The sequence below is a fragment of the Amycolatopsis sp. NPDC054798 genome, assembly GCF_053611505.1.
The window spans coordinates 115,344-169,791 of sequence record NZ_JBSHAM010000007.1; the positions used below are offsets into that span (position 1 = coordinate 115,344).

Genomic DNA, 54,448 nt, shown 5'->3' on the forward strand with positions numbered 1-54,448 from the left:
CGGGTTCGGGGTTGTCGAAGTCGTTGGCTGGGCCATGCCGATCGGGGCCGGGCCTGCTGGACTCCGGGTCGCGGAAGTCGCTGGCCGGAGCGTGCCGATCGGGACCAGGGCCGCCGGGCCTGCCGGGCTCCGCTCCGCCGAATTCGCTGGCCAGGCCGCGCCGGTCGGCACCAGGGGCTCCTGGCCCGCCGGGCCTGCCGGATTCGGGGCCGCCGAAGTCATTGGCCGGGTCGAGCCGGTCGGGGCTGCCTGGTCCGCCGGGCGCACCGGGCGCACCGGGTCCGTGCGGGCCGCCTCGGGAGCCGAACTCGTCGAAACCGGGGCCGTCGTTCGCGCCGAGCGCGGCTGCGCCCGCACCAGCGGCGCCCAGCCCAGCTGCGGCAGCCGCGCCAAGTCCCGCTGCGCCAGGGCCACCGGGAGCGTCAGCACCAGGCCCGTTGGAATCGAAACCGCCAGCGCCACCGGGCCCGCCAACGCCGTTCTGCGCACCAGGTCCGCCAGCACCGTTCGGCCCGCCAGCCCCAGGCCCGCCAGGAGCGCCACCGGGCCCACCGGGACCACCAGGTCCTCCCGCTCCAGGAGCGGGCCGCTGCTGCGGAGTCTGGCTCCCGCGAGTCAGATACGCCGCCGCGCCCTGCAGGGTCAGCTCGTCCACCTGAGGAAGCTGGAACGCGTTGGCCCGGATGTGCTCGATCAGGTCCGCTTCCGGCGAGACGCCGTACGTGCGGAGGTAGAAGTTCACCGCGGCGGGCCAGATCCAGTGGCCGTCGCTGTGGAAGGCGACCGGGACCGTCGCTTCGGGAGTCTGAGCGAGCCGGTCGATGTCGTAGCCGCGGTCCTGGACCACGACAGGCGCGTGGTCCAGGTAGTCCAGCAGCCGGTCCTGCTCGTCGACGTCGAGGTCAGGGCGGTTGATGACCGGGCGGCCTGCCGGGCCGATGGTGTCGAAGATCCGCGCGATGCGGAAGTGCGGTCCGGGCTGTTCCGGGCCGAGGCCGGACATCCGGCGGATCAGCCACTCAGGGACGTTCTCCTCGGTGCGCGGGAACATCCGCAGCTCGTCGGAGTACGCCTGGGGCGGCGGGGCGAGATGCCATCCCGGCTCGTCGCGGTTGTACTCGAGGTTGTAGCTGGAGGGGTGGTCCAGCTGGTAGCGCGCGTTGAACCAGGTGCCGCGGCCGTCGCGGTACATGCCTGCGCGGAGTCTCCCGAAAAGGGTCGCGATGTCGTGCGTCGCGATCCATTCCTGAGCGGAGCCGTCCTCGAGCACGATCTCGCCGGTCAGCTCGTGGTACCTGCCGACCGCTCGGTACTCCGCGGAGACTTTGCGCCAGTCGCGCGGGGCGGCGCGCAGCAGGGCCAGCCCGATCTGCTTGACCAGAGTGTCCTGCTCCGTCGCGTTCAGCTGCGTCGTCGGTTGTGCCACAGAGAACATTTTGACTGTTCGCGCGCACGAACGCACCCCGCATAGGGCTTTTGCCACCCTCGGGCCGGTGGACGAGCCCGCTGACCTCGGCGGACGCGATATGGCACGGGTCACACGCCAGGGTGGGTGATGCGGTGGAGCCTCTCCAGCTTAAGACCCGGGACGGCTGATTCGACGTAAGACGCGCGGGCCGATCGGGTGGTGTCGTGGCAACACAGAGTGCAGAACCCACTCCTGACCGGCGGTCCGCGGCGGCTCTGCGACAATGGCCGCCGTGACGGCGAAGATTCTCGACGGCAAGGCCACGAAGAACGCCATTTTCGCAGAGCTGCGCCCGAGGGTGGCCGCGCTCGCGGAGAAGGGGATCACCCCTGGGCTGGGCACGGTGCTGGTCGGCGACGACCCCGGTTCCCACTCCTACGTGAAGATGAAGCACGCGGACAGCGCGAAGATCGGCGTCAACTCGATCCGCCGCGACCTGCCCGCGGACATCTCGCAGGAGAAGCTCGAGGCCGTCATCGACGAGCTGAACGCGGACCCGGCCTGTCACGGCTATCTCGTCCAGCTGCCGCTGCCGAAGCACCTCGACGCGAACCGCGTCCTGGAGCGCATCGACCCGGAGAAGGACGCTGACGGCCTCGCGCCGATCAGCCTCGGCCGGCTCGTGCTCGGCGAACCGGGCGCGCTGCCGTGCACTCCGTACGGGATCATCGAGCTGCTCAAGCGGCACGGTGTCGAACTGAACGGCGCGCAGGTCACCGTCGTCGGCCGCGGCATCACTGTCGGCCGCACGCTCGGCCTGCTGCTCACCCGGCGCAGCGAGAACTCCACTGTCACGCTCTGCCACACCGGCACGCGCGACCTTGCCGCCGAGGTGCGCCGCGCGGACATCGTGATCGCCGCGGCGGGCGTGCCCGGGATCATCAAGCCGGACATGGTGAAGCCTGGCGCGGCGGTGCTGGACGTCGGCGTTTCGCATGTGGACGGCAAGCTCACCGGCGACGTCGACCCGGCGGTCGCCGAGGTGGCCGGCTGGCTGTCGCCGAACCCCGGCGGCGTGGGTCCGATGACGCGGGCGATGCTGGTCACCAACGTGGTCGAGGCTGCGGAACGCGCGGCCGCCCGCTGATGGCGATGACCGGGCAACGGCACCGCAGCGATCGTCCCTGGCTCGTCCACGTGCCGTTCGCGGTGATCATGCTGCTGCTGGCGGCGGCCGTGGTGCGGGCTCTGCAGTACCACTGGCGCGAGGGCGCGGCGCTGGTCGGCATAGCCCTGTTCGTGGCCGGTGTGCTGCGCGCGGTGCTGCCGGAGGAGCGCGTCGGGTTGCTCGCGATTCGCGGCAAGGCCGTCGACATCCTCACCTACGGCGCGTTGTGCGCCGCGGTGCTCTACATCTCGCTGTCGATCGTCGGCGGCCCGTTCGACGCGTCCTCCTAGGCAAAGACCGTCAGGACGCGAGCGCGAGTTCCTTCTGGACTCGCGCCTCGCGCCGGTCCAGCAGTCCGGACACTGCGGCGATCGACACACCGAGCACGGCCAGCAGCGCGCCGACCCAGTTCGGGGCCAGCAGGCCGAGCCCGCCCGCGATGACCAGACCGCCGAGGTACGCGCCGATCGAGTTGGCGATGTTGAACGCCGACTGCACCGCGGCCGAGACCAGCGACGGCGTGCCGCCCGCCTTCTCCATGATCCGCGCCTGCATCATCGGGCCGATCATGAAGCCCGCGACCCCCACGAAGAAGATCGTGATCGCCGCGCCGACCTTGCCCTGCGCGGTCACGGTGAAGATCGCGAGCACGGTCGCCAGCGAGAGCAGCGCGACGTACAGGCTCGGCATCAGCTTCTTGTCCGCGAGCCGTCCGCCGAGGTAGTTGCCGATCGTCATGCCGACACCGGCCAGCGAGAGCAGCACCGTCACGTTGGCGGGCGAGTATCCGGCGACGTCGGTCAACATCGGCGCGATGTAGGACATGCAGGCGAACACGCCGCCGAGGCCGAACATCACGATCGCCAGCGCCAGCCACACCTGCGGGCGGCGGAACGCGCCCAGTTCGCCGCGGATCGACGGGTCGGCCGGGCGGCCCTGGTGCGGCACCAGTTTCGCGATGGCGGCGATCGCGAGCAGGCCGATCACCGCGACGACGCCGAACGTCGCGCGCCAGCCGACCTGCTGGCCGAGCAGCGTGCCGAGCGGAACGCCGATGACGTTCGCCAGCGTCAGGCCCATGAACATCATCGACACGGCCTTCGCGCGCTGGCCCGGCTGCGCGAGGCTGGACGCGACGACCGCGCCGGCCCCGAAGAACGCGCCGTGCGGCAGCCCGGCGAGGAACCGGAACGCGATGCCGAAGTCCTGGTTCGGCGACAGCGCGAACAGTGCGTTGCCGACCGTGAACAGGCCCATCATCGCCAGCAGCATGGTCTTGCGCGGCAGCCGGACGGCCAGTGCGGTGAGCAGCGGCGCGCCGATCACCACGCCGAGCGCGTAGGCGGAAATGAAGTAGCCCGCGGACGGGATGTCGATGTGGAAGTCCGCGGCGGTCAGAGGCAGCACACCCATCATCACGAACTCGGTGGTACCGATGCCGAAGGCACCGACGGCGAGCGCGAGCAACGCGACGGGCACGGCTCTCCCTTCCTGAAGAAATCGATTTCTCAGCGCCTGGGTCACAGGCTTCTGAAGCGCTTTAGAACGAGGGCAAAAAACTAGACAGCCCCGACGTCGTCGTGCTGTCTCGCTCTAGTTGAACCGATGGAGGGCGGCCTTGTCATCCCGGTATTCGGGTGAGGCCCGCCACGTAGCGCGACCGCTCAGCGCGGCGCGGCCAGCACGCCGTCGAGCAGGCCGGGGAACAGCGCGTCGAGATCGTTGCGGCGCAAGGAGTTGTACCGCGTGGTGCCTACCTGGCGGCCGACGATCACGCCGGCTTGGCGCAGCGTCGCGAGGTGATGGGTGAGTGTGGACTTGGTCACCGGCACCTCGAATCCGCTGCACGAGATCTCCGTTTCGGAGTTCGCCAGCTGCCGGACCATCGCCAGCCGCACCGGGTCGGCCAGCGCGCGCAGCACCGCTTCGACGGTGATCTCGTCGCGGTCCGGATAGACGAGCGGCGGGAGGGACGCGTGAGCGGGCATGCGTCCATAGTACGACGGCTCTCGAAATTGTCGGAGGGTCCGTGTACGGTCATTGTCGAACTACGACGTTCGTCGAACTATCCGTTCAGGTCTCATTGGGGGGACATTCATGTCCAGCGTCTCGTCCTCGGCGGCGGCCCGGAACTCGGTGCTCGCGTTCGGGGCCTTCGGCGTCGGCACCAGCGGCTACATCGTGGCCGGGCTGTTGCCGGCGCTGACCTCCGAGCTGCACATCTCCGCGACGGCCGCGGCGCAGCTCGTCACCTCGTTCGCCATCGCGTACGCGGTGGGCTCGCCGTTGTTCGCCGCCGCCACTGGCCGGTGGGAACGGCGCACGCTGCTGGTCGCCGCGCTCGCGGTGGCCGCGGTCGGGAACATCTTCGCGGCCGTCGCGCCCGGGTACACCACGCTGCTGATCGCACGGGTCGTCACGGCGATCGGAGCCGCCGTCTACACCCCAGCCGCCACTGCCGTCGCCGCGGAGCTGACCACGCCGGAACGTCGCGGGCGAGCCGTTTCGCTGGTGTTCGGCGGGCTCACCATCGCGTTGATCTTCGGCGTTCCGCTGGGCAGCGTGATTTCCCAGCAGTTCGGTTACGAGGGCGCTTTCCTCTTCGTCGGCATCCTCTCGGCGCTCGGCGCGCTCGGGGTGCGGGTCGCGCTGCCGAAGGTCGCGCCGCCGCCGGTGGTCGGGCTCGCTGAGCGGTTCGCGGTCGCGCGGGACAAGCGGGTCGTCGCGCTGCTGGTCACCACCACGCTCGCCTGCCTGGCCGCGTTCATGGTCTACACGCTGGTGTCGCCGGTGCTGTCCGCGACGGCAGGGGTTTCCGGCGGGACGATCACGGTGCTGCTGTTCTGCTACGGCATCGGCGGCGCGATCGGCAACTTCGCCGGGGGCCGCGCGGCCGACCGGTGGGGTGCGCGCAAGCCGCTGCTGATCGTGCTCATCGGGTTCACCGCCGTGATGGTGCTGCTGCCGTTCACCGCGACGACCGTCGTCGGGGCCGGGATCACGTTGTTCGTGTGGGGTTTGGCGAACTGGTCGTTCAGCCCGCCGCTGCAGCACCGGCTCATCGAACTGTCGCCGGGGCACGCCGGTCTCGCGCTGTCGCTCAACGCGTCGGCGATCTACCTGGGCGTCGGGCTGTCCGGCGTCGTCGGCGGCGCGGTGCTGACCTCGGCCGGGCCGACCGTCCTGCCGGAGATCGCGGCGATCCTCGCCGCCGCGGCGATGCTCGTGGTCGTGTTCTTCTGGGGCTCGCGGAAGCGGGCTGAGGTCCGCGAGGAGGTCGCGGTCTGAGAAGCTGCCGGGCGTGGCGGAGGTACTGGAAACCGTGTCCGGGCGCGGCGGCGAGCTGGTGCTGCGGCGCGACGGCGCCGAGTTCGAGGTGATCGAAAACGGGATGTTCCTCATGGACACCCGCAACGGCGAGTCGGAACGGCTGCTCGTGACCGGAGCGGCCGACCGGCTCGCCTCCGGCGCGCGAATGCTGATCGGCGGCCTCGGCGTCGGGTTCTCGCTGCGCGCCGCGCTGGACCATCCCGCGGTCTCCGAGGTCGTGGTGGTGGAACGCGAGCCCGCGGTGATCGCCTGGAACCGCACCGGTCCGCTGCGCGAGGTCCACGGCGCGGCACTGGACGATCCGCGGGTGAGCGTGGTCGAGGCCGATCTGCTGGAGTGGCTGCGCACGACGGGCGACACGTTCGACGCGCTGTGCCTGGACATCGACAACGGTCCAGAGTGGACAGTCACCGAGGGGAACGCCTCGCTGTACGCGGCTTCCGGTTTGGCGCGGCTGTCTCAGCTGCTGCGTCCGGGAGGGGTGCTGGCGGTGTGGAGCGCGGGCGCGGCACCGGGGTTCACGGCTCGGTTGCGGGAGCGGTTCGCCGAGGTGGACGTGGTGGAGATTCCGGTGCCGCGCGGGGAACCGGACGTGGTTTGGTTCGCGCGGGGCTGAGTCAGTTCGCCTGACCGGCTAAGGCCAAGTTTTACGAAGTCCCTGCGCTCCGACTGCGTACGCCCGGGGGCCGCCGTGCGCGACGGCTTGGTAGATCGCGTGTCGGTGCTGCTCGAAGCGCGCCACCATGTCGTCAACTCGAAGGCGTTGGTTGTCGAGGTAGAAGAGAACCCCACGGTACGTTTCCAGAGGTGCGCGTTCCCAATCTCGACCCTTGATTCGGCCGTCTTTGCACAATGGCGACCAGCCCCGGGCCAAGCCATAATCCAGCCAGTCCTCGTCCGCGACATACTGGGCGTCGTCCGGGAAGTGCTCTGCTGCTCGGTGCACAACCCAGCCGAGGTCAGTCAGCTCTTCGGCCAACCGTCGCCCCAGCCCTCGATCAAGGAAAAACTCAGGCCGCACGGCCTACTCTGCAGATCGCTTCGACTTGTTCCGAAGTGAGACCGTATTCGTAAGCGACGTCGGTGAAGGACTCACCTGCCAACCAGAGGTCGACAACGGCGTCGACCGGGACCTTGGTCGATTCGACGACAGGCGTTCCCCAGCCGAATCGAGGATCGATCACTACGGGTGCCAGATCCGGGTACTGCCGGAGACGAAGGCTTCCGGCGAAACCGTCTGCGGTGTCCCATTCGATGAAGTGCAGGTAGTCGTTGATGATCTCGCGGAACGGCCGCTGGCCGTCACCAACGCGCGCAAGATCGCCGTCCGCATAGTGGAGGAAGATGTCCACACCGTCTGTTGCGATCTGCTTCGTCGCGAGCGCGTAGGGCGTGTGAAAAGACCGCCGGACTTCGGCCGCAGCGTCACGGATCTTTCGCTTGGTCAGACCGAGATCACGCAGCGCCCGGAGCACGTACGTCTCGATCACCGCGACGAACGGCACTGAAGGTCTGCCATGTCGCTCTGGCTCGACATGATGGACCAACGGTGCGCCGTCAGCCTTCTCTCCAAGCCAGCCGTACATAGTGGACCGAGGAATCTGCAGATGCCGAGCCACCTCTTTAGGAGTCAGCAGAGGATCGGCGAACTTGTCGACCACGGCCCCTCCTTCATGATGTGGATTCGTCCTCGACAGGATCCACTGTATCGGTTTGCCTGGTTGCCGGGTGGATCGAGATCTGCGTGTTCGCGCGGGGCTGAGTCAGTTCGCCTTGGCGGCGGCCTTCGCGGCCTTCTTGAACGCGCGCACCTCGCCGAGCGTCTTGGCGTCCGTCACGTCCGCAATGGACCGACGCGAGCCGCGGTCGCCGTACGCGCCGGCGGCTTCTCGCCAGCCCTTCGGGGCCACCCCGCGCTGTTTGCCCAGCAGCGCCAGGAAGATCTTCGCCTTCTGCTCGCCGAACCCGGGCAACGCCTTGAGCCGCTTCAGCACTTCTTCGCCGTCCGGCTTGGGGCGGCCGTCGAGCCAGATGCCTTCGGTTTTCCCGTCGTAGTTCTCGATGATGTGCAGTGCGAGCGCGTGCACCCGGCGGGCCATCGAACCGCCGTAGCGGTGGATCGCCGGCGGGACCACGCACATCTCGACGAACTTGTCGACGTCCGTCGCGGCGATCTTGCGCAGGTCGAAGCCGTCCATCCGGTCGGCGATCTTCCGCGGGCCCGCGAAGGCGTGCTCCATCGGGTACTGCTGGTCCAGGAGCATCCCGGTGAGCAGGGCGAACGGGTCGTCGTTGAGCAGCTTGTCGGCCGCCGGGTCGCCGGTCAGGTGCAGTTCGCGCAGCATGGCGTCATCTTCGCACAAACCGCCCGGTCAGCCGCGTGCGAAGCGGGCGGGGGTGGTGCCGAGGTAGCGGCGGAAGTGCCGGGTCAGGTGCGCTTGGTCGGTGAACCCTGCGGTGGCGGCGACGGCGGCGGGCGGGGTGCCGTCGAGCAGGAGACGGCGGGCGTGGTCGACCCGGCGGCCGGTGACGTACCGGTGCGGCGGCAGCCCGAAGCGGCGGCCGAAGGCGCGGACCAGGTGGACGGGATGCGCGCCCAACAGTTCCGAAGCGTCGGCCAGCGTCAGCGAATCGGGCAGGCGCGCGTCGAGGAGGTCGCGCAGGTCGTCGGCGAGGCTGCGGTCGGGTGGCGCGACGTCCGGGCGGCCGAGGTGGGTGCGCAGCCGCTGAGCGACCAGGGCGAGGCGGCTTTCGGCTTCCAGCGGTTCGGCGAGCGACTGGTGCAACTGGTGGATTCTGGTGCGCAGCAACGGATCCGGCAGGCTCGGCTGGTCGACGGCGGCTCCGATCAGATCGTCGCCGAGCACGTCGGCGTCGAGGTAGAGCACGCGTTTGCGGAAGCCGTGGCTGGTCGCGGCGCGACCGTCGTGCGCGACGTTCGGCGGCAGCAGCGTGACAGCTGTGCTGAGTGCGCCGTGGTGGTGCCGGTCGAGGTCGTAGCTGATCACGCCGTCGTCGACGATCAGCAGCGTCCAGGTGTCATGCGTGTGCGCGGGGTAGGCGTGATCGGTGAACCGGGCGTGGAACGCCTCGGCGATTCCGGGCACCGAAGGACGCCAGGCCGACACCGTCATGTTCAGAACGTACAAGACCTGCAAGCCGTGCCGAGCCGATGCTGCTTCGCATGAACCGATTCGACACGAAGATCGCCGTGCTGCTGCGGGACGACTTGGCCTCGTGGCAACGGCTGAACGTCACGGCGTTCCTGGTGAGCGGCGTGGCCCACACGACGCCCGAGCTGATCGGCGAGCCCTACCTCGACGCCGACGACACCGAGTACCTGCCGATGTTCCGCCAGCCGGTGCTCGTGTTCGCGGATACCGCCGAGACGCTCTCGCTGGCGCACAGCCGGACGCTCACGCGAGGTCTGCGGTTCTCGATCTTCACCGACGAGCTGTTCCAGACCGGCAATGACGTCGACAACCGCGCGGCGGTGCGTGCGGTGCCGAGGGAGAAGCTGGCGTTGGCGGGGATGGCTGTGCACGGCCCGAAAAACGCGGTGGACAAGATCCTCAAGGGTGCGCGGCTGCACGGCTGAATGGGGTTTCGCCCGGGCGGCGAGGCATCGCGCGCAGGTCGTAAACGGTTGCGCTGCTACGACTTCGCCGCCCGCGGCGAGATGGCTAAGCCTCCGCGAACACGGCGAAAACCTGCCGTACCCGGTCGCCCTGATCGAGCGTCACGTGCTGCGCCGTCGCCGAGCTGAACCCGGCGTCGGTGGCCAGCGCGGCGGCTTCGTCGAGGGTGCCCGGGACGCGCAGGTCTCGCGGGATCACGTCGGCGAACTTGCCGGTCGGCTTGAAGCGCTCCGACGACACCATGCTGAACGCCAGTTTGCCGCCCGGGCGCAGCACTCGCCGCCAGTCGGCCAGTGCGGACGGGCCGAGGAAGTGCAGCGCGGACGCGCAGACGACCGCGTCGGCCTCGCCGTCGCCGATCGGCAGCGGTACCGCGGATCCGACGTGCCACGAGATCCGGCCGTCCGGGTCGCGGTCGGCGGACTTGGCCCGGGCGATCTCGATCATCGCGGGGGAGAGGTCGATCGCGAACACGGCGGCGGGGTCCAGCCGCAAGGCCGCGAAGGCTGCCGCGCCGGTGCCGGCGGCGACGTCGACCAGGAGATTCGGCTTCGGGGCCAGGCCACCGATCAGCTGCTCGGCCACGTACGGATGGAAGGTGTCTTCGTCGTATCCCGCCGCGTCGGCGTCGAAAAGTGTGCTCACCAGGTCACCGTAGTGCGCCTGACCAGTGATTATCCGGGCAACCGGCGACGGCCGGCGAACCCGAGGTCGGCCCGGTGGTACCAGGACAGTTCGCGGTCTCCCTCGAGCCAGCACAACAGCACGTCGTCGCCGTCGAGCGAGGCCGGGAAGTCCACGAGCAGCGGGGCGAACCCCTTCAGCTCGGCCCCGGTCGCCTGGATCGCGGTCATCAGGTCGTCCAGCCTCGCCTGCGCGGCCTTCCATTCCGGCAGGCCGCCGAGGCTGGTGTCCCGTCCGCCCGGGCGCAGGGACGCGGCGAGCTCCGCGGCATCGGCGCGGACCCGGATCAGCTCGGCGAGCACGGGAAGCAACCGGGCGAGTTCGGCGCGGGCCTCGGCTACGGTGAACAATCCCATCTGCAAATAGTCTCACCGGGCCCGAGCCGTTCTGCCGCTACCTGCGCCGACGCGCCATCGTCGCCGCCACGCCCGCGCCGACCAGCAGAAATCCGGTGCCGAGCAGTGCGCCGGACATCAGCCAGCCGGCGAATCCGGCGGCCAGTTCGTCGCTCGGCAGCAGGCGCATCAGGTCGATTCCTGTCCTCGGCGACACCAGCGTGATCGCGCCGGGCAGCACGCCCCAGACCACCCCGCCGACGACCGGGCCGGCCGACGACCACGCGCCGAGCACGGCGACTCCGGCCAGCAACAGCGCGCCGATCACCATCAGCGTGGTGCCGAGGCTGTCGCCGTGTTCGGCGAAGGTCGTGGACACCTGGGTCTGCTGGCGGTAGCCGCCGTAAGCCAGCACGCCGAGCGCGATCGGGGTGAGCAAGAGACCGGACAGCCCGCTCAGCAGGCGCGCCACGGCGCGGCTGCCCGGCGGGGCTGTCATCGCCGGTTGGGCGGGGTAGGGCGCGGGGTACGACATGGTGGTGACCTCCCAGGCTGTGGTTACGCGATGGGATGATCGCCGGGCCCGTCCGGTTCCCCTCGCCGGTGGCCGGATCCGCCGGATCGTGCCCGGTCTGAGGGACGGGTCAAGGGTGGTAGAGACTTGATTCCGACCACTTCTGGAACTATCCAGCTCTGTTAAGCAGTACGCTTGTACCGCTATCGGAGAGCGAAGAAGCGAACGCGAAGATCCGCGGAAGGAGCACCGCTGCTCATGGCCAAGATCAAGGTCCAGGGCACCGTTGTCGAACTCGACGGCGACGAGATGACCCGCATTATCTGGCAGTTCATCAAGGACAAGCTGATCCACCCGTACCTGGACGTGAACCTGGACTACTACGACCTGGGCATCGAGGAGCGGGACCGCACCGACGACCAGATCACGGTCGACGCCGCCAACGCCATCAAGCAGCACGGCGTCGGCGTCAAGTGCGCCACGATCACGCCCGACGAGGCGCGCGTGGAGGAGTTCGGCCTCAAGAAGATGTGGGTGTCCCCGAACGGGACCATCCGCAACATCCTCGGCGGCGTGATCTTCCGCGAGCCGATCGTCATGCGGAACGTCCCCCGGCTGGTACCCGGCTGGACCAAGCCGATCATCATCGGCCGGCACGCGCACGGCGACCAGTACAAGGCCACCAACTTCAAGGTCCCCGGCCCGGGCACCCTGACGATGACCTACACCCCCGAAGACGGCTCCGAGCCGATGGAGTTCCAGGTCGCGAACTTCCCCGAGGGCGGCGGCGTCGCGATGGGGATGTACAACTACCGCAAGTCGATCGAGGACTTCGCGCGCGCGTCGCTGCAGTACGGCCTCGACCGCGAGTACCCGGTCTACCTGTCGACCAAGAACACGATCCTGAAGGCCTACGACGGCATGTTCAAGGACGTGTTCCAGGAGATCTTCGAGACCGAGTTCAAGTCGGACTTCGACGCCAAGGGCATCACCTACGAGCACCGGCTGATCGACGACATGGTCGCCGCGTCGCTCAAGTGGGAGGGCGGCTACGTCTGGGCGTGCAAGAACTACGACGGCGACGTCCAGTCCGACACCGTCGCGCAGGGCTTCGGTTCGCTCGGCCTGATGACCTCGGTGCTGCGCACGCCGGACGGCAAGACCGTCGAGGCCGAGGCCGCGCACGGCACGGTCACCCGGCACTACCGCCAGCACCAGCAGGGCAAGCCGACCTCCACGAACCCGATCGCCTCGATCTACGCGTGGACCCGCGGCCTCGAGCACCGCGGCAAGCTGGACGGCAACTCCGAGCTGATCGGCTTCGCGAACAAGCTGGAGCAGGTCGTCGTCGACACCGTCGAGGGCGGCAAGATGACGAAGGACCTCGCGCTGCTGGTCGGCAAGGACCAGGAATGGCAGACGACCGAGGACTTCCTCGCGACGCTGGACGAGAACCTGGCCAAGAAGATCGCGCAGGGCTGATCTTTCTTTAGCCGTTAGAGAGAAGGGCACCTCGGAGGAGTCTTCCGAGGTGCCCTTCTCTTTTTTGTCACTCTTCGTGTTGTGTCGATGACAGGATTGGCACCTCCGGGTGGAATGGGAGCGAGGGCCTGTCCGGGTGCGGCCGGACTGCCTACTCTGGACGAGGGGTTTTTCGCGACTGAGGAGCGGCCGTGATTCTGGGTTTGCCCAAGAAGACACTGATTATTATCGGAGTCATCGCGGCGGTCGTGGTCATCTACGCGTTCGGCCAGAAAGGCCAGGCCGACGCGCAGGGATCCCCGACCGGCTGCAAGGTCTCGGTGACCGCCGACGTGCTCAACGCGCGGGAAACCGCTGCGGGGAACGGGAAAGTCATCGGGAAGTACTTGCGCGGCGCGGAATTCGACGCACAACCCGTGGTGCAGAACGGGTTCCGGAAGGTCGCCGACGGCAAGTGGGTCGCGGACAGTTTCGTGACGCCGGTTTCCGGGGCCAAGTGCTGAGTCCGGTTCGTGCTGACGGCTGGCTGAGGCGTTGAGCGCCCGGCGGGTATCCGCTGGTCCTCGCGGAGTGGCTTGCCGCGCTTAGGTTCGCGTGGTTGCTGGGTTCGTTGCGTCGCATGGTTCGCCTGGGACTGAACGGTCACGGAATCTGGTTCGCGGGCGCGTCCGAGTGGGAGCACCTCTCGTTCGTGGTTCGTCTCATGTGGTGGGACGGTTTCGGTGTGTCCAACCGGGAGTACGGCCGGTCGGTTGAATCGATGCACCCGTACGGCCTGGAACGTGTGCGATTGCCGGACTCCTTTGTGGTACTTGCTCTTTCTGTTTGCGTCGGAGCGAAAGCGTTCGGCGGGTTGTCCGGCGATTGATCGCGATTGTTTTCCGCGGCGGACAATTATGCGTGATTCAGCATGAGTCCTTCTTCGGCGGCAAGCACTTCCCCGGCGAACTCGGCGCGGGCTTCGGCGACCGAAACCGCCCGGTCGGAACCCGGCCAGAAATGCGTGAGCAGCAACGTCCGGACATTCGCCTCGGTGGCGAGCCGGCCTGCTTCCGTGGCGGTCATCAGGTAGCGAGGATCGTCCGGTGGCGCGCCCTGGAGGGTGGCTTCGCAGATGAGGATGTCGGCGTCGCGGGCCAAGTCCGCCAGTTGCGGAGCGGGACCGGTGTCGCCCGTGTAGGCGAGGGTGTAGCCGGGTGTGGTGAGCCGGACTCCGTAATTCGGTACGTGGTGCGGCAGGAGAGCTGTAGTGAGGCGGAACGGGCCTAGGTCGGTCTCCGGGCCGAGGTCGTGCAGGTCGAAGATCTCGCCGGGAGCCGGATTGGGCTCCATCGCGGCGAGCCGGCGCACGCAGCCGGGCGTGCAGTGCAGCGGGAGCGCGCGGTCGGTCGTGTAGTGGCGGGCCCTGCCGAGCGCGCTGACGTCCGCGAGGTGGTCGGGATGCTCGTGCGTCACGACGATCGCGTCGAGCCGATCGGCGGGCACGTGCCGGAAGAGCTGCGGCGCGGCTCCGTAGCCGAGGTCGAGTGCGACGTGGAAATCCTCGTGGGACAGCAGGAATCCGGCGCAGGCGCGGCCGGGCTCCGGCCAGGCTCCGCAGCTGCCGAGCACAGTCAGTCGGGGCATGGCGGTCATTCTGAACCTCGCCAGAGCCGCCGTGCGCGGAAATTTGTCGGACCCGGCGGGTAGCGTGCGCGGGGTGCTGATCGTCTCCACTGTCAACGTCAATGGCCTCCGGGCTGCCGTCAAGAAGGGCTTCGTCGAGTGGCTGGCCGCCACTGAGGCGGATGTCGTCGCGTGCCAGGAAGTGCGGGCCGAGGCCGCGCAACTGCCCGCGTCCGTCGTCGCGCCGGAGGGGTGGTTCGCCGCGCACGCGCCCTCGTCCGCGAAGGGGCGCAACGGGGTTTCGCTGTACAGCCGCGTCGAGCCGGACGAGGTGCGGACCGGGTTCGGCGAACCGGAGTTCGAGGACAGCGGGCGGTACCTGGAAATGCACCTGCCCGGCGTGGTGGTGGCGAGCCTGTACCTGCCGAGCGGCGACGTCGGCACCGAGCGGCAGGACGAGAAGGAACGTTTCATGGCCGCGTTCCTGCCGTACCTGGTCGAACTGCGCGCGAAGGCGGCCGCGGAGGGGCGGGAGGTCGTCGTGGTGGGCGACTGGAACATCGCCTACGACACGGTCGACCTCAAGAACTGGCGTGGCAACCAGAAGAACTCCGGGTTCCTGCCCGAGGAACGCGAATGGCTGGGTCGCGTCTACGAGGCGGGCTACGTCGACGTCCAGCGCCGTCTCGACCCCGAGGGCCCCGGCCCGTACACGTGGTGGTCCTACCGGGGCAAGGCGTTCGACAACGACTCGGGCTGGCGCATCGACTGCCAGCTGGCGACCCCCGGCCTCGCGGAGAAGGTGAAGTCGGTGGTGGTCGAACGGGCGGAGTCCTACGACCAGCGCTGGTCGGACCACGCGCCGGTCACCGCCAAGTACGACGTGCCGTTCGCGGGCTGAGCCCGGTTTCCCGCTGATGACTAGTTGGTGAATAACCTGCGGAGAGTAGTTCGGGTTTGTTCTGAAGGATGAGTCTGTCCGGTTTCGCCGGAGTTAGCGCCACTGTGCGTGGTCCCGCGGCCAGTGCACGGCGCTGACCACCGACGACACCGAGACGGCAGGGGTGCCCACGGTTACTCCCCGAGTGGGCGCTAGCCTCGGCACCCGAGTTGATCAGATCCGACAGGTCTTGACACGCTCGGTAGTTTTCTGACCAGTAGCACGTCGAGAACTCATCCTTACGGGTGAGACGCTCACTCAGAACAGTCACTTCGCGGGAGGCACTCCGGTGCGCAACCCAGGCCGGTTCGTGACACGGTCCACGCTGGCTTTTGGCCGTCCAGCGCTTCACTCGTCTGGCACCCCATCGGGGGTACCTGGCGACGAGGCGGCTGAGCGGACTCCGGTTCGCGGCGCGGCGCGAGACGGTCGCGGTGTTCTCGCGGCCGACAGCAGCCGTTTCGCCGCAGCTTCCGGTCGTGCCCTGGCGATTGCGGGCGGGCGGATCCTGGCGGTGCTGGCGACGATCCTGGTCGCGGCCGCCGGGACAGGCGCGACGGCGTTCGCGGACGACAGCGTCGTCCGGGCGGAGACGACCTCCACCGGGTTCGGGATGCTCGGACCGGTCGGGCTGGTCGCGGTGGGCTTCGGCGTCATCGGGATGGCGCTGGGCGTCGTGCGGCAACGGCGCAAGGCGCGCGCGAAGGCGATCGAGGCGGTGGCTGCCGCCGGGGCCCTCGACGAGGAGCCTGCCCGGCCGCTGGAACCGGCTCCGGCCGCGCTGAACCTGCGCCAGTCCTAGTCAGCTCGCCGGTCATCCGGCAGCCCGAGGACCGTCAGGCGGCGAACTCTCCACCTGATCTTCCCGCCGCCTAGTCGGCGTTGAATCGCCAGCAGACCCGGCGATCCTGAACTCTCCAGCCGCGCTCAGTTCGCGGCGGGGCCTAGCCGTAAATTCTCCACATCACCAAGAAAACGCCTCGTCAGAAGCCCCTCCCCGGAGAAAAATCCTCAGGCGGAGGTCGCCGAGTCGACCCGGTTGCCCATCCGTGCCGCAAACCGCCGGGCCCGCGGCGACGCCTCCTCCGCAGCCTGAAAGAATCTCGGCGTGTCCGACGAACAGAACGGGCGCCTGCGGGTGCTTTCCGGGATCCAGCCCACTGCCGACTCCTTCCACCTCGGCAACTACCTCGGCGCCCTGCGCCAGTGGGTGCGGCTGCAGGACACTCACGAGACCTTCTACTGCGTCGTCGACCTGCACGCGATCACCGTCGAGCAGGACCCCAAGGTGCTGCTGGAGCGCACGCGGCGTTCGGCCGCGCAGCTGCTCGCCATCGGGGTCGACCCGGCGCGCAGCGCGCTGTTCGTGCAGAGCCATGTGCCCGAGCACGCTCAGCTGAGCTGGGTGCTCGAATGCCAGACCGGCTTCGGCGAGGCCGGGCGGATGACCCAGTTCAAGGACAAGGCCGCCAAACAGGGCAGCGACCACGCGAGCGTCGGCCTGTTCACCTATCCGGTGCTGATGGCCGCGGACATCCTGCTCTACCAAACGAACGCGGTGCCGGTCGGCGAGGATCAGCGGCAGCATCTCGAGCTGACCCGCAACCTCGCGCAGCGGTTCAACAGCCGGTTCGGCAAGACGTTCGTCATGCCGGAGCCGTTCATCGTCAAGGACACCGCGAAGATCTACGACCTGCAGGAGCCGACGGCGAAGATGAGCAAGTCGGCGGCGACCGCCAACGGGCTCATCGAACTGCTCGAGGACCCGAAGCGCTCGGCGAAGAAGATCCGTTCCGCGGTCACCGACACCGGCCGCGAGATCCGGTTCGACCGCGAGGAAAAGGCAGGCGTTTCCAACCTGCTCTCGATCTACTCCGCGCTGACCGACCGCACCGTCGCCGACCTCGAAACCGCTTACGAGGGCAAGGGTTACGGCGATCTCAAGAAGGATCTCGCCGAGGTCCTCGTCAACTGGGTCACGCCTCTTCAGGAGAGCGTCCAGTCCTATTTGGACGATGTCGCCGAGCTAGACCGGATCCTCGCCGCGGGTGCGCACCGGGCGCGCGAGGTCGCGTCGGCCACGCTCGCCTCGGTCTACGAGCGGATCGGTTTCCTGCCCGCGAGCTGATCGCGACCGGTAACCGCGCGGCCACGCTCGCGTTGCGGCGCCCGGTCGCGGTGGTTAGCGTTTTCCGGTGGCGAAAGAGACCGGTGACAAGGAAAAGCTGCTGCCCCGGCTGCGGCGGAAGTACCCGTGGCTGGATCACCTGATCCGCGCCAACGACTCCTTCAACGAAAACTACGGCAACCACTACGCCGCGGCGATCACCTACTTCAGCGTGCTGTCGGTGTTCCCGATCTTCATGGTGGCGTTCGCGATCGTCGGCATGGTGCTCGGGCACAACACTGCGGTGATCGACCAGATCACGCACGGGATCGACAGTTCGGTGCCGGAGGGGCTGCGCGGCCTGGTCAAGCAGATCACCGACGCGGCGCTGAAGTCCGGCAGCGGCATCGGGATCTTCGGGCTGCTGCTGGCGGCCTACTCCGGTATCGGCTGGATGGCCAACCTCCGCGACGCCCTCACCGCGCAGTGGGGCCAGGAGAAGAAGACGGAACCGTTCGTCGGCAAGACGATCAAGGACCTGCTGTCGCTGCTCGGGCTCGGACTGGCGCTGGTCGTGTCGTTCGCGATCACCGCGGCGGGCAGCGGACTCGGCGAACTGCTGCTGGAACTGGTCGGGCTGGAGGGCCAGTCGTGGGCGAAGTTCCTGCTGCACCTCGCGACGATCGTGCTCAGCCTGATCGCCAACTCGCTGGTGTTCTTGTGGGTGATCGCCCGGCTGCCGCGGGAGCACGTCGCGCTGCGGAGCGCGGTCAAGGGCGCGCTCATCGCCGCGGTCGGGTTCGTGATCTTGCAGCAGGTCGCGACGGTTTACCTGGCGAGCGTCACGAAATCCCCGTCGGCGGCGATCTTCGGGCCGGTGATCGGGTTGCTGGTGTTCGCGAACCTGGTGTCGCGATTCCTGCTGCTGGTGACGGCGTGGACGGCGACCGCGACGGAGAACCAGCGGCGCGTGGTGCAGCCGCCCGCTCCGGTGGTGCTGGAGCCTCGGGTGACGGTGCAGCACGGGCTGGGGCTCGGCTCGGTGGCGGGCGCGTTCAGCGCTGGCGCGTTGCTGGCCTGGCTCGGCAAACGCAAGAACTGACTAAAGCCGTGAAGGGCCCCTTGAGGGAATCAGATTCCCTCAAGGGGCCCTTCACGGACCTAGAACCGGTCGCTACGCGCGGGCGTTGCGCTTCCGCTGATAGCTGATGACGAATCCGGCCACGATGATCACCAGCACCACCACAGTCAGCACCCAGCCGGTCGTGCCGAACGGGTCCGGCTTCTCCGCCGCCGCGGTCGTCGCGCCCGCGGGGGTGACCTGCTTGTCCGAGAGCGGGGCGGAGTCGGCGGTCAGCGGCTGGTAGGCGATCTGCCCGACCGGCTGCGCGCCGCTCCTCTCCAGCGCGAAGCCGTAGTCGAGCAGTTTCGCCGCCTGGTCGACCACCTTCGTCGGACGCTGCTCGGCCCGCATCAGCACGATCGCGAGGCGACGGCCATCGCGTGCCGCGCCGCCGACGTACGTGTGCCGCGCGTCGTCCGTGAAGCCCGTTTTGCCGCCGAGGAAGCCGGGATACACGCCGAGCAGTTTGTTGTCGTTGAACACCGGGATCGGCGGCTTCCCGTCGATCGACGGGATCGTGTACGTCTTCGTCGCGACCGCCTTGGCGAACTCCGGCTGCTTCATCGCGTAGTGGAAGACCATGCTCAGGTCGTACGCCGAGGTCGACATGCCCGGCCCGTCGAGGCCGGACGGGGTCGCCGCGCGGGTGTCGGTCGCGCCGATGCGGGCGGCGAGCGCGTTCATCTTGGCGACCGCCGCGTCGACGCCGCCCAGCGCGGTCGCGAAGGCGTGCGCCACGTCGTTGCCCGAGTGCATCAGCAGGCCGTGCAGCAGCTGGTCCACCGTGTAGTGCCCGCCCGCGGTGATGCCGACGCAGGTGCATTCCTGCTCGGCGTCCTCCTTCGTCGGGACGATGACCTGGTCCGGCTTCAGCTCGGTGACCACCACCAGCGCCAGCAGCGTTTTGATCAGCGACGCCGGCCGCTCCCGCGCGTGCGGGTCCTTCGCCGCGACGACCGCGCCGGTGTCGAGATCCTGCAGGACCCACGACGCCGAGGTGTCGCCCTCGGGCAGCGCGGGCGCGCCCGCCGGGAGGATCGGGCCGCAGCCGCCGAGGCGGTCGCCGCCGACCGGCTGGGCGGGCACCGGAAGCGGCGGCGGGACGGCCTGGCCCGGCTTCGGCTTCTCCGAGGTGTCCACGGGAGCCGGCGGCACGGCGTGCTCGGTGCATTGCTCCGCCCGCGCCGGTGCGGCGAGGGCGACGGGCGTGGCGAGGGCTACGAGGGCTGCGGCGAGTGTCGCGGCGAATGCTCGCAGCGACCGGGCGAAAGCGGGGTGCACCCACGCAATCTAGCGCCGATGGTCCGGCGGCATACTCGAGACATGCGCATTTCACGAGGTACAGCGATGGCCTTGTTCGCTTTCGGCATCTGGTCCTGGATCATTTGGATCACGTTCGCCAAGAATCTGTGGGCCAGCAACCAGTCGTGGGCGGCCGACGGTTCACCCACTGGGTACTTCATCGTGCACGCGGTGCTGACGGTGGTTTCGTTCGTGCTCGGCACCGCGATCGGGGTGCTCGGCTGGCGTGGCATCCGGGCGACATCGAAGGAGCGCGCGAACACCTGATGTGGTGACCGTCCTTTGGTCGGTGGCGGGGCGCGTCCGGGCTGGCTTAGTTTCGGGCGTCCGACCATGGAGGCTAAATGTCCCGTTTACGTCGATTGCTCGTCCCCGTCGCGGTGGCCGGGGTCGCCGCTGGTGCGGTGGCCGTGCCCGCGTCCGCCGCGCCCGCGCCGTCGTGTGACACCACCAGTACGCCCTACAGCTACGTCGTGCTGTACCAGCCGGGCGAGAAACAGCGTTCGGTCGACGCGGAGCTGACCGCCAAATGCGGCAAGCGGATCGCCTACTACCCGGAGATCGGCGTCGCGGTCGCCAGCTCGCGCAACGCGGACTTCGCCGACCGGATCGGGGTGAAACGGGCCTATTCAGGGGGCAAGGACGTCGCCGCGAAGGCCGCCGCCCGCGCCGGACTTCGCTCGGCGGTCGGGATGCTGGAGCGGACGGAGAGCGTCGCCGCCGGTGACGATTTGTCGACTCTGCAGTGGGACATGCGGGCGATCCACGCGCCGGAGGCGAACAAGATCAACCCCGGTTCCCGGTCGGTCACCGTCGGCGTGCTGGATTCCGGCATCGACGCCAAACACCCCGCGCTCGCGCACGCAGTGGACGCGCAGGCGTCGACCGGCTGCGTCACCGGCGCGCCAGATGCTTCAGCGTGGACGCCGACGACTTCCGACCACGGCACGCACGTCGCCGGCACCATCGCGGGCAAGGACGTCAAGCGCGGCTTCACCGGCATCGCGCCAGGCGTGCGGCTGGCGTCGGTGAAGGTGGTGAGCGACGAGGGCTACATCTTCCCGGAAGCGGCTGTCTGTGGCTTTGTCTGGGCCGCGCAGCACGGCTTCCAGGTGACGAACAACAGCTACTACATCGACCCCGGCATGTTCTACTGCCGCAACGAAGCGGGTGACGCCGCCGCGTACGAGGCCGTACGGCGCGCCGTGACTTACTCGACGCAGCGCGGGACTCTGAACGTCGCTGCGGCGGGCAACTCAGGCTTCGACGTCACGAAGCAGACTGTCGACCCGAACCGTCCACACAAGATTGACTCTTCGTGCGGCATCCTGCCGAAGGCGATCGACGGGGTGGTCACGGTGTCCGCGGTTGGTTACGCCGGGACGAAGGCTTACTACTCCAACTACGGCTCTGTCACCGTCACCGCGCCGGGCGGCGATTCGAGGCAGGCTCCGCCTTCCGGACAGGGTGCCGGATGCCCGCTGTCGACGATTTTCAACGGCGCGTACGGGACGAAGTGCGGCACTTCAATGGCTTCGCCGCACGCGGCCGGGGTCGCGGCATTGCTGGCTTCTACGCATCGCAACGCACCGCCGCGGGCGTTGGCGGCTTTGCTTACCGCGGAGGCGGATCCGGTGGCTTGTGATGTGTCGGCTTGCGAGGGGCCGAAGCAGAACAATTCGTATTACGGGCGCGGCTTGGTGAACGCGCTGGACGCGGTTCACTGACGCAGGTTCTACGTCCGTGAAGGGCTCCTTGAGGGAATCAGATTCCCTCAAGGAGCCCTTCACGGACCTCAACGCTCGGCGGGCGTCACGGCGGCTCGCCTAGGGAGACTGGTGGGCGAGGGCGAGTAAGCGCGGCGGAATAAGCGGCGTTGAGTTCGTCTAGAACGGCCTTCGGCTCAGAGCGAAGCCTGGACGGCAGCGTTTGGACGACTGCGACCCCCAACGAGGCGTAGCGCGTGTTCCGGCGCAACGTCCGTGCGTAGTCGGTTGAGCGGAAGTGGAAATCCAGAGAATCGATTTCCCAGGCCAGTCCCACGTCGTCCCACCAGAAGTCCGGTCGGCCCGCGTAGCTTCCGGCAAGGTCGTACAGTACTTGATTCTGGTGGGTCGGCGGGTGCGGAAGAACCTTTGCCAGTTTCTGGGCTTCAGCTTCGGCAACAGATCCGGTGTGCGCCCATTCGGCGAGGAGCCGGCGAGGAAGTGCTGTGCCGCGTTTGGTTCCGCGGTCCAGTTCTTCCGCGAGTGCCTGCGGGGTGCATCCGCCTCGTTGAATTGCTTCGATCATGGTGTGCCCGATGATGTTGGCGGACCGAGCCCGACGGACGAAGTCCGTCGTGGCCCTGACTAGAGGGGCAAGCGGGACGCCTGCACGCAGCCAAGGCCGGGGCAGCCGTTTCGTGCGTTCGACGGTGACGAAGTCGGAGCTGATCCTCTTGAGATGGTGAGGGATAAGTACGTGGATCTTTTGCTCGCTCGCGGCAGGAACGGCCAGCCGCAGCCCATAACGGCGGCATGCTTCTTCGCCAGTGACGATCGCTGCGGTGCCGGCGTAAAGCAGGGCGGCGTGCACGAGCTGGTCCGGTGTCGGATCGTTGTTGTGCAGGAGGATGATCCCGGGCAACAGCCGTCGCCACGGGCCCCCTGGCAGGCATTTTCGATAGATGACCTTGCTGTGCATGTCCAGTGATTCCAGCGTCATCGCTCGGATCACCTGATGGGTGCTGTACTGGGCGAGCGCATCGGGTCCGTTCGCCCAGCGGCCTTGTCTCTGCATCTCACGAATGCTGCCGTGCCCGGCGGTGTCGGAAGGCCGCCCGAGGCTGATCTGGGGACAACCCGATGACTTGTGGATAAGCCGCCAAAGCCGTGAAGGGCTCCTTGAGGGAATTAGATTCCCTCAAGGAGCCCTTCACGGACCGCTAAAAGATCAGACGCGCTTGAAGAGGAGGGCGCGTTTGACTTCCTGGATGGCTTTGGTCACCTGGATGCCGCGCGGGCAGGCGTCGGTGCAGTTGAACGTCGTGCGGCAGCGCCACACGCCTTCGCCGTCGTTCAGGATGTCCAGCCGCTCCTCGGCGCCCTCGTCGCGGGAGTCGAAGATGAAGCGGTGGGCGTTGACGATCGCCGCCGGGCCGAAGTACGAGCCGTCGTTCCAGTACACCGGGCAGGACGACGTGCAGCAGGCGCACAGGATGCACTTGGTGGTGTCGTCGAACCGGTTGCGGTCGGCCTGGGACTGGATCCGCTCGCGGGTCGGCTCGTTGCCGTAGGTGATCAGGTACGGCTTGATCGCCCGGTACGCCTCGAAGAACGGGTCCATGTCGACGTAGAGGTCCTTCAACGTCGTCAGGCCCTTGATCGGGGCGATGGTGATCTCGGTCTTCTTGCCGTTCTTCTCGAGCAGGTCCTTCAGCAGCACCTTGCAGGCCAGCCGGTTGATCCCGTTGATCTGCATCGCGTCCGAACCGCACACGCCGTGCGCGCACGAGCGGCGGAAGGCGAACGTGCCGTCGAGGTAGTCCTTGACGTAGAACAGCAGGTTCAGCACGCGGTCGGTCGGCTGCGCCGGGACGTCGTAGGTCTCCCAGTGCGGCTCTTGGTCGACCTCCGGGTTGAACCGCAGGATCTTCAGCGTGACCTGGATCGGCGTGTGCTCGTCGGACGCCTTGGAGGAGGTCGCCTCTGGGGTGGCCGTCGTCATCAGTACTTCCGCTCCATCGGTTCGTAGCGGGTGAAGGTGACCGGCTTGTAGTCGAGCCGGATGTCGGACGACAGCCCCTCGCCCTGCTTGTAGGCCATGGTGTGCCGCATGAAGTTCGTGTCGTCGCGGTTCGGGTAGTCCTCGCGGGCGTGGCCGCCGCGGGACTCCTTGCGCGCGATCGCGCCGACGACCAGTACCTCGGCCAGCTCCAGCAGGAAGCCGAGTTCGACGGCCTCGAGCAGGTCGGTGTTGTACCGCTTGCCCTTGTCCGCCACGGTGATCCGCTGGTAGCGCTCCTTGAGCGCCTGGATGTCGGTCAGCGCCTGCTTCAGCGTGTCCTCGGTGCGGTACACCGAAGCGTGCGAGTCCATCGTCTGCTGCATTTCCTTGCGGATGTCGGCGACGCGCTCGTCGCCGTGCTCCGACAGCAGCAGCTTCAGCTGGTCCTCGACCAGTGCGGTCGGGTTCTCCGGCAGCTCGACGTGCTCGTGCGCCAGCGCGTACTCCGCGGCGGCGATGCCCGCGCGGCGGCCGAACACGTTGATGTCCAGCAGCGAGTTCGTGCCCAGCCGGTTCGAACCGTGCACCGACACGCAGGCGACCTCGCCCGCGGCGTACAGGCCGGGGATGACGTGCTCGTTGTCGCGCAGCGCCTCGCCGTGGACGTTCGTCGGGATGCCGCCCATGACGTAGTGGCACGTCGGGAACACCGGAACCGGCTCCTTGACCGGGTCGACGCCGAGGTAGGTGCGGGAGAACTCGGTGATGTCCGGCAGCTTGGTCTCGAGGACCTCGACCGGAAGGTGGGTCACGTCGAGGACGACGTAGTCCTTGTTCGGCCCGCAGCCGCGGCCCTGCAGCACCTCCTGGACCATCGACCGGGCGACGATGTCGCGCGGCGCGAGGTCCTTGATGGTGGGGGCGTAGCGCTCCATGAACCGCTCGCCGTCGGCGTTGCGGAGGATGCCGCCCTCGCCGCGCACCGCCTCGGAGATCAGGATGCCGAGGCCGGCGAGGCCGGTCGGGTGGAACTGGAAGAACTCCATGTCCTCCAGCGGAAGGCCCTTGCGGAAGATGATGCCGAGGCCGTCGCCGGTGAGGGTGTGCGCGTTCGAGGTGGTCTTGAAGATCTTGCCCGCGCCGCCGGTGGCGAACACGATCGACTTCGCCTGGAACACGTGCAGTTCGCCGGTGGCCAGCTCGTAGGCGACCACGCCAGAGGCGACCGGGTTGCCGTCCGCGTCCTCGGACAACACCAGGTCGAGCACGTAGAACTCGTTGAAGAACTCGGTGCCGTGCTTGACGCAGTTTTGGTACAGCGTCTGGAGAATCATGTGCCCGGTGCGGTCCGCGGCGTAGCAGGCGCGGCGCACCGCGGCCTTGCCGTGGTCGCGGGTGTGCCCGCCGAACCGGCGCTGGTCGATCTTGCCCTCGGGCGTCCGGTTGAACGGAAGGCCCATCTTCTCCAGGTCGAGGACGGCGTCGATGGCCTCCTTGGCCATGATCTCCGCGGCGTCCTGGTCGACCAGGTAGTCACCGCCCTTGACGGTGTCGAAGGTGTGCCACTCCCAGTTGTCCTCTTCGACGTTGGCCAGCGCGGCGCACATGCCGCCCTGTGCCGCGCCGGTGTGGGACCGGGTCGGGTACAGCTTGGTGAGAACCGCGGTGCGGGCGCGCTGGCCGGACTCGATGGCCGCGCGCATGCCGGCGCCGCCAGCGCCGACGATCACCACGTCGTACTTGTGGAACTGCATAGGGAAAGACTCCGCTGGCTAGTGGTGGGTGCGCCTTCAGGAGGCGGGCATCTCGGGATCGAACGTGAAGATCACCATCGTGCCGACGGCCAGGATGAGCACCATCGAGACGTACAGCACGATCTTCAGCCAGAACCGGGTGGAGTCCTTGCGCGCGTAGTCGTCGATGATCGTGCGCAGGCCGTTGCCGCCGTGGATCTCGGCGAGCCACAGCATCGCCAGGTCCCAGAACTGCCAGAACGGCGAGGCCCAGCGCCCGGCGACGAAGCCCCAGTTGATGCGGTGCACGCCGCCGTCGAGGATGTTCATGATGAACAGGTGGCCCAGCACCAGGATGATCAGCGCGAGCCCGGAAATGCGCATGAACAGCCAGCTGTAGAGCTCGAAGTTGCTGCGCCGGGCGGACGGACGCCGCGGCGAGCGCGGCTTGTCGAGGATCAGAGCGTCGGCCATGGGATCAGGCACCCCCGAAAAGCGTCTCGACGGTGCGCTTCAGCATGAAGAACGCACCCGGAACCATCACGACCACCCACACGACGCCGATGACCCAGAGCATCGTCTTCTGGTACTTCGGGCCCTTGGCCCAGAAGTCGACCAGCAGGACGCGCAGCCCGTTGAGTGCGTGGAACAGCACCGCGCCGACAAGGCCGACCTCGAGCAGGTTCACGATCGGCGTCTTGTACGTCTCGATGACCTGGTCGTAAGTGTTCGGCGACACGCGCACGAGCGCGGTGTCGAGCACGTGCACGAACAGGAAGAAAAAGGTCAGCACGCCGGTGATGCGGTGAAGCACCCAGGACCACATGCCGGGGTCGCCCCGGTAGAAAGTTCCCTGCCGGCGTGAGGCACCCGCCCGATCGCTAGCTCCTGCCCCGCTTTCGGTGGCAGTGCTCGCCGTGGTGGACATCGGTGAACGGCCTCCAACGTCATGACTGTCGTGCCCGGGTGACCGGTGAGGTCCGCACCCGCGGCCGGGGTCGGTCCACTGGGGACAACTCCGGCGACGGTGCCGAGATCAGGGGCCATCGAGCGTGGATGCATGGATGCTAGACCCGACCCATACGCCCGGCTCATCTCCGGGTTCCTCTCTGTGATGGACCAGACACCGGTGACCACGGCAGACCACTCGGACGTGTGGTCTGGAGCACGTCTGAGCTGGGCGTGAAGGACCCCTTCCGGGAATCAGATTCCCTCAAGGAGTCCTTCACGGACATTTCCCGGGGGAAAGCGGGGCCACGGTGAGTGAGCGCGGCGGGCGGGGCGGCGGCTGTTGATCACGGTCGGCGCCGGAATGATCGCGGATCGAGCCTCCGAGTAAACGTTTGTGTTACGTAGCGTGCCGTTCCTATGGCGGTTACCCGGCGGTTGGGTACGGTCTGGCGGTTGAGCCCGGCGACCGTGACCGGGCCGTTCTCGGATCGTCCGCTGGATCAGCGGGGAGGGAGACACACGTTGCGTCGCATGCGTGGAACCGCGCTGGCCGCCGCGACCATGGCTGGGGTGCTTGCACTGGCCGGGTGCGCGAAGGACACCGGGGGAAGCAACAACAACGCGTCCGGTTCGGACGGCAATTCGGGCTCGAACTGCATCACCGCCCCGAAGCCGCCCGCCGCTCCGGCCGCCGCCACGAGCAGCAGCGCCGCCTCGGGCAAGGTCGACGGCAGCAAGCTCAAGGTCGGCCTTGCCTTCGACGTCGGCGGCCGCGGCGACGCTTCCTTCAACGACGCGGCGGCCGCGGGCACCGACCGGGCGAAGTCCGACCTCGGCGTCCCGACGGTCAACGAGAGCACCGCGAGCGCGAGCGAGAGCGAAGCGGCCAAGCAGCAGCGGCTCGAGCAGATGGCGCAGCAGGGCCTGAACCCGATCGTCGCGGTCGGATTCGCCTACGCGCAGTCGGTGAAGGCCGTCGCCACCAAGTACCCGAACACCAAGTTCGCGATCGTCGACGACGACTCGATCAGCCTGCCGAACGTCACGCCGCTGGTCTTCGCCGAGGAGCAGGGCTCGTTCCTGGCCGGCGTCGCCGCCGCGTACAAGAGCAAGAAGTGCCACGTCGGCTTCGTCGGCGGCGTGAACACTCCGCTGATCCAGAAGTTCGAGGCGGGCTTCCTGCAGGGCGCGAAGGCCGTTTCGAGCAAGATCAAGGTCGAGGACGAGTACCTGACGCCGGCCGGCGACTTCTCCGGCTTCCAGGACCCGCCGAAGGGCAACGCGAAGGCCGCGGCCGAGATCTCTCGCGGCGCGGACGTCGTCTACCACGCCGCCGGCGCCTCCGGTAAGGGCGTGTTCGACGCGGCGAAGCAGGGCAACGCGCTGGCCATCGGCGTCGACTCCGACCAGTACAACCAGAAGACTGTCGCCGCCGACAAGGACATCATCATCACCTCGATGATCAAGCGCGTCGACGTCGCGGTCTTCGAGTACCTGCAGGCCGTCGCGAAGGGCGACCTGAGCACGGTGCCGAAGCGCTTCGACCTCAAGTCCGACGGCGTCGGCTACTCCACCTCCGGTGGCAAGGTCGACGACATCAAGGACGTGCTCGACGGGTACAAGGCCCAGATCGTTTCCGGCGCCATCACGGTTTCGGACAAGCCGGCCAAGTAACGCTCACGACGCGGCAGGGCTCGGAAGGATCTTCCTTCCGGGCCCTCACGCGTTTCGACAGAACGGGATGTCCCCTCCGATGACCGAGATCGAGGCCGAAGCCGTCCCCGACCGGGGCGTGCCTGCCGTCCAGCTGACCGGGATCACCAAGCGGTTCCCCGGCGTGGTCGCGAACTCCGACGTCAACCTCACTGTCGCGGCCGGCGAGGTGCACGCGCTGTGCGGCGAGAACGGCGCGGGCAAGTCGACCCTGATGAAGATCCTGTACGGGATGCAGCAGCCCGACGAGGGCAGCATCGCGATCAACGGCTCCGAGGTGCGGCTGCGCAATCCGCAGGACGCCATCCGCGCCGGGATCGGCATGGTGCACCAGCACTTCATGCTCGCCGACAACCTGACCGTCGCGGAAAACGTGTTCCTCGGCGCGGAGGCGCTGCACGGCATCGGCCGCGCGGCGCGGGCGCGGCTGCAGGAGCTGTCGAAGCGGACCGGGCTGCACGCGAAGCCGGACGCGCTGCTGGAGGAACTCGGCGTCGCCGACCGCCAGCGCGTCGAGATCGTGAAAGTCCTTTACCGCGGCGCGAAAATCATCATTCTCGACGAGCCGACCGCCGTGCTGGTGCCGCAGGAAGTGGACGCGCTGTTCGCCACCGTCCGCGAGATGCAGGCCGACGGCTACACGTTCCTTTTCATCTCGCACAAGCTCGACGAGGTGCGCGCGATCGCGGACACGGTCACCGTGATCCGGCGCGGCACCACGGTCGGCACGGCTGATCCGAAGAAGATCACCAGCCGCGAGCTGGCCGAGATGATGGTCGGTTCGGAGCTGCCGAGCCCGGAGACGCGCGAGTCGACGGTAACCGACCGCGAGGTCCTTCAGGTGCGCGAACTGCGGCTGTCCGCCGAGGGTTCCGAGCGCAACGTGCTGGACCACATCACCTTCACCGTGCACGCGGGCGAGGTGCTCGGCATCGCGGGCGTCGAGGGCAACGGCCAGACCGAACTGGTCGAGACGATCATGGGGATGCGCAAGGCGAGCGGCGGGCACATCGAGCTGACTCCGCCGGACGGCGAGACGCGCGACCTGGTCAAAATGGGCACGCTGGCCCGGCGCGAGGCGGGCATCGGCTACATCGCCGAGGACCGCACCCGGCACAGCCTGCTGCTGACCCAGCCGTTGTGGGTCAACCGGATTCTCGGCTACCAGACGCGCGAACCGGTGTCCGGCGGGCAGCTGCTCAACATCGCGGGCGCGCGGGAGGACACCGAGCGGATCGTGCGCGAGTACGACGTCCGCACGCCCGGCATCGACGTTCCGGCCGCCGCGCTGTCCGGCGGCAATCAGCAGAAGCTGATCGTCGGCCGCGAGCTGTCCGGGAACCCGGTGCTGCTGATCGCTTCGCACCCGACGCGCGGGGTCGACGTCGGCGCGCAGGCGTTGATCTGGGAACAGATCCGTCAGGCGCGCGCGGACGGCCTCGCCGTGCTGCTGATTTCCGCGGACCTCGACGAGCTGATCGGGTTGTCCGACACCATTCGCGTGATGCTGCGCGGTCGGCTCGTGAGCGAGGCGAACCCCGCGACCGTCACCCCGCAGGAACTCGGTTCCGCCATGACCGGCGCCGAAGAAGGTGAAGACTCATGAGTTCGTGGCGCACGCGGCTTCTGCCGCCGCTGCTCGCGATCGCGTTCGCGGTGATCCTCTCCGCGATCGCGCTCGTCATCTCCGGAGCCGACCCGTTGCAGGCGTACGGGACGATGATCGGCCAGCTGTTCAAGGGTTCCACCGCGGTCGACACGGTGAACCTCGCGACGGTGTACTACCTGTCCGGCTTGGCGGTGGCGATCGGGTTCCAGATGAACCTGTTCAACATCGGCGTCGAGGGCCAGTACCGGTTCGCCGCGGTGGTCGCCGCGATCATCGGCGGCGCACTGCAGCTGCCGCCGGTCCTCCACACCATCGTGATCCTGCTGGTGGCCATCGTTTCCGGCGCGCTGTACGCGACGATCCCGGCAGTGCTCAAGGTGACCCGCGGCGTCAGCGAGGTCATCTCGACGATCATGCTGAACTCGATCGTCGCCGGCGTCATCGCGTTCCTCATCAACGCCGACCAGTTCGGCGTGCAGACCGGCAACAACATCGGGACCAGGGTGATCGCGCCGTCCGGCCGGATCCCGGGCATCCCGCTCGGCTCGGGCACGCTCTTCGGGTTCGTGTTCATCGCCATCGTGATCGGCGGCGCGTACTGGTTCATGTTGAACCGCACCAGGTTCGGCTTCGAACTGAAGGCGAGCGGCGAGTCCTCGACGGCCGCCGCGGCCGGTGGCGTGAGCGCGAAGAAGATGACGCTCATCGCGATGCTGCTGTCCGGTGCGGTGGCCGGTCTGGTCGCCATGCCGGAACTGCTCGGCCGTGACTACAGCTACGGCATCACCGCGACCCAGATGTACGGCTTCACCGGCATCGCGGTCGCGCTGCTTGGCCGCAACCATCCCGGCGGCATCGCGTTCGGCGCGCTGCTGTGGGCGTTCCTGGACACCTCCGCGGTGTCGCTGGAGCAGATCAACGTTTCCAAGGAAATCGCGACGATCATGCAGGGCATCATCGTGCTCTCGGTCGTCGTGGCGTACGAGATCGTGCGCCGGGCCGACCTCGCCGCGGAACAGCGCAGGGTGGGCAGGGCGCTCGCCGGCAACGGCCGCAAGGGCGCCTCGGTCGCGGAAGGCGGTGCGGTGTGACCACCACGACGGAGTTCTCCCGGCCCGAGCCGGAGTCCGGGACGTCGATGCCGGTCAAGCGCAAGCGGCAGCGGATCCCCGGCTGGCTGCGCGGCGTGATCTGGGCCGTGGTCGCGATCGCGGTCATGTCCACCGCGTCGTACGCCACCGGCGTTTCGGCGCTGACGTCGAGCAACACCGCGTCGACCGCGCTGCGGCTGGCGCTGCCGATCCTGTTGTGTGCGCTGGGCGGCCTGTGGGCCGAGCGCGTTGGCGTGATCAACATCGGCCTCGAAGGCATGATGATCCTCGGCACCTGGGGCGCGGCCTGGGGTGCGTATTACGGCGGCGCGTGGGTCGGCCTGCTGGCGGCGATCGCGTTCGGCGCGCTGGGCGGGTTGCTGCACGCGGTGGCGACGGTGACGTTCAACGTCAACCACATCGTCTCCGGTGTCGCGATCAACCTGCTCGGGCTCGGTGTCGCGAAGTATCTGGCGAACCTGATTTTCGAGCCGCTGTCGGGAAACCCTCGCCAGTCGCCGCCGGTGCCGAAGTTCGACACCTATTCGGCGGCCGGATTGTCGGACTGGCTTGGCTCGCTGGAAAACCAGCAGCGCGTCGGGCTTTCTGACGTCGCGGGCATCCTGCGCGGGCTGGTGACCGGGGTCGCGCCGCTGACCATGCTCGCGATCGTGCTGATCCCGGTGAGCTACTGGGTGCTCTGGCGCACCCGGTTCGGGCTGCGGCTGCGTTCGTGCGGCGAGAACCCGGTCGCGGCGGAGTCGCTCGGCGTGAACGTTTACCGCTACAAGTACGTCGGCGTGCTGATTTCCGGTGGTTTCGCCGGGATGGGCGGTGCCTCGCTGGTGCTGCTCAAGGGCGGTGCGGACTACCTGGAGAACCAGACCAACGGCCGCGGGTACATCGGTCTGGCCGCGATGATTTTCGGCAACTGGCGGCCGGGCGGGCTGCTCGGCGGCGCCGCGCTGTTCGGGTACTCCGACGGTCTGCAGCTCGCCGGTGGCGGCGACGCGGTGCTGGCGTTGCTGTACGGCGCGGTGATTCTGCTGGCGATCATCGTGATCGTGCAGCTGATCCGGAAGCGCTGGATCGCGGCTGCGCTCGGCGTCGTCGGCGCTGGCATCCTGTACGCGATCTACTGGACCAACGACACTCTGCCGAGCGACTTGATCCCGTACACCGCGCACTTCGTGACGCTGATCGTGCTAGCCGTTGCGTCGCAACGACTTCGGCCGCCTAAGGCGGACGGTGCGCAGTACCGGCGAGGTGAGGGCGACTGATGTCCGAAGTGGACTGGGAAGCTTTGCGCGCGGCCGCGGTGTCGGCTGCTTCGCACGCTTACGCGCCTTATTCGGGATTGCACGTCGGCGTCGCGGCCATTGTGGACGATGGCCGTCAGGTGACCGGTTGCAACGTCGAAAACGCTTCGTACGGCTTGGGTTTGTGCGCTGAGTGCACAATGGCCGGACAATTGCGACTGTCCGGCGGTGGTCGTTTGGTTGCGGTGGCTTGCCGCAGCGGCGCGGGTGAGCTGTTGATGCCTTGTGGACGGTGTCGGCAGATTCTGTTTGAACTCGGCGGTTCTTCTTGTCTGGTCGACACTCCGCGTGGGGTGCTGCCGATGTCGGAGGTGCTGCCGGACGCGTTCGGGCCGGAGGATCTGCCGTGACTTTCACTGCGGTAGACGTCATCCGGACCAAGCGGGACGGCGGGCGGCTGAGCGACGAACAGATCGACTGGGTCGTCGACGCCTACACCCACGGCGCGGTCGCGGAAGAGCAGATGGCCGCGCTCGCGATGGCGATTTTCTTGCGTGGCATGGACGACGGCGAGATCGCGCGCTGGACCGGCGCGATGATCGACTCGGGCTCGCGGCTGTCGCTGGACGTCGCGCGCCCGACCGTCGACAAGCATTCGACCGGCGGGGTCGGCGACAAGATCACCTTGCCGCTGGCTCCGCTGGTCGCCGCGTGCGGGGCCGCGGTGCCGCAGCTGTCCGGACGCGGGCTCGGCCACACCGGCGGGACGCTGGACAAACTGGAGGCGATCCCGGGGTGGCGCGCGGCTTTGTCTTTGGACGAGATCGCGGCGCAGCTCAACTCGGTCGGCGCGGTGGTCTGCGCGGCGACCGAGGGATTGGCTCCGGCGGACAAGAAGCTGTACGCGCTGCGGGATGTCACGTCGACGGTCGAGTCGGTGCCGTTGATCGCCAGCTCGATCATGAGCAAGAAGATCGCCGAGGGTGCTTCGGGGCTCGTGCTGGACGTGAAGGCTGGCTCCGGGGCGTTCATGAAGACCGTGCCCGAGGCACGGCTTCTGGCACGGACGCTCGTGGACATCGGCACCGCGCACGGCGTCGCTTGCACGGCGTTGATCACCGACATGAGCACGCCGCTCGGGCGGGCGGTCGGGAACGCGGTGGAGGTGGCGGAGGCGGTTGAGGTTCTCCGCGGCGGCGGCCCCGCGGACGTTGTCGAGCTGACCGTGGCGCTGGCTCGGGAAATGCTGGCGTTGGCAGGTATCTCAGTTGATCCGGCTGAAGTACTGGCGTCCGGCGAGGCGTACGAGGTGTGGGCTCGGATGATCTCTGCCCAGGGCGGGGATCCTTCGGCTGATTTGCCGCGGCCTTCTGCAGTGCACGTCGTCCCGGCACCTGCTTCGGGAGTGCTGACTTCGCTGGACGCCTACGCGGTGGGCGTCGCGGCTTGGCGGCTCGGGGCTGGTCGGGCGCGGAAGGAAGACCCGGTGCAGGCCGCGGCGGGGATCTTGTGCCACGCGAAGCCTGGTGATCAGGTGGTGGCGGGGGAGCCGTTGCTGGAACTGCACACCGACACCCCGGACGCGATCCCGGCGGCCCTGGCCGCGTTGGAAGGCGGGTTCGCGGTGGGCACGGAGGCTCCTGCTGAGCGGGGAATCGTGCTGGAGACAGTCCGGCCCTGAGGATTTGCTCTCCGGGGCAGGTTGTCCACACCCCGTCTCAGTTGTGGACCAGTCGGACTCTGCGCGCTCGGTGCGCCGGTTTCGTCGGGTGGCACCGGTAAACTGGGCATGGGCAGCCCCGTTACCTCTTTCGTAGTTCCTGATCGAGGAGCTGTGGTCGCCAGGCCCGGCATGGCTTATGCCGGGGTCCTGACATCGATGCCCGGCATCGGCGTCAGGACCGCAGCCCGCATCCTCCTCGAAATCGGCGACGCCTCCACCTTCGCCAGCTCCGCGCACCTCGCGGCCTACGCGGGCATCGCGCCGGTCACCCCGCAGTTCCGGAGCAGAGGGCAAGAAACACAACGCTGCGCTGATCTGCCTGGCCCGCCGACGCTGCGACGTCCTCTACGCCATGCTCCGCAACGGCACCCACTACCGCCACCCCGAACCCGCCAACCAGCCCGCTGCGGCTTGACAACCACAGAGGGACACCCCCAGGAGAGGGTGGGCTCGGCCGCGGCTAGTGACTTTGAAACGACGAAGCCCCCGTCCAGAACTCTGGACGGGGGCTTCGGTCATTCAACGTTCTCAGTCGGTCGACTCGTCCGAGTCGCCGCCGGCCTTGGCCTTCGCTTCCGCGGCCTTGGGCGACCGGCCGTTGCGCGAGCTGGCGCGGCGCGGCTGGCGCGGGGCGGGCGGCGGCGGGGCGATCTGCTGCACGGCCGGTCCGCCGCCGAGCATCAGCTCCGCGAACGTCGCCATCGCTTCGTCCAGCTGGCCGCCGATGCGGCGGACGGATTCGTCGTTGCTGCGGCGCACCAGCGAGTCGACCGCGTCGGTGTCCGGCTGCTTCGACAGCGTGCCCTCGACCTTCGACAGGCCGCTGCGGACCGAGCCGTCCAGGTCGCCGATGCGGCCGGTGACGTCGTCCTCGACCTTGTCGATGCGACTGGACAGGTCGTCGAGGCGCTGGGTGATCGTCTCGAGCTTCGTGCCGACGCTGTCGAGCCGCGCGGCCGGGTCGATCATCTCGCCGGTGTCGGAGACGGCGCTCTTCAGCGCGTCGGTCGCGGTGGCGATCCGCTCCTTCGTCGCGCGGTCCAGTTCGTCCACGCGGGAGCGCAGTTCCTGGTCGGTGGTCTCGATCCGCTCGCGCAGCGACGACTCGGCCATCTCGATCCGGTCGCGGATCGGGCCCTGGGTGGCCTGCGGCAGCGACTCCAGCTTCGTGTCCTGCTTGTCCAGGTGCCCGCCCAGCTCGTCGAGCCTGCGGTGGATGTTCTGCAGCTTGTCCTCGAGCCCGTCCATCCGGCCCGCGACGCCCTCGAACCGCGCCGCCACGCCGTCGAGGCGTCCGTCGAGCTGGGCGAAGGGCTTCGCCAGCTTGTCGACGATGCTCTCCACCGCGTGCGTGAGCGCGGCGATCGCGTTGTCCTGCGACTCCAGCCGCGTCATCGCCTCGTCGAGGCGCTCCGCCAGGACCCCGACCTCGGTGCGGTCCGGCATTTCCGACAGCCGCTTGCGCACCGCGCCGAGGGAGTCCACCGGGGCGAGCCGGGCGTAGATGTCGTCGAGCGCGTCGAAGATCTGCTGCTGCTCGCTCTCACGAACCTCGGCCGCGCGCACCAGCATGTTGCGCATCCGGTCGAACGACGGAGCGGCAATGTGGTTGTCAGTGGTCACTGCGGTGTCCTTCGTCGGCGGGGAAAATGGAAGGGACTGACCCGAGCTTATCGATGAAGAAAATTGCTGTGCGTATGGCCCCCGGGGAACGTGGATAACGGCCGCGCCACCCGGATGGCCGATTCCTTGCGCACAGTGCTGAGCAGAGGGTTGTTCCGGTGCTCTCGGTTACGGCCAGGTAGGGGAATGACAGCGAGGCTACCGTTGGAGCATGTCGGACGTAACCCCGCTCGGCACGGAGATCCTGCGCCGTGCTCCCAAGGTCCTGCTCCACGATCACCTCGACGGCGGCTTGCGCCCCGCGACGGTCGCCGAACTCGCCGACGATCTCGGCTACCGGGAACTCCCGGCGACCGATCCGGACGAACTCGGCCGCTGGTTCCGCGCCGCGGCCGACTCCGGTTCGCTCGTGTCGTACCTCGAAACATTCGCCCATACGTGTGGTGTGATGCAAACGGAGGAAGCGCTGGTCAGGGTTGCCGCCGAAGCGGTCGAAGACCTGGCCGCGGACGGGGTGGTCTACGCCGAGCTGCGGTACGCGCCGGAGTTGTTCGTGGAGCGCGGGCTGTCACTCGATGCAGTGGTTGAGGCGGTCCAGGAAGGCTTCGCCGAAGGGACCCGGCGAGTGGCCGCCGGCGGCGGCCGGATCCGGGTGCGGACCCTGTTGTGCGGGATGCGCCAGCACGCCCGCGCGCTGGAGATCGCCGAACTGGCGGTGCGCTACCGCGACGCCGGGGTGGCCGGATTCGACATCGCCGGACCGGAGGACGGATTCCCGCCCACCCGCAATCTGGACGCATTCGACTATTTGCGCCGGAACAATGCGCATTTCACTATTCATGCCGGCGAAGCGTTCGGGCTTCCGTCGATCGGCGAGGCAATCCAGTACTGCGGTGCGGAACGGCTCGGGCACGGGGTGCGGATCGTCGAGGACATCACCACCGAAGCCGACGGAAATGTCCATCTTGGACGGTTGGCCAGCTACGTCCGGGACCGGCGCATCCCGCTGGAAATCTGCCCCTCGTCGAATGTGCAGACCGGAACCGTGCCGTCGCTGGCCGAGCACCCCATCGGACTGCTCGCCCGGCTGCGCTTCCGGGTCACCGTCAACACCGACAACCGGCTGATGAGCGGGTGCACGATGACCAGTGAATTCGCCGCGCTGGCCGAGACGTTCGGCTTCGGCCTCGACGACTTCCGCTGGTTCACCATCAACGCGATGAAATCCGCGTTCCTCGATTTCGACGAGCGGCTCGAGTTGATCGAGAAGGTCGTCAAACCCGGGTACGCGGCACTCGGCTGAGCCCCGGCGGTGCGGACGCGGCCGCCTCCGAAAGGCGGTTGCGTTCGTTAGCCATGCCAACTATTGTTCACTATGTAAGACGTAATTCTCGCATAGTGAGACGGTGGGCGGAATGGCGCAGGTGGAGACCGGGGAGCAGGTGCGGCAAAAAGGCGGCTCGCGACGGTGGCTGATCCTCGCGCTCGGCCTCGCCGCGCAGACCGCCAGCTGTTCCTTTCTTTACGGGCTCCCGTTCCTCGTGCCCGCGATGCGCGAGGCCGACCAGCTGACGCTGGCGCAGGCGGGCACGGTGGTCGCGGCGCCGAGCTTCGGCCTGTTGCTCACGCTCATCGCCTGGGGCGCTGCCGCGGACCGGTACGGCGAGCGCCTCATCATGGCGCTCGGCCTGGGTCTATCGGGGCTACTCCTCGTGTACGCCGCCCTGTGGCACCACCCGGTCGGCCTTCTCTTTGGAGTGTTTCTCGTCGCCGGTGCGTGCACGGCTTCGGTGAACGCGGCGAGCGGCCGGGTCGTGATGGGCTGGTTCGCCAAATCCGAGCGCGGCGTCGCGATGGGGATCCGGCAGACCGCGCAGCCGCTGGGCGTCGGAGTGGCCGCGCTCGGGCTGCCGCCGCTGGCCGCGGCGTGGGGGTTCCAGGCGGCGATGCTGCTGCCCGCCGCGCTGGCGATCTTGGTGGCGCTGTTGGTGGCGGCGTTCGTGGTGGACCCGCCGCGGCCGCCGCTCGCGGCGAAGGGGGAGCGGCCGCCGTCGCCGTATCGCAAGCCGTGGCTGTGGCGAGTGCACGGCGCGAGCGCGCTGTTGGTGGTGCCGCAGTTCGCGGTCTCCGCGTTCGCACCGGTGTATCTGGTTTCGCAGCATCAGTGGACCGCTGCCCAGGCCGGGGTGTTCGTCGCGGTGGCTCAGGTGCTCGGCGCGCTCGGACGGCTGGCGTCGGGCTATTGGTCGGACCGGGTCGGCAGCCGGTTGCGGCCGATGCGCCAGCTCGCCGTCGCCAGTGTGGTGGTGATGCTGCTGGTCGCGGTCGGGGACGCGACAGGGCTGTGGCTGGTGCTGGCCGCGCTGGTGCTGGCGGCGGTGATCACGGTGGCGGACAACGGTCTTGGCTTCACCGCTTCGGCCGAGCTGGCTGGGGTCGCGTGGTCGGGGCGGGCGATGGGGACGCAGAACACCGCGCAGAACATCGCCGCCTCGCTGACGCCGCCGTTGCTAGGGCTGGTAATCGGAGACAGCCGGTACGCGCTGGCGTATTGCGTGGCTGCGGTTTTCCCTTTGCTGGCAATAGGTCTGGTGCCGGTCCGCGCTGAGTCCGAAAAGGACTAGGCGCGCAGTCCGTCGAGAAAGAAGGCCAGGTGCCGTTGCCACGTCTCCGGCGGTTCTCGGATCAGTTGCGACATCGCGGAGACCAGCGGGGCGAGATCCTCGGGCTCGAAATCCGTGCGCAACTGACCGGATTCCTTTGCCCGGTCCAAAACCCGCGCCGCGTGTACGAACCCGGCGCGGCACGCCTCCAGCACGGCCGGGCTCAACGGCATCCGCCGGGCGAGGGCGTCGTTCAGGCCGTGATCCTTGGCCTGCAACGCGAACAGCCCGTCGAGGAACCCGGTGAAGCCCTGCCACGGGTCCGGCTCCGCTAGCGCCTTCGCTGCCAACTCGTCCAACGCGGCGATTTGCGCGGGCAGGATCGCGTCGATAAAAGCGTCCCGGGTCGGGAAGTGCGCGTACAGCGTGCCGATGCTGACCCCGGCGTTGCGGGCGATCTGTTCCAGCGGTGTGTCGAGGCCGTGTTCGCCGAACGCGCGCGTCGCGGCGGCCAGCAGCTTGCCGCGATTGCGGGCGGCGTCCGCGCGCAACGGCTTCGATCCGGTGGCCATGGGTCCCATCGTACAAAGTCGAGGACACCCTCGGGTTTTGTGGTAGCTTGGCGAACGAAGTCGAGGTCACCCTCGACTTAACTCTGGGGAAGGACGCCACAGCCATGACCACTCGCCCGACCGCTGTCGTTCTCGGAGCCGGACCCGGCCTCGGAATGTCGATGGCACACCGGTTCGCCGACGAGGGATACCAGGTCGCGCTCGTTTCGCGTACCGCTGAGCGGCACCCGGCCTACCTGGCTGAACTCGAAAACGCGGAAGCGTTCGTCGGCGACGTGCGCAACGGAATCGGGGCGACGCTCGACGAAATCGCCGAACGGTTCGGCGCCATCGACATCGCCTACTACGGCCCGGCCGCGATCGAGCCGGACAGCATGCCCACGGACATCGCCGACGCGACCGCGGACGCCGTCAAGAAGGCGATGAGCTGGGTGTATCCGGCGGTCGAGGTGGTCGGCAAGCTGCTGCCGGGAATGCTGGAGCGCGGCCGCGGCGGATTCCTGTTCGCCGGCGGGCTCAGCGCGGTGCGGCCGATGCCCGCGCTCGGCGCGCTCGCGGTGTCGTCAGCGGCGCTGCGGAACTATGCGCGGACCCTGCACGAGGGGCTGGCCGGAACCGGCGTGTACGCGGGCAGCCTCATCATCGGCGGCCTGATCGAGCGCGGCGACATTCACCGGATGGTCGTTGCACAGCGGGAAAAATACGGCGACGCCGACGGTCACACCCTGAATCCGGATGCGATCGCCGGCGTCGCCTGGAAGATGTTCTCCGCCGGTGACCCGGCCGAGAGCGTGTTCGACGCTCTCTAGCAGGTTCAGACCACCGTGAGGCGGTTCTCGAAGTCCTCCACCAGCTTGCGCCAGGCGCTCTGCTCGGCGTCGAACGGAGCGCTCGGCTCGAGCCGGCTCGGGTCCGGCCGCAGCACGAACGACACCAGCCAGCCGAGGCTTTCGTTGGCCGCCAGCGCGGTTTCGACGGTGTCGTCGCCCGCCCATTCGGCGGCGTCGGTGATCAGCTCGACGGCCAGCTCAAGCTGGGTCGGGTCGATCGACTCCGGGCCCTCGGCGATGTCCTCGTCGAGACCGGGGAACACGTAGGTGTTGTCGGTGTCGACCTCGACCTCCAGCTCGCCCGCCGCCGCCTTCTCCCGCACCTCGTCCCAAGTGGACACCCCGGCGAGATCGGTGTCGGCCAGCTCGTCGCCCGCCTTGATCGCGTTGAGCAGCGCCTTCGGCGAGCTGAACACGTCGATCTCGCCCTCGTTGCCGAGGAACACCGGCTTGTCGTCGAGGTAGCAGCGCAGCGTGTAGTACTCCGCGCCGGAGGTGACGATCTTGATCGGGTCGATGCCGACCTCGCCCCAGAACCCGACCGGCTCGTCCTCGGCGTCCTCGTCCTCGGCGTCGACCGCTTCGAGGTCTTCCGGACCGCCGTCCTCTTCACCGGCCTCCGCCTCGGCGGACTCCTCGTGGAAGGCGGCCAGCTCCTCGGCGGTCTGCTCCAGCACCGCGGCGTCGACGTCCGGCACGGTCACCAGGTTGTCGATCGCGTCGAGCACGGTGTCCCACTTCTCGGAGACGGCCTTCGACAGGTCGTTCCACAGCGCTTCGCCCTCGCGCCCGGTGAACGGCAGCCGGCCCTGCTCCAGCAGCGAGAAGCCTTCGTAGGCGTCGAGCACCTCGTGCACCTCGTCCAGCTCGCACACGTCGGCGAGCGAACGCACGATGCCGACGATCTCGGCCAGTTCGCCGATCGTCCACGAGTCCGGCTCCTCGGCGACCAGCTCGGGCACGCCGACGAGGTCGTAGGAGTGGTCGTCGTCGGGGATCAGCTCGGGCACGTTCAGCGCGGGCACCGCGTCCCACGCCGGGTGGTCGAGCAGGTCGTGCTGCTCGGCCGTGCGCACGAAGGCGGCCAGGTGCGCGGCGTCCGGGAAGGCGTACAGGTCGTCCTCGTCGCCGAGGAACGCTTCCCACTCCTCGCCGTCCTCCCGCCATCGCGGGGCCCAGAGGGTGACCACGTCGCCCTGCGGCAGCCCGAGCTCGATCGGGATGATGTCCTGTGCCATTGCCGAATCCTCCGCGAGTACCGCCCGTGTGCGCGCCCGCCTGTCCGTTCCCCTCCGGCAGCGCGCGGTACCGGAAGCCTACGGGTTAGGGCAAGCACCCGCGATCTCCCCTGCACCTGCGGCCGGGGACGGGATGGCACGATGGTCGCCACGATGACTCTCACCGACCTCCTGCCAGCGGATCCCGACGCAGACGCCCTGTTCGAAGCCTTCACGACGTGGACGGGACAGCGGGGCATCGAGCTGTACCCGGCGCAGGAGGAGGCGGTGATCGAGGTCGTCTCCGGGGCCAACGTCATCCTGTCGACGCCGACCGGTTCCGGCAAAAGCCTCGTGGCGGTCGGCGCCCACTTCACCGCGCTCGCCCACGGCAAACGCAGTTTTTACACCGCGCCGATCAAGGCACTGGTCTCGGAGAAGTTCTTCCAGCTCATCGAGATCTTCGGGGCCGATCAGGTCGGCATGATGACCGGCGATTCGAGCGTCAACGCCGACGCCCCGATCATCTGCTGCACCGCGGAAATCTTGGCGAACATCGCGTTGCGCGACGGCGCCGGCGCCCCGGTCGGCCAGGTCGTCGCGGACGAGTTCCACTTCTATTCGGAACCGGACCGCGGCTGGGCGTGGCAGGTCCCGCTCATCGAACTGCCGAACGCGCAGTTCGTGCTCATGTCGGCCACGCTCGGCGACGTTTCGTTCTTCGAAAAGGACCTGACCCGGCGGACCGGACGGCCGACCGCGGTGGTCACTTCGGCGCAGCGCCCGGTGCCGCTCACCTTCCGGTACGCGCTCACGCCGCTGCACGAGACGATGTCCGAGCTGCTGCACGGCGGCCAGGCGCCGGTGTATGTCGTGCATTTCTCGCAGGCCGCGGCCATCGAGCGGGCGCAGACGTTGATGAGCATCAACGTCACCACCAAGGCGGAGAAGGAAGCGATCGCCGATCTGCTCGGCGACTTCCGGTTCTCCGCCGGGTTCGGCAAGACGCTCTCGCGGCTCGTGCGGCACGGCATCGGCGTGCACCACGCGGGCATGCTGCCGAAGTACCGCCGGCTGGTCGAAACGCTCGCGCAGTCCGGGCTGTTGAAGGTGATCTGCGGGACGGACACGCTCGGCGTCGGCATCAACGTGCCGATCCGGACGGTGGTGTTCTCGGCGCTCACGAAGTACGACGGCGTACGGCAGCGGCATTTGAAGGCGCGCGAGTTCCACCAGATCGCCGGACGAGCGGGCCGGGCCGGGTACGACACCGACGGTTACGTGGTCGTGCAGGCCCCGGATCACGTGGTGGAGAACGCGAAGGCGCTGGAGAAGGCGGGCGACGACCCGAAGAAGAAAAAGAAGATCGTCCGGAAGAAAGCGCCGGAGGGCTTCGTCAACTGGACCGAGAGCACGTTCGACCGGCTGATCGCGGCCGATCCGGAGCCGCTGACGTCCAGCTTCCAGGTCAGCCACTCGATGCTGCTGAACGTGATTTCGCGGCCGGGCAACGCTTTCGACGCGATGCGGCATCTGCTGGAGGACAACCACTCGGACCGGCCGACGCAGCGGAAGCTGATCCTGCGGGCGATCGAGATCTACCGTTCGCTGCTCGCCGCCGGGGTCGTGGAGCGGTTGCCCGAACCGGACGCCGAGGGCCGCATCGTTCGCCTGACGGTGGACCTGCAGTTCGATTTCGCGTTGAACCAGCCGCTTTCGCCCTTCGCTCTGGCGGCGATCGAACTGCTGGACATCGAGTCGCCGTCGTACGCGCTGGATGTGGTGTCCATTGTGGAATCCACTGTGGACAATCCGAGGCCGGTGCTGTCACAGCAGCAGTTCAAGGCCCGCGGCGAGGCTGTGCAGGCGATGAAGGCCGACGGCATCGAGTACGACGAACGGATGGAGCTGCTCGAATCCGTCACGTACCCGAAACCGCTGGAGGAGCTGCTCAACGCGGCCTACCAGTCGTATCGCGCCGGGCATCCGTGGGTGGCGGATTACGAGCTGTCGCCGAAGTCGGTGGTGCGCGATATGTACGAGCGCGCGATGAACTTCGTGGAGTACGTGGGCTTCTATCAGCTCGCGCGGTCTGAGGGTTTGGTGCTGCGCTATCTCGCCGACACCTATGACGCGCTGCGGCACACCGTGCCGGACGAGGCGAAGACCGAATCGTTGCAGGACCTCATCGAATGGCTCGGCGAATTGGTGCGCCAGGTTGACTCGAGCCTGCTGGACGAATGGGAAGCGCTGCGGCACCCGGACGAGGAAGGCCCGGTGTCGCACCGGCCGCCGCCCGAGCCGCCCGCGGTCACGCGCAACGAGCGGGCGTTCCGGGTGCTGGTGCGCAACGAATTGTTCCGCCGGGTGGAGCTGGCTTCGCGCCGGGCCTACGACGAACTGGGCGCGCTGGACGCCGCGTCCGGCTGGGACGCGGACGCGTGGGAAGACGCGATCGAGGACTACTTCGACGAGCACGATTCGCTCGGGATCGGCCCGGACGCGCGCGGTCCGGCTTTGCTGCTGATCGAGCAGGAGCCGGACCTGTGGCGGGTCCGGCAGATCTTCGACGACCCGGCGGGCGACCATGACTGGGGGATCAGCGCGGAGGTGGATCTGCGCGCCTCGGACGAGGTGGGCAGCGCGGTGGTCCGGGTCGTGGACGTCAACCAGCTCTGAGGGTTTTCGGCCGCCGGGCGAGCAGCACGACGAGCATGATCAGCGACAGCGCGGGCATCGGGTAGCCGAGCGCGATCCCGGCGGCGGTGTCCGCGATCGGCGCGGCCAGCCCGGCAGCGAAGACCCAGACTGGCGCGACCGGCGGTTTGGCGGCGGCGGACCACGGGGTTCGCGACCACGGTTTGGCCACCGAAATCCAGACCTGGAACGCCAAACCGCTCGCCATCAGCGCGGTGCCCGCGGCTTGCTGCCAGGCCGGGGCACCGGTCGCCGCGGCCTCGGTGAGCGCGGGCGAAAGCAGGAAGATCCCGGCGTACAGCTGGACGAGTGTCAGGCCGAATTTGACCAGCACCCACCAATGCCGGAAGAAACCCCAGGCGGTCGCCCCGGCGAGAAGCAGGCCGGTGAACGCGGCGGTGTTCGCCATGGGGGCGAGCAGCACGGTGTCGAGGTGCTTGGCCATGGTCATCGCCGGGCCCGGCTGTTCTCCGGAGAGCGCGACCAATGTCAGTACGAGGAGCGCGAGGGCTTGGCTCATCCACGCGACGGAGGAGATTACGTGGAGCCACACCAGTGTCTGCCGCCAGCGCGGGGAAACCCTAGTCACCGGGCCAGTTTCCCGGCGGGTTCGGGTGGTGGGCATCCGGTGAAATCACCCAATTCGACCCTGAGGTTCGCGGGTGGTCAGCGCTTCCGGCGGGCGCTCGTGACTCGAGCCTCGATGTCTTGGACCAGCCGGTGCGGGAGATCGAACACCGCGTCCGCGCCTGCTGCGCGTGCCGCGTCGGCGGCGCTGGAGTTGGCGTCGCCGGTATAGACCAGAATTGGAATGCGATTGCCTTCGGTTCGGAGCTCTTGGATGAACCGGACGCCGGCCTCGGGATCGCCGTAGCGTTCGAGGTCGGTCACGACCGCGGCGAAGTCCATCCCACGGAGGTAGATGCGCGCGGCCGTGCTCGAGGTCGCCACGGTGACGAGCTTGCCCAGGCGTTGCAGCGCCAGGGTTTCGTAGACGTTGTTGTCCGGCCTGTCGTCGATCCACAGCACCCGGGCCAGCGCGCTTGTCGCTCCCGGCTCGGTAAGGGTGCCTCGGGAATCTTGCGGGTCTTTGTTCTTCCCGGCTTTTCGTACATCTTCTTCGGCCTGCGCCGTATTTTGCGGGGACAGGGACAGGTCCATGGTGAAGAGGTCCGACAAGGAGACCTTGAGAGTGCTCGGCCGGGCACCTTTCTGCCCCCGCCACAGCAACACCAAGACGCCGGCCACGAGGAGCACGCCGAGGATCAGGATGACGGTGTTCGTGTCCACTTCTGGCTACTCCGGATTGTTCGGGTTCGGCTGGGCGAGGGATAATCCCAGGTCGAGCGGTATGCGGTCGAGAGCATCGAGCGGGCCGGCGTCGGCGAACATGTCTGCCGTCATCGAAGGACCGAATCGTCGCGCGGACAAGGCGGTCAGACCGGCGATGTCGAGATCGGCTACGTCTACCGGGGCCGAGGCATTCTTCCACAGATGTTCGTTGGACCGGGCGAGCGCCATCGTTTCGCCGTAGACCCGGCACATTGACTGGAGAAGCCCGGCGACGGCGAACGCATCCTCCTGCTGGCCGCTGAGAAGATGGCTGGCGATTGACCAGTACTTGGTGATCGGGGTGCCCAAACTGCCGACGGGGATGACGCCGGAGCGGTGGGGAGAGCGGCGCACCGCGACCTGGGCGAATTCTCGGCCGCCTGGTGCTTCGAGACTGCTTGCGGTGACGATCAGATAGGCCTGTTGCTGAGGGTGCGCCCGAATTCCAGAATCGCCGGAGCCGGTCGCGTGCGGACGCTCGCCGGTCAGTTCGGCGAACAGCGCGTACATCAGGCCATTGATTCGATCTGGATCCTGCTTGTCGAGGGTTCCGGTCATCGCTTTCAGGTAGTACCCGAACGGCTGGCCGAGCTCTTGGAAGAGAGTACCGGCTCGGCGCAGCCGAGATAACGCGTTCACCGGGCTCAGGAGCAGCCGCCATTGAGCGGCCTCTCGCAATGCGCTAGCCGCGTTGGCTCGAAGCGCGAACCGGACCTCGCTCAGGCGCTCGTGTTCGGCGGGCTCGGAGCGGCGCTCGATTTCCCGCAATTCGGTGAGGGCGGTTTCCGCGCAGGCTTCGTGAAAGCTGGCTGCACGCTGCACCTGTTCGGGGGAGAGCCCAAGTGCTCGCAGTTGTTCTCCGGTCATTCAGATCAACTCCCGGACATTGCTCAGCGCCTCGGGCTCGGTGAATCGCGGGTTCGGATGGACCCATGACTGTTGGAATGTCTCCGTCGAGTGGTTCAGTTCCCACTTCTCGCACGACTTTATCTGATTGTCTGGAACGAGGACCTTGGCGGTCACCTCGCCTTCGGTTTGATACGCGGAGTAGCGCCGGTAGGCGTTGAGATCACGTACCTCCTCGGCGACCCCTTCGACTTCCACCGCCGGCCTCGGGGCGAGCAGCACCCAGCAGGTGTACAGGTAGGCGAAATCGTAGTCGCCGTGCCTGGTGCCGAACCACAAGGCGGTGTCTCGTGCCCGCCGCAGATGGTTAGTGGCGGCGAAGACATCTCGTTCCACGGTGCCGGATGTCAGCGAGATGAAGGGACTGTCTTCGCTGAACGGAGCCTCGGTGATCGGGTCAACTTCGTCAAAGTGATTGATGTGCCGATCAAGCGCTGCGGCCGTCAGCTTGTCCCTGATTTGATTCGCGCCGATGGTGCCCACTTTCCGCCACCAGTTGCAGGTGAGACCGCCGTGGCTGTCGATCAGCTCTCTGGCCTCCTCATCACTCTCCAGGTGCAGTCCCTTCACGCACCACTGGACAATCATGTTTGACGGTCCCCTTCGTCGTGCTTCTCGGCCAGGATCAGGAGTGCAGGCTTGGCGGTTGCCAACGGGTGTAGCGCAGCATCGACCGGGCCATCACCGTCGTCGGCATCGCCCGGAGCGCCAGATTCCGCACCGCGATGCCGACCGGATTTGTCAGCTGCTGACCCATCCGGCCGGTTTGCCGGGCGGCTCGGGCGATGGCTTGGCTGCGCGGGCGGCGTTCAGCGTCGTACCGGGTGAGCGCGGTGTCGACGTCCGTTGAGGACAGTGCGTGCGCCAGCGTCACGGCGTCTTCCAACGCTTGACAGGCACCCTGGCCGAGGTTCGGTTGCATCGCATGTGCAGCGTCACCGAGGAAAGCAATCCGACCGGACACATAGGACGGAAGTGGCGTCACCAGCTCGTGCACATCATGGTGCAGCACAGCTTTCGGGTCAGTCGCGTCGAGCAACGCGGCAATCGGTTCGTGCCATGAGCCGAAGCAGCGGCGCATTTCGGCTATCGGGTCGGGGTAGCGAGTGTCCGCCGGGATGGACAGCACTGCGTGCCATTCGGCGCGGCCGTCCGCTAAGCCGATGTGGCCGAACTCGATTCCTCGGCCCCAAGTCAGGTTGAAGTCCGAAGAGGACAGTTCGAATGGCTCGGCGGTGATGGCGCGGATGACGGAAGATCCACTGTAGACCGGGCCTGGGTGCGCGGGGAAGAAGTGCTTGCGCAAGCGGCTGTTCACGCCATCGGCGGCGATGACTATGTCCGCCTCGTAAAAGCCCGACGGCGTGACTACGGTGCTGCCCTCGACGGCGGTGACTTCTTCCCGCACCACCGGCGAGGGCAGCAACGAACGCAACAGCCGATGCAATTCATACCGCGCGATGCCGACGATCGGCGTACCGGCGACGCGTTCGAGTTCGGCTCCGTCCATGCGCGCCAGCCAGGTGCCGCGCGGGCTTCGGGTGCTCACTGTGCGCTGGAAGCGGCTGGCGGCGCGGAGTGCGTCGCCAGCTCCCAACGCGTCGAGGGCGCGAACACCGTTGGCGGCCAGGGAAATGCCGGAACCGGCGTCGTCCAGTTCTCCGGGCAGGCGCTCGAAGACCGTGACCTGCCAGCCGGCTCGCGACAATCCGATCGCCGCCGCCAGGCCGCCGATTCCCCCGCCGACGACTATCGCTGTTCCGGGCACCAGGCCAGGATAGGGCGATTCAGGCGCTCATGAGCATGGAACGCGCATCCAGGCCGTCGAACCACAGGCCGATCGCCAAGCCCGCGGCGGCTTCCAGCAGTGCGGCGCGGTCCAGGCCGCCGGCGGGCAGGGGAGTGCAGCCCAGGTCCCGGACCAGCTCCGTTGCCACCGCGACCGCGTCCGGGGTCCCGCACAGCGGAACACCGAGCGGGCGGCCTTCGAACAACGGCGGGGTCATCCGCCAGACGTCCACGTGGGCGAGGTTGAACGCCTTCACCACCGAGGCTCCGGGGGCGTATTCGGCGATCCGGGCGGCCACGGGTTCGCCGGTCGCACCAGGGGTGTTGGTGCAGTCGATGAGGACTTTTCCGGTCAGGTCGAGCGGGGTGAGCAGGGCTTCGAGCGCGGTGGTGGGGACGGCTAGCAGGATGGCGTCCGCTCGTGCCGCGGCGTCGGCCCAGTCCACAGCCTCAGCGCCGAGTTCGGCGGCCAGTGCGGCCGCGCGCGAGGAAGAACGGCCGGAAACGGTCAGGTCGTGCCGGGTCCACTGGCTGCCGAGGGCGGACGCCATTCCGCCGGTGCCGAAGAGGGCGATGCGCATGGGAAGGTCTCCTGTCGTCGCGTGGTTGTACGGAAGCGACGTTATGGACCGTGGCAGGAACCGAAAGGTAACTATGGAGTTCATTGCCGACTGCCGCACCCGGCTCGCGTTCGATCTGGTGGCGAACACCTGGCATCCGGTCGTGCTGTGGACGTTGAAGAACGGCCCGCTGCGGCACGGCGAAATGCGCACGCGCATCGGCGGGATCAGCGCGAAGGTGCTCACCGAGGCGGTGCGCAAGCTGGAACGCGACGGGCTCGTCGAGCGCGCCGCGGGGGCGTATCAGCTCACCGACCTGGGGGTGAGTTTCTTAGGGCCGATCGAGGGATTCGGGCGCTGGGCGGAGGAGTACGGAGACCGGGTGGTGGAGGCGCAGAGCCGCGCCTAGCACTCACGACGGTTCCGGCAACGGCCTCGCCCGCGCCAGTTCCAGCAGCGGTACGGCCGCCGCGGCGTCGGTGACCAGCGTCGACACCAGCCCGGACCGCAGGACGGCGTCCACCGCCTCGGCTTTCGGCCGGCTGTACCCGATCGCGATCACCTCCGGGACGGCCATCAGCTCCTCGTGGCTGATCGCCAGCACGTGGTGCGCCAGTCCGGTGCCGAGCGAATTCCCGTCCGCGTCGAACAGCCGCGCGGCGACCTCGGCGGTCGCGCCCCTGGCGGCGATGGCGGCACGTTCGGCCTCGTCCAGCGCGTCGTACACGGTCGACTCCCCGGCCTCCCACGAACCGATGCTCACCACGGCCTTGGTGAGTTTCCCGAACTGCGCGAACGTTTCCGCGATGCCCGGCTGGTGCCGCAGGATCTCGGTGGTCCGCCGGTCGGGCAGCACGAGCGGGCCGAAAATCGGGTAGGAATCGCCGCCGGACACCGACGTCACGCGGCTGACCGTCTCCACCGAACGGCCGCGCATGTCCATCCCCGCCTGCACGCCGCACAACTGCACGATCGGGCAGCGCGGCAGGGTCCGGATCGCCTCGGTCATCGCGTTGACCGACCGCGCCCAGGACAGCCCGATCACGTCGTCCGGGGTCGCGATCTCCTCCAGCAGCCGGGCGGCCAGCGCGCCGACCTGCTTGCGGACGATCTCCCTCGGCTCCTTCTCGGCCGCTCGTTCGAGCACGAGCACGCGGTCCAGCCGGTAGGCGCGGCGGAGGTCGTCGGACAGTTCGACGTCGATCGGCGCGGGCAGGTCGAACTCGATCCGCACCAGCCCGCTCTCGAGTGCCGTGTCCAGCATCCGCGCCACCTTGAACCGGCTCATGCCGAACTCGTCGGCGATCTCCAGCTTCGAGGCGCCCTGCACGTAGAACCGCCTGGCCATGGTCGCCAGCAGCAGAGTCTCGGTTAGCGGTAGTGGCCCCTTTTTCCTGCTCACATGAGCAGGATAGCGCAAAAATGAGCTTTGCCGGTTGACGGATCCGCAGGCAGCGGCCTCTAATGCCTACGCATGTTACCTACGGCATAAGTCAAAATCGCTCAAACGAGCATCTTGGAAGGTGATGACGCATGCGCGCCGCGATCGTGGACCGGCCCGGGGAGATCCGGGTCGGCGAGGTTCCCGATCCGAAGCCCGGGGAGCGCCAGGTCGTCGTGAAGGTGGGTGCCTGCGGGATCTGCGGCACGGACCTGCACATCGCCGACGGGCATTTCCCGCCGACCCCGTATCCCATCGTTCCCGGGCACGAGTTCTCCGGGGAGATCGTCGAACTCGGCGCGGACGTGCCCGCCGAGTGGAAGGTCGGCGACCGGGTCGCGGTCGACCCGTCGATCTACTGCGGATACTGCACCCCGTGCCGTTCCGGGCACGGCAACCTCTGCGCGAACTGGAACGCCACCGGCGACACGGTCAACGGCGCCTTCGCCGAGTACGTCGCGGTGCCGGCCGACACCTGCTACAAGATGCCCGACTCGATGACCTGGGAGCAGGGCGCGCTGGTCGAACCCGTTTCCTGCGCGGTGCACGGCGTGCGCCGGATCGGCGTGGAGGCGGGCGAACGCTTCCTCGTGGTCGGGGCGGGCACGATGGGCCTGATCATGCAGCAGCTCCTGCTCCGCGCGGGTGCGCACGTGACGATGGTCGACCGCAACGCCGCGCGGCTGCCTCGCGCGACCGATCTCGGCGCGGCCGCGGTGGCTTCCGATGTGTCCGAATTGGACGATGAACGCTTCGACGCCGCCGTGGACTGCACTGGCGCGGCACCTGCCATCGAAGCCGCTTTCAACGCACTGCACCGCGGCGGCCGGTTGCTCGTATTCGGTGTCGCCCCGGCCGAGGCGCGCGTCGCGCTTTCGCCGTTCCGCATCTACAACGACGAAATCACCATCGTCGGTTCGATGGCGGTGCTGAACAGCTACGGCAACGCGCTCGACCTCGTCGCGAACGGCTACATCGACACCGAAGCGCTGATCACCGACACCCTTCCGCTGGAGCAGTACCCCGAGGCGCTGGCGAAGATGCGCAGCGGGTCCGGTCTCAAGATCCAGGTGCTGCCCGGAGGTGGCGGCCGTGCGTAAACTCCTGTGCCTCCTTGCCGCGACAGCGTTGTTAGTGACGGGATGCGCCGGAGCCGGGGCGCTCGGCACCGGCGGGCGGACACTGGTCGTCGCGATCGTGTCCAATCCGCAGATGAAGGACGCCATCTCGCTCAAGGGCGAGTTCGAGCAGGCCAACCCCGGGATCAAGCTGAAATTCGTCTCCCTGCCGGAGAACGAGGCCAGGGCGAAGATCACCGCGTCCACCGCCACCCAGGGCGGCGAGTTCGACGTGGTGATGATCAGCAATTACGAAGCCCCGCAATGGGCGGCCAACGGCTGGCTGGAAAACCTTGAACCGCACATGAAGGCGACGCCGGGATACGACGAGGCGGACTTCATCCCGAGCATCCGGCAGTCGTTGTCGTATCAGAACCAGATGTACGCGGTGCCGTTCTACGGCGAATCGTCCTTTGTAGTCTATCGCAAGGACTTGTTCCAGAAGGCCGGGCTGAACATGCCCGCGCATCCGACGTGGCAGCAGATCGCCGACTTCGCCGCGAAGCTCGACGACAAGCAGGCTGGCATCTCCGGGATTTGCTTGCGCGGCAAGCCGGGCTGGGGCGAGAGCCTCGCGCCGTTCACTACGATGGCGAACACTTTTGGCGGGCAATGGTTCGACAAGGACTGGAACGCGAAGCTGACCAGTCCGGAGTTCACCCAGGCGGCGAACTTCTACGTGAACCTGCTGCGCGACCACGGCGAGGTCGGCGCGTCCAGTGCCGGGTTCACCGAATGCGGCACGAAATACGCGCAGGGCAACGCCGCGATGTGGTACGACGCCACGTCGATGACCGGAACCACGGAAGACCCGAAGAGCAGCCACGTCGGCGGCAAGAACGGTTACGTCGCCGCGCCGGTGGAGAAGACGCAGGCGAGCGGCTGGCTCTACACCTGGGCGCTGGGCATCCCGAAGGTCGGCAAGAACAAGGACGACGCCTGGAAGTTCATGGCGTGGATGACCAACAAGGAGTACGCGAAGAAGGTCGGCGAGACCTACGGCTGGAACCGGGTGCCGCCGGGCACGCGCAAGTCGACCTATGAGATCCCGCAGTACAAGGAAGCCGCGAAGGCCTACGCCCAGCCGACGCTGGACGGTATCGCGGCGGCCAACCAGCAGAAGACGATGGTGAACCCGGTGCCGTATCCGGGCATCCAGTTCGTCGGGATCCCGGAGTTCCAGGACCTCGGCACCCGGGTGAGCCAGCAGCTGTCCGCCGCGATCGCCGGTCAGACCTCCGTCGCGGACGCGCTCGCGCAATCGCAGAAATACGCGGAATCCGTCGGAAAGTCCTACCAGGAGGTGCAGCGATGAGCACCCTCTCCGTCCCCGCCGGAACCGCGCCGGCGACCGCGCGGCCCGCCGCGAAGAAAGTGACCGGTTCGACGGGGAGGCGGCGGCTTCCGCTGCTTCCCGCGCTGATCTTCGTGATCGCGGTGACGCAGATTCCCTTCCTGCTCACCGTTTTCTACTCGTTCCAGTCGTGGAACCTGGTCCGCCCGGGATCTAGGCATTTCGTCGGTTTCCGCAACTACGTCGACGTCTTCACCGACACGACGTTCCTCGGCGCGCTGCTGAACACCGTGGTGCTCACCGTGGTCTGCGTGTTCCTTTCGCTGCTGCTCGGACTCGGGCTCGCGGTGCTGCTCGACCGGAAGTTCTTCGGCCGCGGATTCGTCCGTACGCTGCTGATCACTCCGTTCCTGATCCTCCCGGCGGCGGGTGCGCTGCTGTGGAAGACGACGGTGTTCGACCCGTCCTTTGGATTGCTGCACTTCGTGTTCGGCACCGACACCGACTGGCTTTCGCAATTCCCGATGGCCGCGGTGATGGCGCAGATCGTCTGGCAGTGGACGCCGTTCATGACGCTGCTGATCCTCGCCGGGCTGCAGAGCCAGTCGAAGGAGGTGCTGGAGGCGGCGTCGGTGGACGGCGCGAGCCGCTGGCGCACCTTCGTGTCGATCACGCTGCCTCACCTGTCGCGGTTCCTGCAGCTGGCCACGCTGCTCGGCGCGATCTACATCGTGAACAGCTTCGACGCGATTTTCCTGATGACGCAAGGCGGTCCGGGTACGGCCAGCACGAACCTGCCGTTCTACATCTACCAGCGCGCGTTCGAGGGCTTCGACATCGGGCAGTCGTCCGCGATGGGAGTCGTCGTGGTCATCCTGACGATGATCGTCGCGACGTTCGCGCTGAGGCTGATGTTCCGCGCGTTCTCCGTGGACGGAGGAGTCAAGTGAGCACCGCAACCGCCACCGCTTCGCCCGCTGCCACCGGCACCGCGCCGCCTCCGCCGCGCAAGACCAAACGCCGCTACGGCCCGGGCACTTTGACCGTAGCGACCTGGGTCATCGCGATCCTCTTCGTTTTCCCGTTGCTGTGGATGATTCTCACCGCGTTCAAACAGGAAAACGACGCCTACACCGATCCGCCCAAGCTGTTCTTCACCCCGACGTTCGACCAGATCTCCGGCGTTCTCAACAGCGGTTTCCTGCCGTACCTGGGAAACTCGGCGTTCGTCACGGTGATTTCGACGCTGCTCGTGCTGCTTCTGGGCATCCCGGCCGCCTACGCGCTGTCGCTGGCCCCGGTCAAGGGCACGAAGAACGCCTTGGGTTTCTTCCTGTCGACCAAGATGCTGCCGATCGTGGCGGCGATCATCCCGCTGTACGTCATCTCGCAGAACACCAATCTGCTGGACACCGTGTGGGCGCTGATCATCCTGTACACCGCGATGAACCTGCCGCTGGCGATCTGGATGATGCGGTCGTTCTTCCTGGAAGTCCCCGGCGAAATGATCGAGGCCGCGCGGATCGACGGGGCCAATCTGCCGACGCTGCTGCGCAAGATCATCATGCCGGTGGTCGCGCCCGGAATCGCCGCGACCGCGCTGATCTGCGTGATCTTCTCCTGGACGGAGTTCTTCTACGCGGTCAACCTCACCGCCGCCCGGGCCGGCACGGTGCCGGTGTTCCTGGTCGGCTTCATCACCAGCGAGGGCCTGTACTGGGCCCAGCTGTCCGCCGCCGCGCTGCTGGCCTCGCTGCCGGTGATGATCGTCGGCTGGATCGCGCAGAACCACCTGGTGCGCGGGCTGTCCATGGGCGCTGTGAAGTAAGGGAGCACGCAGATGTCCGCTGAAGTGATCTACGACAAGGCGTCGCGCGTCTATCCCGGCAACCCGGGCGTCCGCGCGGTCGACCAGTTGAGTCTCGAAGTGCCGGACGGCGAATTTCTCGTGCTGGTCGGTCCGTCCGGCTCGGGCAAGTCCACCGCGCTGCGGATGCTCGCCGGGCTGGAGGACGTCAACGAGGGCGCCATCCGGATCGGCGACCGCGACGTGACGGACCTGCCGCCGAAGGACCGCGACATCGCGATGGTGTTCCAGTCCTACGCGCTGTACCCGCACATGACGGTCGCCGACAACATGGGTTTCGCGTTGAAACTGCGCGGTTTCTCGGCGGCCGACATCAAGAAGCGGGTCGACGAGGCCGCCACGATGCTCGATCTGTCGCGGTTCCTCGACCGCAAGCCGAAGGCGTTGTCCGGCGGGCAGCGGCAGCGGGTCGCGATGGGCCGGGCGATCGTGCGCGAGCCGAGCGTGTTCCTGATGGACGAGCCGCTGTCCAATCTGGACGCGAAATTGCGCGTGGAAACCCGAGCCAACATCGCGAAACTCCAGCAACGCCTTGGCACGACGACGATCTACGTGACGCACGACCAGGTCGAGGCCATGACGATGGGCGACCGGGTGGCCGTGCTGAAGGACGGCGTGCTGCAGCAATGCGCTTCGCCGCGGTCGCTGTACGAGAAGCCGGCGAACTCGTTCGTGGCCGGGTTCATCGGGTCGCCCGCGATGAATCTGGCGACGCTGCCGCTGTCCGGCGGCGGAGTTCAGCTGGGCGATCTGGTGGTGCCGCTGCCCGCCGAGGTGAGGACCGCGGCGGCTGGGCTGTCGGAGATCGTCTTCGGGGTCCGTCCAGAGTCGCTGCGCCTGGTCGGCGAGGCGGACGACGGCTTCGAGCTGGTGGTGGAACTGGTCGAGGAACTGGGTGCGGACGCGTACCTGCACGGCAAGGTCGGCGACGACCGGTTCGTGGTCCGGGTGGACGGACGCACGCCGCCGCGGATCGGCGACAACGTCCGGGTCGCGTTGCGCGGCGAGGGCGAGACGCACGCGTTCGATCCGAAGACGACGCTGCGGTTGGGCTGAGCGGCTCGTGAGTGTTGGGGCCGGGTATTAAACGGGCGTAAACTAAACAACCCCCCCCCCCACGAGCGGGGGGGGGGGGTCCCCCACGCGGGCGGTGCCATACGCCCCGGGTCGGGCGAAG

General features: G+C 67.8%; 56 protein-coding genes and 1 pseudogene (1 of these 57 running past the window's edge). 30 read left to right on the forward strand and 27 right to left on the reverse strand.

The window, feature by feature from the left end:
* Positions 1–1,426: the 5' end (the start) of a glycohydrolase toxin TNT-related protein gene (locus ACWGIC_RS06850; protein WP_452074938.1), read on the reverse strand. The gene continues 3,029 nt to the left of window position 1, outside the view; 1,426 of the gene's 4,455 nt are visible here — the first part of the coding sequence; the start codon lies at positions 1,424–1,426; its stop codon lies beyond the left edge, outside the window.
* A 274-nt stretch (positions 1,427–1,700) separates the two neighbouring features.
* Here ACWGIC_RS06850 and ACWGIC_RS06855 point away from each other — a divergent pair, with 274 nt between their 5' ends.
* On the forward strand, positions 1,701–2,555 hold the full coding sequence (locus ACWGIC_RS06855) for a bifunctional methylenetetrahydrofolate dehydrogenase/methenyltetrahydrofolate cyclohydrolase (protein ID WP_037356515.1): 855 nt from the start codon (positions 1,701–1,703) through the stop codon (positions 2,553–2,555).
* Positions 2,555–2,866 (forward strand): DUF3017 domain-containing protein, encoded by a 312-nt coding sequence (locus ACWGIC_RS06860; RefSeq protein ID WP_452074939.1) that lies wholly within the window; start codon positions 2,555–2,557, stop codon positions 2,864–2,866. Before ACWGIC_RS06855 ends, ACWGIC_RS06860 begins: the two co-directional genes overlap by 1 nt.
* Positions 2,867–2,876: 10 nt before the next feature.
* Here the strand turns inward: ACWGIC_RS06860 and ACWGIC_RS06865 are convergent, their stop codons facing one another.
* Both ACWGIC_RS06865 and ACWGIC_RS06870 read right to left on the reverse strand, forming a co-directional pair.
* Positions 2,877–4,055 (reverse strand): MFS transporter, encoded by a 1,179-nt coding sequence (locus tag ACWGIC_RS06865; RefSeq protein ID WP_354742391.1) that lies wholly within the window; start codon positions 4,053–4,055, stop codon positions 2,877–2,879.
* Between the two features lie 185 nt (positions 4,056–4,240).
* Positions 4,241–4,564 (reverse strand): ArsR/SmtB family transcription factor, encoded by a 324-nt coding sequence (locus ACWGIC_RS06870; protein WP_452074940.1) that lies wholly within the window; start codon positions 4,562–4,564, stop codon positions 4,241–4,243.
* A gap of 109 nt (positions 4,565–4,673) precedes the next feature.
* On the opposite strand from ACWGIC_RS06870, the gene ACWGIC_RS06875 reads away from it, so the two are divergent.
* Both ACWGIC_RS06875 and ACWGIC_RS06880 read left to right on the forward strand, forming a co-directional pair.
* Positions 4,674–5,864, forward strand: coding sequence for an MFS transporter (locus tag ACWGIC_RS06875; RefSeq protein ID WP_452074941.1), 1,191 nt, complete (start codon positions 4,674–4,676; stop codon positions 5,862–5,864).
* Between the two features lie 13 nt (positions 5,865–5,877).
* A complete protein-coding gene (locus ACWGIC_RS06880) occupies positions 5,878–6,522 on the forward strand; it encodes a spermine/spermidine synthase domain-containing protein (protein ID WP_452074942.1) in 645 nt (214 codons plus the stop codon).
* A gap of 18 nt (positions 6,523–6,540) precedes the next feature.
* Here ACWGIC_RS06880 and ACWGIC_RS06885 read toward each other — a convergent pair whose 3' ends face one another.
* The 4 genes from ACWGIC_RS06885 to ACWGIC_RS06900 form a co-directional block, all read right to left on the reverse strand.
* Positions 6,541–6,927, reverse strand: a complete 387-nt coding sequence (locus tag ACWGIC_RS06885) for a PIN-like domain-containing protein (protein ID WP_452074943.1) — start codon at positions 6,925–6,927, stop codon at positions 6,541–6,543.
* Complete coding sequence (locus ACWGIC_RS06890; protein WP_452074944.1) at positions 6,917–7,567, reverse strand: DUF433 domain-containing protein; 651 nt, start codon at positions 7,565–7,567, stop codon at positions 6,917–6,919. The genes ACWGIC_RS06885 and ACWGIC_RS06890 overlap by 11 nt, the downstream gene beginning before the upstream one ends.
* A gap of 102 nt (positions 7,568–7,669) precedes the next feature.
* Positions 7,670–8,251 carry an HhH-GPD-type base excision DNA repair protein gene (locus ACWGIC_RS06895; RefSeq protein WP_452074945.1) on the reverse strand — a complete coding sequence of 194 codons (582 nt, stop codon included), beginning with the start codon at positions 8,249–8,251 and terminating at the stop codon, positions 7,670–7,672.
* A 27-nt stretch (positions 8,252–8,278) separates the two neighbouring features.
* Entirely contained in the window at positions 8,279–9,040 is a 762-nt protein-coding gene (locus tag ACWGIC_RS06900; RefSeq protein WP_452074946.1) for an AraC family transcriptional regulator, read from the reverse strand.
* A 50-nt stretch (positions 9,041–9,090) separates the two neighbouring features.
* Between ACWGIC_RS06900 and ACWGIC_RS06905 the strand changes: the two genes are divergently transcribed.
* Positions 9,091–9,504: a DUF2000 family protein gene (locus ACWGIC_RS06905; RefSeq protein WP_452074947.1), complete on the forward strand. Its 414-nt coding sequence runs from the start codon at positions 9,091–9,093 to the stop codon at positions 9,502–9,504.
* Positions 9,505–9,589: 85 nt separating this feature from the next.
* Here ACWGIC_RS06905 and ACWGIC_RS06910 read toward each other — a convergent pair whose 3' ends face one another.
* Genes ACWGIC_RS06910 through ACWGIC_RS06920 form a run of 3 tightly spaced genes read right to left on the reverse strand, consistent with a single transcriptional unit; the run spans position 9,590 to position 11,098 of the window.
* Positions 9,590–10,189 carry a class I SAM-dependent methyltransferase gene (locus ACWGIC_RS06910; RefSeq protein WP_452074948.1) on the reverse strand — a complete coding sequence of 200 codons (600 nt, stop codon included), beginning with the start codon at positions 10,187–10,189 and terminating at the stop codon, positions 9,590–9,592.
* 29 nt (positions 10,190–10,218) lie between these two features.
* Positions 10,219–10,584 carry a DUF2203 family protein gene (locus tag ACWGIC_RS06915; protein ID WP_452074949.1) on the reverse strand — a complete coding sequence of 122 codons (366 nt, stop codon included), beginning with the start codon at positions 10,582–10,584 and terminating at the stop codon, positions 10,219–10,221.
* Positions 10,585–10,621: 37 nt separating this feature from the next.
* The gene (locus ACWGIC_RS06920; protein WP_452074950.1) at positions 10,622–11,098 is read right to left on the reverse strand and encodes a hypothetical protein; all 477 of its coding nucleotides are present in this window, start codon (positions 11,096–11,098) and stop codon (positions 10,622–10,624) included.
* 237 nt (positions 11,099–11,335) lie between these two features.
* On the opposite strand from ACWGIC_RS06920, the gene ACWGIC_RS06925 reads away from it, so the two are divergent.
* Both ACWGIC_RS06925 and ACWGIC_RS06930 read left to right on the forward strand, forming a co-directional pair.
* Complete coding sequence (locus ACWGIC_RS06925) at positions 11,336–12,559, forward strand: NADP-dependent isocitrate dehydrogenase (protein WP_037816160.1); 1,224 nt, start codon at positions 11,336–11,338, stop codon at positions 12,557–12,559.
* A gap of 191 nt (positions 12,560–12,750) precedes the next feature.
* On the forward strand, positions 12,751–13,062 hold the full coding sequence (locus ACWGIC_RS06930) for an SH3 domain-containing protein (protein WP_452074951.1): 312 nt from the start codon (positions 12,751–12,753) through the stop codon (positions 13,060–13,062).
* 391 nt (positions 13,063–13,453) lie between these two features.
* On the opposite strand, the gene ACWGIC_RS06935 is transcribed toward ACWGIC_RS06930, so the two are convergent.
* The gene (locus ACWGIC_RS06935) at positions 13,454–14,185 is read right to left on the reverse strand and encodes an MBL fold metallo-hydrolase (protein ID WP_452074952.1); all 732 of its coding nucleotides are present in this window, start codon (positions 14,183–14,185) and stop codon (positions 13,454–13,456) included.
* Positions 14,186–14,249: 64 nt separating this feature from the next.
* Here ACWGIC_RS06935 and ACWGIC_RS06940 point away from each other — a divergent pair, with 64 nt between their 5' ends.
* From ACWGIC_RS06940 to yhjD, 4 genes are all read left to right on the forward strand, one after another.
* The gene (locus tag ACWGIC_RS06940; protein WP_452074991.1) at positions 14,250–15,065 is read left to right on the forward strand and encodes an exodeoxyribonuclease III; all 816 of its coding nucleotides are present in this window, start codon (positions 14,250–14,252) and stop codon (positions 15,063–15,065) included.
* 553 nt (positions 15,066–15,618) lie between these two features.
* Positions 15,619–15,906, forward strand: a complete 288-nt coding sequence (locus ACWGIC_RS06945; RefSeq protein WP_452074953.1) for a hypothetical protein — start codon at positions 15,619–15,621, stop codon at positions 15,904–15,906.
* A 306-nt stretch (positions 15,907–16,212) separates the two neighbouring features.
* Positions 16,213–17,232 (forward strand): tryptophan--tRNA ligase, encoded by a 1,020-nt coding sequence (gene trpS / locus ACWGIC_RS06950; RefSeq protein WP_452074954.1) that lies wholly within the window; start codon positions 16,213–16,215, stop codon positions 17,230–17,232.
* 67 nt (positions 17,233–17,299) lie between these two features.
* Positions 17,300–18,313, forward strand: coding sequence for an inner membrane protein YhjD (yhjD, locus tag ACWGIC_RS06955; protein ID WP_452074955.1), 1,014 nt, complete (start codon positions 17,300–17,302; stop codon positions 18,311–18,313).
* Positions 18,314–18,385: 72 nt separating this feature from the next.
* Here the strand turns inward: yhjD and ACWGIC_RS06960 are convergent, their stop codons facing one another.
* Positions 18,386–19,615 carry a D-alanyl-D-alanine carboxypeptidase family protein gene (locus tag ACWGIC_RS06960; RefSeq protein WP_452074956.1) on the reverse strand — a complete coding sequence of 410 codons (1,230 nt, stop codon included), beginning with the start codon at positions 19,613–19,615 and terminating at the stop codon, positions 18,386–18,388.
* A 42-nt stretch (positions 19,616–19,657) separates the two neighbouring features.
* Between ACWGIC_RS06960 and ACWGIC_RS06965 the strand changes: the two genes are divergently transcribed.
* Positions 19,658–19,903 (forward strand): SCO4848 family membrane protein, encoded by a 246-nt coding sequence (locus tag ACWGIC_RS06965; protein ID WP_093575906.1) that lies wholly within the window; start codon positions 19,658–19,660, stop codon positions 19,901–19,903.
* 77 nt (positions 19,904–19,980) lie between these two features.
* Complete coding sequence (locus ACWGIC_RS06970) at positions 19,981–21,363, forward strand: S8 family peptidase (protein WP_452074957.1); 1,383 nt, start codon at positions 19,981–19,983, stop codon at positions 21,361–21,363.
* Positions 21,364–21,448: 85 nt separating this feature from the next.
* Here ACWGIC_RS06970 and ACWGIC_RS06975 read toward each other — a convergent pair whose 3' ends face one another.
* From ACWGIC_RS06975 to sdhC, 5 genes are all read right to left on the reverse strand, one after another.
* Complete coding sequence (locus tag ACWGIC_RS06975; protein ID WP_452074958.1) at positions 21,449–22,417, reverse strand: hypothetical protein; 969 nt, start codon at positions 22,415–22,417, stop codon at positions 21,449–21,451.
* A 153-nt stretch (positions 22,418–22,570) separates the two neighbouring features.
* A complete protein-coding gene (locus ACWGIC_RS06980) occupies positions 22,571–23,344 on the reverse strand; it encodes a succinate dehydrogenase iron-sulfur subunit (RefSeq protein ID WP_452074959.1) in 774 nt (257 codons plus the stop codon).
* Positions 23,344–25,098, reverse strand: a complete 1,755-nt coding sequence (gene sdhA / locus ACWGIC_RS06985; RefSeq protein ID WP_452074960.1) for a succinate dehydrogenase flavoprotein subunit — start codon at positions 25,096–25,098, stop codon at positions 23,344–23,346. Before sdhA ends, ACWGIC_RS06980 begins: the two co-directional genes overlap by 1 nt.
* A gap of 36 nt (positions 25,099–25,134) precedes the next feature.
* Positions 25,135–25,551: a succinate dehydrogenase hydrophobic membrane anchor subunit gene (locus tag ACWGIC_RS06990; RefSeq protein WP_378300788.1), complete on the reverse strand. Its 417-nt coding sequence runs from the start codon at positions 25,549–25,551 to the stop codon at positions 25,135–25,137.
* 4 nt (positions 25,552–25,555) lie between these two features.
* A complete protein-coding gene (gene sdhC / locus ACWGIC_RS06995) occupies positions 25,556–26,005 on the reverse strand; it encodes a succinate dehydrogenase, cytochrome b556 subunit (protein WP_078870582.1) in 450 nt (149 codons plus the stop codon).
* Between the two features lie 554 nt (positions 26,006–26,559).
* Here sdhC and ACWGIC_RS07000 point away from each other — a divergent pair.
* From ACWGIC_RS07000 to ACWGIC_RS07030, 7 genes and pseudogenes are all read left to right on the forward strand, one after another.
* Positions 26,560–27,702 (forward strand): BMP family lipoprotein, encoded by a 1,143-nt coding sequence (locus ACWGIC_RS07000; RefSeq protein WP_452074961.1) that lies wholly within the window; start codon positions 26,560–26,562, stop codon positions 27,700–27,702.
* Positions 27,703–27,781: 79 nt separating this feature from the next.
* A complete protein-coding gene (locus tag ACWGIC_RS07005; RefSeq protein WP_452074962.1) occupies positions 27,782–29,347 on the forward strand; it encodes an ABC transporter ATP-binding protein in 1,566 nt (521 codons plus the stop codon).
* Positions 29,344–30,441: an ABC transporter permease gene (locus ACWGIC_RS07010; RefSeq protein WP_452074963.1), complete on the forward strand. Its 1,098-nt coding sequence runs from the start codon at positions 29,344–29,346 to the stop codon at positions 30,439–30,441. The genes ACWGIC_RS07005 and ACWGIC_RS07010 overlap by 4 nt, the downstream gene beginning before the upstream one ends.
* A gap of 47 nt (positions 30,442–30,488) precedes the next feature.
* On the forward strand, positions 30,489–31,721 hold the full coding sequence (locus ACWGIC_RS07015; protein WP_452074992.1) for an ABC transporter permease: 1,233 nt from the start codon (positions 30,489–30,491) through the stop codon (positions 31,719–31,721).
* Positions 31,721–32,110: a cytidine deaminase gene (locus ACWGIC_RS07020; RefSeq protein WP_009072565.1), complete on the forward strand. Its 390-nt coding sequence runs from the start codon at positions 31,721–31,723 to the stop codon at positions 32,108–32,110. The genes ACWGIC_RS07015 and ACWGIC_RS07020 overlap by 1 nt, the downstream gene beginning before the upstream one ends.
* Entirely contained in the window at positions 32,107–33,381 is a 1,275-nt protein-coding gene (locus ACWGIC_RS07025; RefSeq protein ID WP_452074964.1) for a thymidine phosphorylase, read from the forward strand. The genes ACWGIC_RS07020 and ACWGIC_RS07025 overlap by 4 nt, the downstream gene beginning before the upstream one ends.
* A gap of 186 nt (positions 33,382–33,567) precedes the next feature.
* Positions 33,568–33,838, forward strand: a pseudogene (locus ACWGIC_RS07030) (transposase); the annotation flags it as partial.
* 113 nt (positions 33,839–33,951) lie between these two features.
* On the opposite strand, the gene ACWGIC_RS07035 reads toward ACWGIC_RS07030, so the two are convergent.
* On the reverse strand, positions 33,952–35,046 hold the full coding sequence (locus ACWGIC_RS07035) for a PA containing protein (protein WP_452074965.1): 1,095 nt from the start codon (positions 35,044–35,046) through the stop codon (positions 33,952–33,954).
* Positions 35,047–35,257: 211 nt separating this feature from the next.
* Between ACWGIC_RS07035 and ACWGIC_RS07040 the strand changes: the two genes are divergently transcribed.
* On the forward strand, positions 35,258–36,349 hold the full coding sequence (locus ACWGIC_RS07040; RefSeq protein ID WP_452074966.1) for an adenosine deaminase: 1,092 nt from the start codon (positions 35,258–35,260) through the stop codon (positions 36,347–36,349).
* A 112-nt stretch (positions 36,350–36,461) separates the two neighbouring features.
* Positions 36,462–37,670 (forward strand): MFS transporter, encoded by a 1,209-nt coding sequence (locus ACWGIC_RS07045; protein ID WP_452074967.1) that lies wholly within the window; start codon positions 36,462–36,464, stop codon positions 37,668–37,670.
* On the opposite strand, the gene ACWGIC_RS07050 is transcribed toward ACWGIC_RS07045, so the two are convergent.
* On the reverse strand, positions 37,667–38,221 hold the full coding sequence (locus ACWGIC_RS07050) for a TetR/AcrR family transcriptional regulator (RefSeq protein WP_452074968.1): 555 nt from the start codon (positions 38,219–38,221) through the stop codon (positions 37,667–37,669). The genes ACWGIC_RS07045 and ACWGIC_RS07050 overlap by 4 nt on opposite strands.
* A 104-nt stretch (positions 38,222–38,325) precedes the next feature.
* On the opposite strand from ACWGIC_RS07050, the gene ACWGIC_RS07055 reads away from it, so the two are divergent.
* Complete coding sequence (locus tag ACWGIC_RS07055) at positions 38,326–39,030, forward strand: SDR family NAD(P)-dependent oxidoreductase (protein ID WP_452074969.1); 705 nt, start codon at positions 38,326–38,328, stop codon at positions 39,028–39,030.
* 5 nt (positions 39,031–39,035) lie between these two features.
* Here the strand turns inward: ACWGIC_RS07055 and ACWGIC_RS07060 are convergent, their stop codons facing one another.
* Complete coding sequence (locus ACWGIC_RS07060; protein WP_452074970.1) at positions 39,036–40,289, reverse strand: primosomal protein; 1,254 nt, start codon at positions 40,287–40,289, stop codon at positions 39,036–39,038.
* Positions 40,290–40,442: 153 nt separating this feature from the next.
* Between ACWGIC_RS07060 and ACWGIC_RS07065 the strand changes: the two genes are divergently transcribed.
* On the forward strand, positions 40,443–42,947 hold the full coding sequence (locus ACWGIC_RS07065; protein ID WP_452074971.1) for a DEAD/DEAH box helicase: 2,505 nt from the start codon (positions 40,443–40,445) through the stop codon (positions 42,945–42,947).
* Here the strand turns inward: ACWGIC_RS07065 and ACWGIC_RS07070 are convergent.
* The 6 genes from ACWGIC_RS07070 to ACWGIC_RS07095 all read right to left on the reverse strand — a co-directional run bounded on the left by ACWGIC_RS07070 (position 42,934) and on the right by ACWGIC_RS07095 (position 47,572).
* Complete coding sequence (locus ACWGIC_RS07070) at positions 42,934–43,554, reverse strand: hypothetical protein (protein WP_452074972.1); 621 nt, start codon at positions 43,552–43,554, stop codon at positions 42,934–42,936. The two genes, ACWGIC_RS07065 and ACWGIC_RS07070, sit on opposite strands and share 14 nt — an antisense overlap.
* 77 nt (positions 43,555–43,631) lie before the next feature.
* Complete coding sequence (locus ACWGIC_RS07075; protein ID WP_452074973.1) at positions 43,632–44,255, reverse strand: response regulator; 624 nt, start codon at positions 44,253–44,255, stop codon at positions 43,632–43,634.
* A 6-nt stretch (positions 44,256–44,261) separates the two neighbouring features.
* Positions 44,262–45,164, reverse strand: coding sequence for a hypothetical protein (locus ACWGIC_RS07080; RefSeq protein ID WP_452074974.1), 903 nt, complete (start codon positions 45,162–45,164; stop codon positions 44,262–44,264).
* Positions 45,165–45,791: a hypothetical protein gene (locus ACWGIC_RS07085; RefSeq protein ID WP_452074975.1), complete on the reverse strand. Its 627-nt coding sequence runs from the start codon at positions 45,789–45,791 to the stop codon at positions 45,165–45,167.
* Positions 45,792–45,828: 37 nt separating this feature from the next.
* Positions 45,829–46,971 (reverse strand): FAD-dependent monooxygenase, encoded by a 1,143-nt coding sequence (locus ACWGIC_RS07090; protein WP_452074976.1) that lies wholly within the window; start codon positions 46,969–46,971, stop codon positions 45,829–45,831.
* Positions 46,972–46,990: 19 nt separating this feature from the next.
* Complete coding sequence (locus ACWGIC_RS07095; RefSeq protein ID WP_452074977.1) at positions 46,991–47,572, reverse strand: NADPH-dependent F420 reductase; 582 nt, start codon at positions 47,570–47,572, stop codon at positions 46,991–46,993.
* A 73-nt stretch (positions 47,573–47,645) separates the two neighbouring features.
* Here ACWGIC_RS07095 and ACWGIC_RS07100 point away from each other — a divergent pair, with 73 nt between their 5' ends.
* Positions 47,646–47,960, forward strand: a complete 315-nt coding sequence (locus ACWGIC_RS07100) for a winged helix-turn-helix transcriptional regulator (protein ID WP_452074978.1) — start codon at positions 47,646–47,648, stop codon at positions 47,958–47,960.
* A gap of 3 nt (positions 47,961–47,963) precedes the next feature.
* Here the strand turns inward: ACWGIC_RS07100 and ACWGIC_RS07105 are convergent, their stop codons facing one another.
* Positions 47,964–48,899 carry a sugar-binding transcriptional regulator gene (locus tag ACWGIC_RS07105; RefSeq protein ID WP_452074993.1) on the reverse strand — a complete coding sequence of 312 codons (936 nt, stop codon included), beginning with the start codon at positions 48,897–48,899 and terminating at the stop codon, positions 47,964–47,966.
* Positions 48,900–49,084: 185 nt separating this feature from the next.
* Here ACWGIC_RS07105 and ACWGIC_RS07110 point away from each other — a divergent pair, with 185 nt between their 5' ends.
* The 5 genes from ACWGIC_RS07110 to ACWGIC_RS07130 all read left to right on the forward strand — a co-directional run bounded on the left by ACWGIC_RS07110 (position 49,085) and on the right by ACWGIC_RS07130 (position 54,327).
* Positions 49,085–50,092, forward strand: a complete 1,008-nt coding sequence (locus ACWGIC_RS07110) for a zinc-dependent alcohol dehydrogenase family protein (protein ID WP_452074979.1) — start codon at positions 49,085–49,087, stop codon at positions 50,090–50,092.
* Positions 50,085–51,425: an ABC transporter substrate-binding protein gene (locus ACWGIC_RS07115; protein ID WP_452074980.1), complete on the forward strand. Its 1,341-nt coding sequence runs from the start codon at positions 50,085–50,087 to the stop codon at positions 51,423–51,425. The genes ACWGIC_RS07110 and ACWGIC_RS07115 overlap by 8 nt, the downstream gene beginning before the upstream one ends.
* On the forward strand, positions 51,422–52,354 hold the full coding sequence (locus ACWGIC_RS07120) for a carbohydrate ABC transporter permease (RefSeq protein WP_452074981.1): 933 nt from the start codon (positions 51,422–51,424) through the stop codon (positions 52,352–52,354). Before ACWGIC_RS07115 ends, ACWGIC_RS07120 begins: the two co-directional genes overlap by 4 nt.
* 89 nt (positions 52,355–52,443) lie before the next feature.
* A complete protein-coding gene (locus tag ACWGIC_RS07125) occupies positions 52,444–53,232 on the forward strand; it encodes a carbohydrate ABC transporter permease (RefSeq protein ID WP_452074994.1) in 789 nt (262 codons plus the stop codon).
* Positions 53,233–53,244: 12 nt separating this feature from the next.
* Entirely contained in the window at positions 53,245–54,327 is a 1,083-nt protein-coding gene (locus ACWGIC_RS07130) for an ABC transporter ATP-binding protein (protein WP_452074982.1), read from the forward strand.
* Positions 54,328–54,448: the final 121 nt, after the last annotated feature.

Coding starts and splice junctions, on each gene's coding strand:
- ACWGIC_RS06860 (WP_452074939.1), top strand. CDS start 2,555: ATGGCGATGACCGGGCAACGGCACCGCAGCGATCGTCCCTGGCTCGTC.
- ACWGIC_RS06870 (WP_452074940.1), bottom strand. CDS start 4,564: ATGCCCGCTCACGCGTCCCTCCCGCCGCTCGTCTATCCGGACCGCGAC.
- ACWGIC_RS06875 (WP_452074941.1), top strand. CDS start 4,674: ATGTCCAGCGTCTCGTCCTCGGCGGCGGCCCGGAACTCGGTGCTCGCG.
- ACWGIC_RS06895 (WP_452074945.1), bottom strand. CDS start 8,251: ATGCTGCGCGAACTGCACCTGACCGGCGACCCGGCGGCCGACAAGCTG.
- ACWGIC_RS06900 (WP_452074946.1), bottom strand. CDS start 9,040: ATGACGGTGTCGGCCTGGCGTCCTTCGGTGCCCGGAATCGCCGAGGCG.
- ACWGIC_RS06905 (WP_452074947.1), top strand. CDS start 9,091: ATGAACCGATTCGACACGAAGATCGCCGTGCTGCTGCGGGACGACTTG.
- ACWGIC_RS06915 (WP_452074949.1), bottom strand. CDS start 10,584: ATGGGATTGTTCACCGTAGCCGAGGCCCGCGCCGAACTCGCCCGGTTG.
- ACWGIC_RS06920 (WP_452074950.1), bottom strand. CDS start 11,098: ATGTCGTACCCCGCGCCCTACCCCGCCCAACCGGCGATGACAGCCCCG.
- ACWGIC_RS06925 (WP_037816160.1), top strand. CDS start 11,336: ATGGCCAAGATCAAGGTCCAGGGCACCGTTGTCGAACTCGACGGCGAC.
- ACWGIC_RS06935 (WP_452074952.1), bottom strand. CDS start 14,185: ATGCCCCGACTGACTGTGCTCGGCAGCTGCGGAGCCTGGCCGGAGCCC.
- ACWGIC_RS06965 (WP_093575906.1), top strand. CDS start 19,658: ATGCGCATTTCACGAGGTACAGCGATGGCCTTGTTCGCTTTCGGCATC.
- ACWGIC_RS06970 (WP_452074957.1), top strand. CDS start 19,981: ATGTCCCGTTTACGTCGATTGCTCGTCCCCGTCGCGGTGGCCGGGGTC.
- ACWGIC_RS06975 (WP_452074958.1), bottom strand. CDS start 22,417: ATGCAGAGACAAGGCCGCTGGGCGAACGGACCCGATGCGCTCGCCCAG.
- ACWGIC_RS06980 (WP_452074959.1), bottom strand. CDS start 23,344: ATGACGACGGCCACCCCAGAGGCGACCTCCTCCAAGGCGTCCGACGAG.
- sdhA (WP_452074960.1), bottom strand. CDS start 25,098: ATGCAGTTCCACAAGTACGACGTGGTGATCGTCGGCGCTGGCGGCGCC.
- ACWGIC_RS06990 (WP_378300788.1), bottom strand. CDS start 25,551: ATGGCCGACGCTCTGATCCTCGACAAGCCGCGCTCGCCGCGGCGTCCG.
- sdhC (WP_078870582.1), bottom strand. CDS start 26,005: ATGTCCACCACGGCGAGCACTGCCACCGAAAGCGGGGCAGGAGCTAGC.
- ACWGIC_RS07000 (WP_452074961.1), top strand. CDS start 26,560: ATGCGTGGAACCGCGCTGGCCGCCGCGACCATGGCTGGGGTGCTTGCA.
- ACWGIC_RS07005 (WP_452074962.1), top strand. CDS start 27,782: ATGACCGAGATCGAGGCCGAAGCCGTCCCCGACCGGGGCGTGCCTGCC.
- ACWGIC_RS07010 (WP_452074963.1), top strand. CDS start 29,344: ATGAGTTCGTGGCGCACGCGGCTTCTGCCGCCGCTGCTCGCGATCGCG.
- ACWGIC_RS07015 (WP_452074992.1), top strand. CDS start 30,489: ATGCCGGTCAAGCGCAAGCGGCAGCGGATCCCCGGCTGGCTGCGCGGC.
- ACWGIC_RS07020 (WP_009072565.1), top strand. CDS start 31,721: ATGTCCGAAGTGGACTGGGAAGCTTTGCGCGCGGCCGCGGTGTCGGCT.
- ACWGIC_RS07040 (WP_452074966.1), top strand. CDS start 35,258: ATGTCGGACGTAACCCCGCTCGGCACGGAGATCCTGCGCCGTGCTCCC.
- ACWGIC_RS07045 (WP_452074967.1), top strand. CDS start 36,462: ATGGCGCAGGTGGAGACCGGGGAGCAGGTGCGGCAAAAAGGCGGCTCG.
- ACWGIC_RS07050 (WP_452074968.1), bottom strand. CDS start 38,221: ATGGCCACCGGATCGAAGCCGTTGCGCGCGGACGCCGCCCGCAATCGC.
- ACWGIC_RS07055 (WP_452074969.1), top strand. CDS start 38,326: ATGACCACTCGCCCGACCGCTGTCGTTCTCGGAGCCGGACCCGGCCTC.
- ACWGIC_RS07060 (WP_452074970.1), bottom strand. CDS start 40,289: ATGGCACAGGACATCATCCCGATCGAGCTCGGGCTGCCGCAGGGCGAC.
- ACWGIC_RS07065 (WP_452074971.1), top strand. CDS start 40,443: ATGACTCTCACCGACCTCCTGCCAGCGGATCCCGACGCAGACGCCCTG.
- ACWGIC_RS07080 (WP_452074974.1), bottom strand. CDS start 45,164: ATGACCGGAGAACAACTGCGAGCACTTGGGCTCTCCCCCGAACAGGTG.
- ACWGIC_RS07085 (WP_452074975.1), bottom strand. CDS start 45,791: ATGATTGTCCAGTGGTGCGTGAAGGGACTGCACCTGGAGAGTGATGAG.
- ACWGIC_RS07095 (WP_452074977.1), bottom strand. CDS start 47,572: ATGCGCATCGCCCTCTTCGGCACCGGCGGAATGGCGTCCGCCCTCGGC.
- ACWGIC_RS07100 (WP_452074978.1), top strand. CDS start 47,646: ATGGAGTTCATTGCCGACTGCCGCACCCGGCTCGCGTTCGATCTGGTG.
- ACWGIC_RS07105 (WP_452074993.1), bottom strand. CDS start 48,899: ATGGCCAGGCGGTTCTACGTGCAGGGCGCCTCGAAGCTGGAGATCGCC.
- ACWGIC_RS07110 (WP_452074979.1), top strand. CDS start 49,085: ATGCGCGCCGCGATCGTGGACCGGCCCGGGGAGATCCGGGTCGGCGAG.
- ACWGIC_RS07120 (WP_452074981.1), top strand. CDS start 51,422: ATGAGCACCCTCTCCGTCCCCGCCGGAACCGCGCCGGCGACCGCGCGG.
- ACWGIC_RS07130 (WP_452074982.1), top strand. CDS start 53,245: ATGTCCGCTGAAGTGATCTACGACAAGGCGTCGCGCGTCTATCCCGGC.